Below are 57,671 nucleotides of genomic sequence, written 5' to 3'. Positions count from 1 at the left end.
GTCGTAGTCGGAGGCACCGTCGACGGCACCTCCGTCGCTGTCGTGGATCACCGCGAAAGGGCCGCCGTCGAGCAGCGGGCCGTAGATCGCGGGCGTGACCCGATGGTCGGCTGTCACCGAGCGGCCGCCGATCGAGCCGGACTCGACCTGCCCGATGGCGGCCAGGTGGGCCGCCTGCAGGTGGCACGCGCGTGGCGCACGAGCCACCGCCTTGCGGTATGCCGCGGCGAGCACGGCTTGGGGGGTCCCCGCGGGCGGCGAGCTCCCCACGGTCCCCTTGCTGGGCGGTCGCTTCGGCTTCGCCATCGCGGGGCTCGGGGCCACGGACAGGGCGGTCCTGGCACCGAACCGGGCCACTGCCTCGCTCGGGGCGAGGTCGTCGGAGGAGAACAGCGCGGGGACCGTCTCGAGGAGGAGGGCTTGTCGCAGGTTCGGGCGCGAGGACGCCTGCGCCGGATCAGCCGAGGCAAGGGGCGCGGAGGCGCTGAGCACCGCCATCGCCGCCACGGCTACCGCCGCCGGGCCCGCGTGATGCCTCCGCATGGGCCGCCTCCTTCCGTCCGGCATCGTCCCTGCTCAGGACGGGTCCATGGGGGCATTTCGGGCCGATGCCAGACGAACGGACGATCACCAAACGGGCACAAACCCCACTGGGCTCAACCTCGCGAGGGCCATCGACCCTCAGAAGAGGCGATCGGCCTCGTCCGCGGGAGGTTCCTCCAGGGCGAGCAGGAAGCGCTTGCGCTCGAGGCCCCCGGCGTAGCCCACCAGGCTGCCGTCAGCGCCGATGACCCGGTGGCACGGGACGATGATGCCGAGGGGGTTGCGACCGTTGGCCCACCCGACTCGCTGGCTCAGGTTGACGTCTCCGAGCGTCCGCGCGAGGTCGCCGTAGCTGCGGGTCTGGCCATAGGGGATCTCGCGCAGGAGAGCCCAGACCTGCTGCTGGAAGGCGTCCCCCTTGGGCGCCAGCGGCAGCGTGAACTCGGTGCGCCGTCGCGCGAAGTACTCGGCGAGCTGGGTCTCGGCCTCCCCCAGCACCGGGTCGGCCGAACCGTCCTCAGCGGGCACGCCCAGGACCTCGTCGGCCGGGTCGCGGGCGGGCAGCGCCATGAAGCACCCGACGAGGGCACCGTCCTCGGCCACGAGGGTCAGCTCGCCGATGGGCGAGGGCGTCACGGTGTGGCTGCGCACGCTGCCGATCCTGCCAGCCCCGGCTGACAGGCGACCCCGCCCCGCGCCCGACCCTGAAGGATCGTGGGGGTCCTGGCCCGGCAGATCCTTCAGACTCGCGGGTGTAGGCGGGTCAGGTGGGCGGGGGCGGGAGGGCGGCAGCCAGCCGCGCGGCATACTCCTGGGCCTCGGTGTCCGAGGCGTACTTGGTGCGCGGCCAGAAGAAGCCGCGCAGTCCGTCGCCCTTGGTGCGCGGCACCACGTGTACGTGCAGGTGCGGGACCGACTGCGACACCACGTTGTTGACCGCGACGAAGGACCCCTGCGCTCCCAGGCCGCCCACGACGGCTCCTGACAGCCGCTGAGCCGCTCCCATCAGCACCGGAAGCAACTCCGCGGGCAGGTCGACGAGCGTGTCGACGTGGATCTTGGGGACGAGCAGGACGTGTCCCTTGAAGACCGGCCTGGTGTCGAGGAAGCCCAGCGTGAACGGTTCGTCGAGCACCACGGTCGCAGGCAGGGCGCCGTCGATGATCCGGCAGAACAGACATTCCACGGGCGGACTCTAGCCCGGCAGTCCTGCGAACGCGGGATGGTGGCTGCCCCGCGGAGTGCGGGGCAGCCACCGGGTCAGGTGTGCTCAGTGGGGGTGCGACTCACCGTTCCTGCGAGTCAGTGGCCGTGCGAGCCGCCGCCACGCTCCGAGGAGGGAGCCTGAGCGCCGTCGCCCTGGTCGTCCCCGCCCTGCTGGTCCTCACCCTGACCGTCGTCGTTCTCGTCAGCGTCGTCGCCACTGGTCGGGTGGGCCTTCGGGGTGTGCTCGGCGTGGTGGTCGACCTCGCCACCCCCGCGGACGTCGGCGTGCTCGTCGTCGCTGCCGACACCGTCATGGTGGTTGGCCGAGGCGATCGGGTTGGCCGTGTGCGTCGAGGCGCCCTCGTCGCCCGCGTCAGTGGTCTCGGACTCCTCGGACTCATCCGTGGCCGTCTCGGTCTCGGTGGAGTCGGTCTCGGTCTCGGTCTCGGTCGACGACGTCGTCGTGGTGGTGTCGCTCGGGTCGTCCTGCTGCACCTGCGCCGGCTCACGGTCCTGGCCGCCACCGGTAGCGGCCACGGCGGCGCCACCGAGGGCTGCGAGGGCGAGGGCGGCGCCGACGGCCACGGCGACGCGGCCGGCACGGCGAATGGGAAGTCGGACAACGGTCACGAGTTCACTCCTTGAGTGGGGGGTGGCGCCCGGGCCCTGACCGGCGGGGTCGTCGAAGAACGCCAGCAGCTCGGGGCTGGGCTCCACCGGCCCGTGGGACGCCATGGCGCGCAGCGACTCGACGGCGGAGGCCGCCGGGTCGCTCGCGGGCAGGTGCAGTCCGCTGGGGCTGGTGTCTTCAGGCTCAGGCATGTCGGGGGTTCAATCGCGCGAGGGCGTCCCAGGGATACGGCTCTGGCGAAAGCTTTCGCCGCAGACGTGACAGCGCCCGGTGCTGCAGCGACTTCACGGCGCCGAGGTCCTTGCCGAGGACGGCCGCGGTGTCCTCGAGGCTGAGATCGGCCACGACCCGGAGCGTGAGCACGGCTCGCTGGTCCGGAGTGAGGGTGTCCAGCACCTCGACCACCCGCTCCTGCGCGATCAGGGCCAGCGCCGCGCTCTCGGCAGACGGCACTGCGGGGTCTGCTCCCGCCTCGTCCAGGGGCAGCCACGACCCACGGCGCGCCCGCTGCCGGTGCCAGTCCACCTGCCTGCGGTGGGCGACGGTGAAGACCAGGGCGCGGAAGGCTGCGCCCCCGCCCGAGAATCGACCCACCTGCCGGAACACGGCGAGGAAGACCTCGCTCGTGACGTCCTCGGCGTCGGGGACGCCGTGCGAACGGAGGTAGGCGGCCACGCGGGGGGAGAGCTCTTGCCACAGCTGCCCGAAGGCGGCACGGTCACCAGCCCTCGCCGCGGCGACGGTGGCGTCCATGTGGGCTTCGTCCACTGGCCTCCACCTCCGCTCGACCCGGTTCCGTGGCTACTTGCTCGCCAACCGAGGACAGTAGCCGCTCGGATCCGGGTTTGCGCGCGTTTGGCCCCGAGTGGTCCTGTCTGACGTCGTCAGCGTCGGGATGGGCGTCGGGGTGGGCGCGGCAGGAAGTAGCTGGTGCGTTGCTGGTACTCGGCGTAGCCGGGCCGTTCGGCCATGTGCTGCTCGAGGAGCCGGGCCCCGGTCGCGAAGACGAGGAAGTAGGTCATCGCCACGGGAGACAGCGCGGTGAGGACGCCCGGCCAGGCGCTGGCCGTGACCAGCCAGATCCCCCACCAGACGCACGAGTCACCGAAGTAGTTGGGGTGCCGGGTCCAGGACCAGAGGCCGCGGTCCATGACCTTCCCCTTGTTGGCAGGGTCGGCCTTGAAGTCCTTCAGCTGCTTGTCCCCCAGCGACTCGAAGGTGACTCCCACGAACCAGACCAGGAGTCCCAGGACCGCCACGGGGACCACGCCCCGGCCACTGGCCGCGCTGACCTGGATGGGGAGCGAGACGAACCACACCGCGAGCCCCTGGATTGCATACACCTTGCGGATGGCCACCCACGTGGGGTTGCCCTTCTCCTGCGCCAGCATCTGCGCGTAGCGCGGGTCCTCGCCCTTGCCGCTGTTGCGCCGGTGCATGTGCCACGCCAGCCGCAGGCCCCAGACGGACACCACGAGGAGCAGGGCCAGGCGACGCCAACCAGCGCCGTCACCGACGACGGCCGCAACGGCGGCCACGACGACGAAGCCCAGCCCCCACGTCGTGTCGACGACGCTGACCCGGCCCTGTCGGTGGCCCTCGACCGCGGTCACCGCCATGAGCAGCACCACGGCGAGCAGCGAAAAGGCCGTCACCACAAGGAAGTTCGAGGTCTCGGACATCATGACCACTGCGCCGGACGCACCGGCTCCAGCTGGGACTCTCCGTGGTCGGGCCGCACCGCGAGGATCTGGTCGACACCCATCCGGCCGTCGCGGAAGGCCATCGCCCCACCGACGAGGTAGAGCCGCCAGACGCGGGCCACCTCCTCGCCGACGAGGGCGACGACCTGGTCGAAGTTGTCCTCGAAGGTGCGGTGCCACGCGGCCACCGTGCGAACGTAGTGCTCGCGCAGGGCATGCACGTCGCGCACCTCAAGACCCGAACCCTCAATGAGGTCAACGGTTTCGCCCACCGGACGCATGTGCATGTCGGGGGCGATGAAGGACTCGATGAAGGGGCCTCCACCGGGATGGCGCCCACGGCGGGACATCTGCTGCACGAGGACGCGCCCACCGGGACGGACGCGGTCGTGCAGCACCGCGGCATACGTCGCGTAGTTGCGTTGCCCCACGTGCTCGCCCATCTCCAGGGACACGACGGCGTCGAAGCCTTCGTCCTGCACCTCGCGGTAGTCCTGGAGCCGGATCTCCACCCGGTCCTGCAGCTCCCGCTCGGCGATCCGCGCGTCGATGAACTTCTTCTGCTCGGCCGCGATGGTCACCCCGGTGACCTGCGCGCCGAAGTGCTCCGCGGCATACAGGCTCATCGAGCCCCAGCCACAGCCGACGTCGAGCAGGGTCGACCCGGGGCGCAGACCGAGCTTGTGCCCGACGAGCTCGAACTTGTCGCGCTGCGCGTCCTCGACGGTGTAGTCGGCTGCGGTGGAACGCCAGTAGCCACACGAGTAGGCCAGGTGCGGGTCGAGGATGAGGCTGTAGAAGTCGTTGGAGAGGTCGTAGTGGTGGTGGATCGCCTGACGGTCGCGTCCGACGCTGTGCAGCCGTCCCTTCAGCACCGCCTGGCTGGCGGGTGCCGGCAGCGGAAGCCCGAGCGCGCCAGCTCCCCGGGCGACCTTGAGCACGGCGGCGATGGCCGCGGGCGTGGGACGTATGCCGCTGAGCCGGCGCTGCTGCGCCACGGACCACACGTGCGTGAGGGCTGCGTCGAGGTCGCCCTCGACGTCGAGCTCACCGGTGACGTAGGCCTGGGCCGCTCCGAGTTCACCGGGGTGGCGCAGCAGGCGGCGCAGGGCGCGCGGTGAGCGGAGGGTCACGTGCGGCGCGTCGGCGGGGCCGGCCTCGCTCCCGTCCCATGCCGTGAGGCGCACGGGCAGGTCGCCGCCGACGAACGGTGCCAACGCCGTGGCGAGCTCGGCGGCGACGCCGGATGCCTTGCTGACAGTGGGGTTCTCGACCCGGTAGACGGTCGTCATCGGTCGCCCTCGCGCTCCAGCACCAGCTGCTGGACGTCGAGGTATCCCGAGCGGAAGCCCGCCCGCGAGTACTCGAGGTAGAAGTGCCACATGCGGTCGAACACCTCGTCGAAACCCAGCTGGCGCACCCGGTCGAGCGACGCTAGGAAGCGCTCGTCCCACAGCCGCAGCGTCTCGGCGTAGTGCTGCCCGAAGGACAACCGTTCGCTGACGTGGAGTGAGGTGTGCTCGCGGTTGACGTCGACGATCGCCTCGGTCGAAGGCAGGAAGCCGCCGGGGAAGATGTACTTGTTGATCCACGTGTAGGTGTACTTCGTGGCCATCATCCGGTCGTGCGGCATGGTGATCGCCTGGACGGCGACCTTGCCGCCGGGGGCCAGCACGCTGTCGATCTTGCGGAAGTACTCCCCCCAGTACTGGTGCCCGACCGCCTCGATCATCTCGACCGACACGACGGCGTCGAACTCACCCTCGACGAGGCGGTAGTCCAGCAGCTCCACCGACACGGCGTCGCTGAAGCCGGCTGCTGCGATGCGCTCCCGCGCCAGCGCCTGCTGCTCACTCGAGAGCGTCACCGACACAACGGTGGCACCCCGGGCCGCAGCCCTGATCGCGAGCTCACCCCAGCCCGTGCCGATCTCCAGCACGCGGGTCCCTTCCGCGACCCCGGCGGAGTCGAGCATGCGGTCGACCTTCTGCCGCTGGGCGTCAGCGAGCTGGTCCCAGGTGGGCGCCAGGGCTGGGGTGCTGGTGGTGACCCGCTCCCCCGCGACCGGGCGGCCGGACTGCTCGTCACCGGCGAAGAGGGCCGAGGAGTAGCTCAGCGTGGCGTCGAGGAAGGTGGCGAACATGTCGTTGGACAGGTCGTAGTGCCGGGCGATGTTGGTGCGCGTGTTCTGCGTCGTGTTCCGCTCGGTGTGCGGGGCCCGGGCGACGTAGAAGGCGCGGAGCTTCTGCAGGGGCTCGGGGATCAGGGTGCCCATCTGGGCGGCGAACACCTCGAGCAGACCGCCCAGGTCGTCGGCGTGCCAGTCGCCGGCCATGTAGGACTCGCCGAAGCCGATGAGGCCCCCCGCCCCGAGCGCTGCGAAGAACGCGTCCGGGCGGTCGAGGACCATCAGGGGTGCCTGCGGGTCGGTGGCGGCCCCGCCCACGATCGCCTCGCGACCGAGCTGGATGCGGACCGGCAGTCGCCGGGCCGCGGACAGGAAGATGCGGCGGGCGACGGCGCCCTCGACGGCTTGGCGCACCTTGGCGCGCCGGGCGGTCAGGTCGGGCCAGCGGCTGGCGTCGATGGCAGGCCGGGTGGACAGGCCTGCGGTGGCGGTGGTCACTGGACTGCCTCCTGGTGGTGGGAAGGGCGTGGCTGCACCGGCAGGCGGCGCAACCACAGGCGGATGCCGTGCCAGCGGATTCGCGCTGCGACGGCAAGGGGTTCGAGTGGTTGGGTCAGGGCGAGCCTCACGACCGTGCTCGTCCGCACGGGCAGCGCCCGTCCGCGCAAGCCGGCCACGAACGGGTCCTGGTCGGGACGGTCGAGGACGACGCGCACGTGGACCTTGTCGCGGGGCATCGGGATGGTCAGCCGATAGCTTCCGGACACGTCGTTGAACGGGCTGACGTAGAGCGCCTTGTCGACCTCGGCGTGACCGTTCTCATCGGCGTTCACGAGGTAGGCGTGCCGGTCGCCGTAGGTGTTGTGGACCTCGACGACGTTGCAGGCGAGCCTGCCGTCCGCCGTGTGGCACCAGTAGACGCTGATCGGGTTGAACACCGTGCCGAGGACGCGGGGCATCGTCAGCATGAGGATCTGACCACCGCCGAGGTCCACGCCCTGGGTGGCGAGGAAGGTGTCGAGGTTCTCGCGCAGGCTGCGCTCCGGCGCGCCGAGGTGGTCACGCGACTCGAAGCTGGCGAGCCCGCCGAGCATGCCCAGGCGCGGCAGGTCGTCCAGGTCGACCAGCCAGGTGTGGCTGCGGTTCGTGAACCGGTGCCGGACCGGCGAGGTGCGCGTGTGGATGATCGAGGTCGCGTAGATGCGCGTCGAGGGCGAGGCCTTCATCGAGCACCCACGTCCTCGAGGTCGGCGACCTCGACGGCGATCTCGCTGTCGACGGCGTCACTGGCGGCGTCAGCGGCGGCGTCAGCGGCGGCGTCAGCGGCGGCGTCAGCGGCGGCGTCAGCGGCGGCGTCAGCGGCGGCGTCAGCGGCGGCGTCACCGGCGGGCCAGAGGACTCCAAGGGCCGCGGCAGCGGCAACGCCCGAACGCGCGCCGTCCTCGTGGAAACCCCAGCCGTGGTAGGCGCCGGCGAAGGCGACCCGACTGGTGTTGATCTCGGGCAGCCGGCGCTGTGCTGCAACGGATTCCGGCGTGTAGAGCGGGTGTTCGTAGTGCATGGTGTCGATGACCAGGCCCTGGTCCACGCAGTCCACGCCGTTCAGGGTGACGAGGAAGCGGCGGTCCGGCACGTCGAGCCGTTGCAGGCGGCTGAGGTCGTAGGTGACCAGCACGCCGGTCCCCTCCGCCCCGGCTCGACGCCAGTAGTTCCACGACGCGCGCGCCCCGGTGGACCTGGGCAGCACCGACTCGTCCGTGTGCAGCTGGGCGACGTTGGTCGAGTAGCGGATCGCGCCCAGGACGTCGCGTTGTCCCTGCGACGGCTCGGCCAGCATGGCCAGCGCCTGGTGCGGGTGGGCGGCGATCACCACGGAGTGGAAGGTCTCGCTGAGGCCTTGGGCGTCCGTCACGACGACCCCGTCAGGAGTCTCGACGACGGAGCGCACCGGGGTCGAGAGCCGGATGTCGGCGATCCCGGCGGCCAGCGCCTCGACGTAGCGCTGGGAACCGCCGGTCACGGTGCGCCACGTCGGCGAGCCGAAGACGGTGAGCATCCCGTGGTGGTCGAGGAACTCGAAGAGGTAGCGGGCCGGGTACTCCAGCGAGTCCGACGGGTCGCACGACCAGACCGCTGCCACGACCGGCTCGAGGAAGTGGCGGGTGAAGTAGGCGCTGAAGCCACAGCGCGCGGCAAAGGAACCGAGGGTCTCGTCGCGTCCCGCGTCGGTGGCTTCGCGGGCAAGCACGCTCCGCGCCTCGCGGTGGAACTTCTTCACCTCCGTGAGCATGCGCAGGTAGGCCACATCGGTCAGGTTGCGCACCCGCGGGAACAGGCCTCGGGCGGCCCGCGCCCCGGCATACTCCAGGCCTGTCTCGTCGTCGCGCACGGACATGCTCATGTCCGACTCCTGCGTCGCGATGTCGAGCTCCGCGAACAGGCGCAGCAGGGTGGGATACGTCCGGTCGTTGTGCACGATGAAGCCGGTGTCGACGCCGATCGTCCGGCCGTCCACCTGCACCTCGTGGGTGTCGGCGTGGCCGCCGAGGCGGGCGTCGGCTTCGTACAGCGTCACCGGGCCGCGCGTGCTGAGCACGTGCGCAGCGGCGAGTCCGGCGATCCCGCTGCCGATGACGGCGCGGCGTGGTGCAGGCATGGTGGTCCATCCGTTCTGGGTGACGGGTCGACAGTGATTCGGCGCGCCCGACCCGGTGGATTGGGTCACCGCCGCGGTCGCCGGTATGCCGCGGGGCTGGGTTCGCGGTCCGGCTCGCCGAACGGCGCCGCCGCGGCGCGGGAGAGGTGGGACACCACGGTCTCGAGCGGGCCCCGCAGGGGGATCAGGGCCAGGACCGCTCCGATGCCCAGGACGATGAGCACCTGGTCGTCGTAGCTGTCGGGCGTCTCGAGGTCGGGCCACCAGCCGCGTCCCATCAGGAGCACGTGGAGGGTGTAGAGGCTCAGGGTCATGGCGCCCGCGCCGAAGGCCGCCGCCCACACCCGGGGCTGGACCCTCGTCACGAGCAGACACAGCCCGAGCACGGCCATCGCGCTCCCGATGGTCTGCGCGAGGTCGAGGGGCGTGCCGGAGTGCGGCGCCACGGTGGCGAGCCACCACCACGACCCCGTGGGCGTCGTGCCGTGCAGGCCATGGGTGAGGACAGCGTGCAGGGCGGCCGGGTCCGAGCCGACCGACGCGTCGGGATAGGTCGATGCGAGCGCGGCTGCGGCGTCCGGACGGGCCAGAAGCGCCCTGGAGACCACGGTCGCCGCCACCGCCAGCACCACCCCGACTGCGAGGAGCCACAGGCCTACTCCCTTGCGTCGCAAGTCGACTCGGCCCATCGCCATCCCGGCGAAGAGGTAGGCGAGCCACACGACGGCCGGGTAGTAGCCGACGAGGAGGAGCTCGTTGAGCAGCAGGTGGGGTGACGTCAGGGCCGTCGGCGTGGGGCTGCCGACGACGTGTTCCGGCAGGTGCGGCCGCACCACGAGGGAGGCAGCGGGCGCCACGAGGGCCCACATGACGGCGAGCGCGGCCAGGGCGGGGGCCCGCAGGCCGAGGAACGGAAGGCCGAGCAGGAACAGCACGGCGTAGAACGCCAGAATCACCGCGATGCCCGAGGGCACGAGTCCCAGCAGGAGGCCCAGCGCGCCGATGAAGAGGGCACGGACGACGAGGCGGATGGACGCGGCATACCGAGCACGTCCTCGCACCGGACTCGTGCGCCCGCTGACCAACGCCACGCTGACCCCGGCGAGGACGGCGAAAAGGGCCGACGCACGTCCTCCCGCCAGCTGTTGTGGCCAGGGGACGTGGGTGCCCTCGATGCCGGGGAGCATGTGGGTCGCCATCATCCCGAGGAGCGCGAGCGCCCGTGCCACGTCGACGCCGACGATCCGGCCCGGCGCCACCTGCGGCAGGACCGGCTCGCTCATGGCGACATCCTGTCACCGGGACGGCGACGATCGGCGGTTGTTGTCCATGGTTTGCACAACGATTTCGCCCTGCTCGGGGCCGATCCGGGACGCCGCCCACCCGCGGTGTGGGACGCTGCCAGCGTGTACACGATTGGGCACGCAGCTCGCCTGACCGGCGTACCGTCCGCCACCTTGCGCGCCTGGGAGCGGCGCTACGGCCTGGTCACACCGGTCCGCACCGAGGGTGGCTACCGCCTGTATGACGAGCGTGGGCTGCAGCTGCTCCGGGCGATGTCCGCCCTGGTCGCCGCCGGCTGGTCGCCGCGCCAGGCGGCTGAGCACCTGCGCTCCGACGGCAACGACTCCCCCGACGACGAGCAGCACCAACCGTGGGAGGCGTACCTCACCGACACCGACCAGGTCGGCCCCGACGGGGCCGAGAGCGCGCCGGGTTCCAGGGGCGCCAAGGCGTCCAAGGGCTCGAAGGGTTCCAAGGCGTACGACGCGGGCGGGGACCACGAGGGCGCGGGACCGGCCCCGGACCCGGACGCACCGGTGACGCGTGGAGCCTGGGATGTCACCGCGCTCGCCCGCGGGGCCGCCGAGATGGACCCAGCAGCCGTGGGCGAGGCTGTCGACCGGGCGTTCGCGGCGGGAACCCTCGAACAGGTCGTGGACACCTGGCTGATGCCCGCCCTCCAGATGCTCGGGGACCAGTGGAAGGCCGGGCGCGTGGACGTCGCCGGGGAGCACGTCGTGAGCGCCACCCTGCACCGCAAGCTGGGAGCCGCGATGGAGGCCACTCCCCCGGCGTCGGGCGGCCCACGCGTCGCCGTCGGCCTGGCCCGCGGGTCACACCACGAGCTCGGCATCCTTGCCTTCTCCGTCCTCCTGCGCCGCGCGGGGATCGAGGTCGTCTACCTCGGCGCCGACCTGCCCGCGCAGCACTGGGTGGCCGTCGTCAAGCACCACGACCCCAGCGCCGTCGTCATCGGGGTCCCGACCGCCACGGACGTCCTGGCCGTGCGGGAGACCGTGGCGGCTCTCCACGCCGCTCGGCCGCGCCTCAGCGTGCACGTGGGCGGAGGCGCCCAGTTCGAGGTGGGTCAGGGCACCATCGCCCTGGGCCACGCCGTGACGGCGGCGGCCCACGGCCTGGCAGAGGGGCTGCGCACCGCCGACGCCGGCTGACACCACCCGGCATACCTCTGCATCTGTGGGAAGTGAAACGTCCTGCCGTCAGGTCCGGTCGGGATGACCGCGTCGGTCAGGGGCGGCCAGGTCACGCAGGACCGTTGGCCCGCCCAGGGTTTCGTCGACCGGACGCGGTCACTGAGTGGCCGACATCTCGCTCGTTGAGAACAGGTCAATGGTCGGAACCGGCGCCGCGGCCTCGTGCGCGAGCGCCGTGGTCAGGAGGTCGCCGTCGGGCCCTTGCTCCGTGACTTCGTCAAGCCCTGCGTCGACCTCGAGCTCGGCGGCCAAGGCGTCGGTGAGCAGCGCCACGAGAGCCTCGAGCTGCACGTCCGCCGAGGAGCCGACCTCCTCGTCGGAGCCGTCGAGGGCGCGCGCCGCGAGCCCCGCCTTGCTGTCGATCAGCTGCGCGATCTTGGCGTCGATCGTCTGGGCGGCGATGATCCGCCAGGCGGTGACCGGCTCGTCCTGACCGATGCGGTGGACCCGGTCGATGGCCTGGGTCTGCTCGGCGGCGGTCCACGACAGCTCGGCCAGCACCACGTTGGAGGCGACCTGCAGGTTGAGTCCCACCCCGGCGGCCGTGAGGGAGCAGACGACGATGGCGACGTCGGGATCGTTGACGAAGGCGTCGATGTTGGCCTTGCGCACCTTGGGGGTCTGGTCGCCGCGGATCGAGGAGTACCTGACCCCTCGCCGGGCGAACGTCTCCTCGGCGACGTCCATGACGTCGATGTGCTTGGCGAAGAAGACGACCTTGCCGACGCTCCGGGCGAGCTGTCCCGCGTAGTCGGCGGCGAGCCCGGCCTTGGCCTGACCGATCCGGCGCATCACGGTGAACACGTTGTCGCCGGACTTGGCCTTGCTGCCCTCCTCTCGCTCCCAGGTCGCCACCCGGCGCACGAGGTCGTGGTCGATGCCTTCGACGACGACTCCGGACGTGCGGGCTTCGAGTGCGGCGCGGTAGCGCTTGACGAGGCGACGCGCGAGCTCCTGCTCCGCGGCCCGGATGGACCGTCCGGCATCGTCGTCGAGCTCGACCGGCAGGTCAGCCACGCGGCGGGCGGGGATGTCCGCGGCCACGTCGACCTTGCGACGACGGACGATGCCGAGGTCGATGACGCTGGTGCGAGCGGCGGCGTAGAAGCCGGAGTCGGCCGGGGTCAGACCGGTCTCCTCGAGGGCGGCCATCAGCGCGTGCCGCGGCTTCTTCTCCTCGATCCAGCCGAGGAACTGCCAGATGGCCTTGAAGTCCTCGATGTCATTGATGAGGGGGGTGCCGGTGAGGGCCATGAGCAACGGGTTGGGGGTGCGGGTGCGGATCCGCTCCGCGAGCTGCAGGACGTGCTGGGAGCGCTGCGAGGTCTTGTTCTTGATGAAGTGCGCCTCGTCGACGACCATCCCCCGGAACCCGAGGTCGCCGAGCCATCCGACGTGGCGGTCGAGGACCTCGTAGTTGACCACGACGATGTCGGCGAAACCGTCGATGTTGTCACCGTTGCCGTGGATCACGGTGGCGGGGTGGCCCGGGGTCCAGAGCTCGGCCTCGTGGGCCCAGTTGGCCTTGACCACGTTGGGCACGACGACCAGCAGCGGGTATGCGTTCGCGGCCTGGGCGGCCAGCAGCGCCTGCGCCGTCTTGCCCAGGCCGGGTTCGTCGGCGAGCAGGAAGCTGCGGTGCCCGGCTGCCGCAGCCGCGACGACCTGGCCCTGGTGGTGCATGAGCTGGAGCTCACCGGCCCCACGCAGGACGCTGACCGGCTCCGGCAGGGACATGCAGGACGAGTCCCCGCCGTACTCGAAGGCCCTGAAGAGCGGACCGAGGAGCTCCCAGCTGGCCAGTCGACCCGTCGTGGGCTTGCGAGGCGCGACGGCGCTGAAGTCGGGAGCGAGGAACGGATTGGCGAGCTGGCGGGCGACGACCGACTGCGGCACCGCGCGACGCTCGGCTGGGGCAGCCGTGCCCGCAGCTGCCTCCGGCTCGACCTCTTCAGGCTCCGGCTCCAGGCCGGCGGCCCGCACCATGTCACGCCGCAGCTCCGCTGCCGTCTGGCTGACGACGGCGTCCTCGGCGAGCAGGGCGAGCAAGGAGGTGTCCCTCGCTGCGGTCTTGGCCAGGATCGTCGCGACACCGTCGAGCCGCTTCAGCTGGGCCTCACGCTCGGCCGTGGTAGCGGTGGGGTCGGCCTTGACCCGGGCGCGCTCCTCACGCACCAGGAGGCCGATGACCTGGAACTTCACCCGTCCGGCGGGCTTGACGCGGCCTCGCTGTGCGTCGGCCTCGACCTCTCGCACGGCGCGCGCCAGCACGGGGATGATCCCCTCGTTGTCGAGGGGGCGACCGCGTCGCTGGGTGCGCTGGGCGCCTGACTGGCGCTGGCCTCGCTGAGCCAAGAACTCCTCCTCAGGATGCCCGCGACGAGCGGGCCGAGCGGAACGACATGTGCAGCGCAGTCGCGCGGCCGGGGCGGTGTGGGACGCCGAACCGAGCGGACCCGGAGGACCGCCTGCTCCGCGGTATGCGGTGCTGGAACAGATCGGCGCGCCGACCCCGACGGCTCGCCCACGCATGCAACCGACGACCACGGATCGAGGTCCGCCAGGCTTCGAGCTCAGTAGTTGCCAGAGCTGCGGTGTTGCCAGAGTTGCGGTACGGCCGGGAGCCGGAACAGGTCGATAGTACCTCCCGGTGCGGGCGCGCGGCGAACGCCGTGCCGTCGACAGGGCATACCGTCCAGCACCGGGCCCGGCTCGCGCGCGGTGACGTACGATCGGGACATGCGCTGCGTGAGCGAGCCCACCGCAGCCTCCGGCGCTGACGTGACGTCGTGAGCGGCCACTCGCACGGTCCCGGGCACGGTCCCCCGCACGGTCACCCGGGCGCGGCCCACCGCTGGCGGCTGCGCACCGCGTTCGTCCTCGTGGCCGGCTTCTTCGTCGTCGAGCTGGTCACCGGGCTCGTCTCCGGGTCCTTGGCGCTGCTCAGCGATGCCGGTCACATGGCTGCCGATGTCGTCGCGCTGGGAGCGGCGCTCGTCGCGACGCGGATCGCGGCACGACCCGACACCACCGGTCGACGGACGTTCGGGTCCTACCGTGCCGAGGTCTTCGCCTCCGGGCTGGCGGTCCTGCTGATGCTCGGTGTCTCCGCCTACATCGGCCTCGAGGCGATCCGGCGGGTCGGCGGGGGGGTCGAGATCTCGTCGGCGCCGCTGCTCGTCGTCGGATCGGTCGGACTGGTCGTCAACCTGGTCTGCCTGACGCTGCTGCGCGGCGGCGCCGCGGAGTCCTTGAACGTCAAGGGCGCCTACCTCGAGGTGGTGGCCGACGCGCTTGGTTCGGTGGGCGTCATCGCCGCCGGCGTCCTGGTCGCCGCGACGGGGAGCGCGTGGTGGGACACCGGGATCGCGCTGGCCATCGCGTCCTTCGTGGCCGTCCGAGCGGTCATGCTGGGCCGTGAGGTCATGGTGGTCCTCGGGCAGCACGCCCCGGCGGGCATGGACGCCGACACCGTTGCCGCGGCCCTCGCCGGCGTCCCCGGGGTGCGCGACGTCCACGACCTGCACGTCTGGACCCTGACCTCGGGCATGAACGTCGCGACCGCCCACCTGGTCACCGCGGAACACGCCGACTCGCACGGGGTGCTGGACCAGGCCATGCAGGTGATGCGAAGCCAGTTCGGTGTCGAGCACGCCACCCTTCAGGTGGAGCCGGACACGCACACCGGGTGCAAGGAAGTCACCTGGTAGCGGTGGGGCCTGAGGGACGGAAGAGACAATGAGCCCTTGGCGCCGGGCCATTGTACGGCCAGGCTTGGCGCAGCGCGAGGGAAATGGGCAAGTCCTTACCTGATTAGTCCAAACGTATACGAGTGCCGTACCCAAATCTGCCCAGATCGAACGCAAACACACGCGTGGTGATGCTGTCGGGTGTCACATTGGCAACCTCGAACCCAAGGGGGTAGGCGCCATGGTGCCTGAGATTGTCAGATTGGAACGCGCCGGAGTGTGCGGCTGTGGGGAGCTCGTCGCTGCGGGCGAGCGGGCAGGGTATGTCCCGCCGCAGGAGCGAGTCGTGTGCCTGACCTGCCTGGCGAACGAGCCAGCCGGGCGCGAACACCGTGACGCCCCACGGGCGAGCTCCGCCGTGCTGCCTGCGAGCTGGACCGCGGACGAGCTGGTCATCGCGGCGACGCTGGAGGCCCTCCGCGGCGGGTCGGCACCCACGCGGCGCTCCTCGGCGCCCGACATCCTCCACGTGCCGACCGAGTGGTCGTCGACCCCGCTCTCCCGGCCGGCTCCCCTCGAGGGGACGGACGCGGCGCCGCCCGAGCAGCTGATCGTCCTGCCGCGGCGCAAGCCCCGGGTCGAGGCCGCGCCGGATGCCGACCTCGCCGGCCCCGCAGTCGCGGCACCCGCGGCGTTCCTCGCGCGGCCACGCCCGTCGGCTCCGCCAGCGGCCCCGCCTGCCACCCCGCCTGCAGCCTCGCCGGTTGCCTCGCCGGTTGCCCCCTCGGCCGCTCCGGCTGTCATCCCGGCCGCCCCGGCTGTCACCCCGCCTGTCAGTCCGGCCGTCACCTCAGCCGCCGCCCCGTCGGTCGCCGAGAAGATCGCGGAGACGCAGACGCGCCGGTCACGGCACGAGGCTGCCGCGGCGCAGGACCTGAGCATGCCGGCCGCGGCGCCCCGCCGGCGGGCAGGTCTGTTCAGCCGCCTGATGACGGTGCGAACCTTCCGGACCCAGCAGGCCCAGCCACGGGTCAGCAAGTCGCACGCGGCAGTGCGCACCCTCCTGGAGGCCGCTGACACCAAGGGCGTGGTGTCTCTGCACAACCGGCGGGTGCCCGGTCGCCGTGGCCCCATCGAGCACATCGCGGTCGGCGCCAGCGGTGTCTACGTCATCGACGCGCTGCACTTCAAGAACGCCTCCATCGAGGTGCGTCCGGCGGCCGAGTCCGACGCCGACACCGACGACCTCGTGGTCGGAGGTCGGGTCATGACCGCAGCCGTCAGGGCGGTGGCTCAGCGCGTCGAGGTGCTGCGACTGATCCTGCTGGCCGCGGGAATCGACGATGTGCCGGTGACCGGAGCCCTGTGCTTCGTCGACGGCCTGCTGCCCCTGGCGGTGGCCGACCTCGAGGTCGGCGGGATGCACGTGCTGCGGCCCAGCGGCCTGACAGCCCTGGTGGCCGGGCCGGGCCAGTACGACGAGCGAGACCGCGAGACGCTGCGCCACTTCCTGGCAGAGCGGCTGCCCGCGGTGGCGTGAGGCCTGCAGGTGGTGGCATGACTCCCGCAGGGAGGAAGTCATGCCATCAGGGCACTGCCCAGCCACGCGGCATACCTGCACCACGTGGCACAGGAGAAGGCCCGGACCAGTGGTCCGGGCCTTCTCTCACAGCACGACGGCTCAGTGGTGCATGTGCATTCCTGCGCCGCCCTCGACGCGGGTGGCGGGCATCCTCAGGTAGGCGAAGGCGGCGAGCACCATGGCGATGCCTGCGGCTGCGAGGAACCCGCGACCGAACCCGTTCACGACGCCGGCCGCGCTGGCCAGGCTGCCGGCCGTGCTGGCGACGGCGGACAGGACGGCAACGCCCAGGGCGGCACCGACCTCGTGTCCGGTCATGAGGAACCCGGACGCCAGACCGGCGTGCTGGGAGGGGATGCCAGCCATCGCCGTCACGGACACTGGGGCGAAGACCATGCCGACGCCCAGGCCGATGATGGCCAGGCCGGGCAGGACGCCGGTGGCGAAGGCGGAACCGGCTGACGCCTGCGCGAGCAGGACCGCACCACCAGCCACGACGACGAGACCGATGGCCGCGATGGCACGCGGAGTGCCGTGAGCCATGGCGTGCCTTGCCACGACGGTGCCAAGAGTGATGGCCAGGGCGAACGGGACGAACGCGACGCCTGCCCGGATGGCGGAGTAGCCCATCACGGTCTGGACGAAGATGGAGGCCAGGAATACGGTCCCGACCAGGATGCCGGTGACGCCGAGCATGACCGTGGTGCCGGACACGAGCGACGTCACCTTCCACGTGTGCGGCGGGACGAGCGGGTTCGCGGCCTTGTTCTCCCGGACCTTGAACGCGACCGCGAGGACCGCCGAGACGGCGAACGCGACGAGTACCCGGGCGGAGAGCCAGCCGTGCTGTTCGGTGGCGCCGAGCCCGTAGATGAGGGCGGCGAGGCTGCCGATGACGGTGACGGCACCCGCGACGTCGAACTGCTTGAGGGTGACCCGCGAGGTCGTGGCGGCGGGGATGACCTTGAGGCCGATCAGAAGTGCGGCGGCGCCAATGGGGGCGTTGATGAAGAAGATGGTCTGCCAGCCGGCCCAGGTGGTGAGGGCACCGCCGAGCAGGACTCCGGCGGCGACGCCGAGCGACCCCACGGCACCCCACAGCGTGAGTCCGAGGCGGCGCTGCGCGCCGGAGTACGTGGTCATGATGATGGACAGCGCGGCCGGGGTCATCAGGGCAGCGGACAGCCCTTGGCCGGCGCGCGCGGCGATGAGCTCGGTTGCGCTGCCGGCGAATCCGCTGACGATGGACGCGATGGTGAAGATGGTCAGTCCCGTCAGGAACACCCACTTGCGCGACAGCAGGTCCGCGATGCGGCCACCGAACAGCAGCCCGCCACCGGACATCATCAGGTACGCGGTGACGACCCACTGCATGTCGGACCCGTCCAGGTGCAGGTCGCGTCCGATGGACGGTAGGGCGGTGTTGACTACGGAGATGTCGAGGACGACGAGAATCTGGGCGGCGAGGGCCAGGGCCAGGACGACCCAGGACTTGCGCGGGCCGTCGTCCGGGTCCCCGTGTTGGGCGGGGGTGGGTGCGTGCTCGTGGTGGGTGGTGCTGGGGGTATGCGGTGTGGGTGCGGTGGGCGTGGGAGTGTGGACCGCGAGCGGTTCGGCGGCGGGCTTGGCGTGCATGACAACTCCTTGGGCGGTGTCGGTGAAGCTCTGCTTCTGGTCCCACCGCCGAGGTTGCGATGGTGACACCTACCGTCGTCGGAGTGCCGAGGGTTCACGCCGGTCAAATGGCCGGGATGTGCAGGGACAAGCCGGGGTGCGGCTCCCCCGAGCCGGACCGCGTCGAGCGTCAGCTGAAGTCGAGCTGGGCGAGCTCAGTGCGCGAGCTGACGCCGACCTTGGTGAACACGTTGCGCAAGTGGAAGGCGACGGTGCGGGGTGACACCCAGCACTGGGCGGCGACGTCCTTGTTCGACAGCCCGGTGCTGACCAGCTGGGCGACCTTGAGCTCCATCGGCGTCAGGTCCAGCAGGGTGGACGGGTCGCGCTTGCGGGCGGTTTCGCCGGAGGCGCGGAGCTCTTGGGTGGCGCGCTCGACCAGCGGGACGGCGCCCAGGTCGGTGAAGGTCTCCAGCGCTGCCCGCAGGTGGGTGCGGGCGTCCACGCGGCGGTTGGTGCGGCGCAGGAACTCTCCGTAGGCGAGCTGGGCCCGCGCGAGGTCATATGGCCGTGCGGCGCGTCGGTAGTGGCCGACTGCCCGCTCGAACGCCGCGGTCGCGTCGGCAGGGTCGGTGGAGGTCAGGGCACGCCCCAGCTCGACTGCACCCAGAGCCCAAGGGTGCCCGGTCCCGGTGGCGAACGGGGCGAGCTCGTCCACCCACGCGAGAGCCTGGGCGGTGTCGCCGGCGCGGACAGCTGCTTCGAGTCGGTCGACGGCGGCGAGGCGGTGCAGGGCTGGGACTCGCATTCCGGACAGGTGGTGCAGCGCTGCTGCCGCATCGCCTTGGGCGGCGGCGCGGGCGCCCTTGGCCCATCGGGTGACGTCGTGCGTGGGGCCGGTCATGATGCCCAACGGGTGTGCGGCTGCGACATCCTCGAGGGCAGCAAGGTGTTGGTCGAAGTCGTCGCTGCCGGTCAGGGCAGCCAGCAGGGTCAGGCAGGCCAGGGGTGCGGCGGTCAGGGTGGGCTGGCCGACGCTGCGCGCGAGTGTCAGGGCTTCGTCGACCGAGCTCCGCATGAGGGTCCACGGGCCGGTCGGGAACTGGCCGAACATGAGCCGTTCCAAGGCGTAGAGCACGACCATGCCGGCACCGGCCTCCCGCGCGGTGGCCACCATGGCGGAGTAGTAGAAGCGAGCTCCTTCGTCGTGGCCGAGGTGCAGTGCGGTGTTGCCGAGGTTGCCCATCACGTCCAGGTCCTCGACCTCTCGTCCAGCCTCCAGTGCCCGCTCGAGCGCGGGGGCGGCGCGGGCCCAGTCCTGGTCGCCGGACGCGGTCAGGGTGGCGAGCAGGAGTCGCAGGCAGGTGGTGCGCGGGGTGTCCTGTTCGGTCGGGGTCAACAGTCGGGTCAGGACGTCCGTGCCAAGGGTGGCTCCGCTGTCGGCGCCGTAGGTGCGGTTGAGGGCGGCGGCGCATGCCATCTCCAGGGCGCGTCCGGTGTCGTGGTCGGCGACGGTTCGGGCCGCGACGGTGAAGATGCGATGCGCGTCGACGGCGGATCCGACGTTGACCTCGATGCGGGCCCGGAGCCGGTCGATGTCTGCGCGCTGTAACGGGTCAGAGGCGAGGTCACGAGCTGAGGAGGCGAGGGTGCGCGCGCGGACCGCTTGCCCGGCCGCCCACGCGGTGCGCGCGGCTCCGAACAGACGGGTGGCGCGGTCCGGCTCGCTGACGGTGAGTGCGGCTGAGCGTTCGAATGCGTCGGCGGCAGCGAGGTGACCGCCGCGTTGCTCGGCCCGCACTGCGACGTCGTGGAGGGCGTCGGCGACGTCGACGTCGGGTCCGTCGGCGGCCGCGGCGCGGTGCCAGGTGGCGCGGTCCGCGTCGTCGGCGCCTACTGCCTCCGCCAGAGCGCGGTGCACCTGTCGCTGTTCGTAGCTGGTGGCTGCCTGGTACACGGCCGATCGGACCAACGGGTGCCGCACCGACACGGTGTCGCCGGTGATGGTCACCAGGTTTGACCTCTCGGCGTCCGTCCACGCGGTCGCGTCGACGCCGAGGGTGGCTGCTGCTTGGCGGACGGTGGCGACTCTGCCCGTGGCATCGGCGGCGGCGACCAGCAGCAGCGTCTGGACCTGTTCGGGCAGTCGACGGCACCGGTCGAGGAACGCGCGCTCGACACCGGCGGTTAACGTGAGCTGTTGCGGCAGCGGCTCCTCTCCGTGCAGCTGGGCGGAGGTGAGCCCGGTGGGCAGCTCCAGCAGGGCGAGCGGGTTTCCTCCGGTGTCGCGGACGAGGCGTTCGGCGACGCCACCGGGCAGTGGGTCGCCGCCGCGTTCGTCGAGGAGCTGGCGGGCCGCCGTGTCGTCGAGACCTCGGACCTCGAGGACGGGCAGCCCCGGAGCGGCGAACGCTCGTCCGGCGGTGTCACCGGTCCGGGCGGCGAAGACCATGGCGACGGGGTCGGCGGCCAGCTGACGGGCGGCGAACAGCAGCGCGTCCGCAGACGCCGAGTCGAGCCAGTGCGCGTCATCGACCACGCACAGCAGCGGCTGGTCTGGTTCGGCTGCATCCGTCAGCACGGACAGGGTCGCAACACCGACCAGGAACGGCTCCACGGTGGGTCCGTCCTCGAGGCCGAACGCGACCCGCAACGCTCTCGCCTGCGGAGCCGGGAGCCGGTCGAAGTCCGTGACGGGACGCAGCAGGCGGAACAGCGCGGCATACGGCAAGGGGGACTCGGACTCCACCCCGGCGGTGCGCAGCACCCGCGTTGTCCCACCCTGAGCGGGCTCGCCCACAGCGGTCAGATCGCGCAGGAGGGCGGTCTTGCCAACGCCGGGCTCTCCCAGCACCACCAGAACGGCACCGGTTCCCGCGCGCGCTTGGTCCACCAGGGCGGCAAGGTGCGCGCGTTCGGACTCACGGCCGTGTAGCACGAGCCGACCGTACCGCTGGCCCGCGTCAACGTTTGGCGCATCCGGTTGTTGTTGAGGCCCGGCTGTGGGCCTCGCCAGTCGTCCACCGCACGCTCAGATGGTGAGCACGAGCCGTCCCGGTGTTCCTGACTCTTCCAGGGCGGCAACTGCGTTGGCTGCGTCTACCAGCTGGTGGGTCTGGATCTGCGGGGGCTGGACCTTGCCCGCAGCGAGGAGGTCGTTCATGCGCTCGAGGGTGTCGGTGTTCTCCTTGGCGACGAACATTCGCAGCGTTTGGCTGATGAACGGGGTGAGGAGCACGGCGCCGGCCTGGCGTTGGATGCCGCCGACCCATCGGTCGCCTTCGCCGCCGACGATCACGAGCCGGCCACCGGGGGTGAGGGCGCGGCGTAGTCGGCTGGTGGCAGTGCGCCCGAACACGTCGATGATGACGTCGTACGTGCGGGCGCCGTCGGTGAAGTCGGCCTGGGTGTAGTCGATGGCGTGGTCGGCGCCGAGAGTGGTGGCAGTCTGCTGGTTGCGGGGTCCGGTGACTGCGGTGACTGCGGTGACTTCGGCGCCGGCTGCCTTGGCGGCTTGGACGACGATGGAGCCGACGGCTCCGGTGCCGCCGACGACCAGGACGCGTTCGCCCGGCTGCACCTTGGCGTGGTCCTGGACTGCATGGAGTGCGGCGAACGTGGCGTAGGGCAGCACGGCGGCTTGCTCGAACGTGAGCTCGGCGGGCTTGTGCGCCATCTTGGTTGGTGACGCGACCACATACTCGGCGTACGTGCCGCGGGCGGCCCCGTAGACCTCGTCGCCGACGGCGAACCCGGTCACGTTCGACCCGATGGCTTCGATGCGCCCGGCGTAGCTGACGCCGGGGACGCGCACTCGCGGGGTTCGCAGCCCGGTTCCGAGCCGCATGAGGTACGGCTGGCCGGTCATGAAGTGCAGGGCGCCGCGGTCGACGCCGGCGGCGACGACCTGGACGAGCACTTTGTCGTCGCCCACTTCGGGGCGGGCGATGTCGTCGAACCGGAGCGAGGAGGCGTTTCCGTAGTGGTCTTGCACGATGGCTTTCATGTCACTGGGTCCTTACTTGCGGGGTGGGTGGTGGGGTGAGGGGTTCATTCGTCGAACGGGGCGAGTGACAGGGCGGCGGTGAACGCGCCGTAGCGGCGTAGGAGGCGAGCGCGGCCCTGTGGGACGCGAGCTGCTTCGTCCGCCCATGCCTGGGTGAAGTACTTCTTGAACCCGTCGCGGGGGTGGTCGCGAACGGTGGCGGTGAGGGTGGCCGCCGGCAGCTGCCAGGTGCGGACGCCCACGACGTCGACACCGGCGCCGGCGGAGAGCAGGTAGGCGACGGGGCCGGCGTCGCGGGTGACGCGGGGGCTGTGGTGCATGGTGATGGCGGTCAGCAGGGTTTCGGTGGCGGCGGTGGACAGGCCGACGTGTTCGGCGACATCTCTGGCGATGCGAGCTGAGGTGAGGGTGAAGTCGTCGCCTCCGTCGGCGAGGACGAGGCCGGTGTCGTGGAGCAGGGCTGCGGCGTACAGCAGCTCGGCGTCGACATCGACTCCTTCGAGCTCGCCGATGGCGCGGCCGAACTGGTAGGTGCGCTGGCTGTGGTTGAGCAGCGGTGTGGGCAGGACCTTGGTGGCGGCGTCGGTGGCTGCCCGCGTCAAGGCCGAGCTCGGGGGAACGAGGCGGGCGGGCGATACGTACGCGTTCCGGCCAGGGTTCAGGTGCGTCAGCAGGGCAAGGCGACCCACGGCGTTGGTGGCGTGGGCGCGGGCGAGGTCGACGAGCAGTCGGCGGGTGTCCGCGGGTTGCAGGTGGCCGCCGGTGCGCATCGTCCACGCGTGCGTTCCCACTCGGGTGTCGGCGTTCATGGTGGCGCTCCTTCTTCACAGCGTTGGTCTGCTTCGAGGTTGACGCAGGAGACGGTTGGTTCGCCCCGGTCAAGTGACCGGGTTCTGCCCCGAGACGTATGCCGCCTGCAACCGGTGCGGCCGCGGCCCGGGCATCAGGGCGTGGAGGCGACAGTCGCAGGACAGAGGCCGGGAACCCGCCGTCCATGGCGTCGATGACGCACCAAGCAAGGAGCGGCAATCCCGGCCATGTGACCGGGGCGAGCACATCCGTTCACCGCGACCGTGGTGCCTGTGGCCGACCACTCCCGGACGGCCAGGAAAGGGGAAACCGCCATGACCACCACCGCCCGCACCACCCCGACCGACGTCGCGACCAGCTCGTCGGCCACCCGGGTCGGCCCGATGGGCCGCATCACTTTCGTCTCCATGGCCACCGGCGTGGTCGGCGCCGCCGCACTCGTCTTCGGTGTCGTACCGGACGCGTCCGAGGCCCGCGTCATCGGCGCCGCCCTGGTCGCGTTCGCCACCGGGTGGGCCATCCTCGCCTTTCTCACGACGCGCCAGACGACCCGCCCGCAGCGGTGGGCGTACGTGCCCGCCACCGTCATGGCGACCGCCGGCGTCGTGTTGGCAGCAGTCAACCCGGGAGAGCCGACCATGTCCTTCCTCGCGTGGGTGTGGGCGCCTGCCCTGGTGACTGGGGCTGTGTGGATCGAGCGCCGCACCCGCCACGACATCCCTGGCCGCGCCCGCCTGTGGGTCTACCCGGTCACCCTCGCGATGCTCCTGTCCGGTCTCGGCGGCCTGTACCAGGCCACGACCAAGGCACCCACCACCGAAGCTGGCCTGATGCCGGGCAAGCTCGTCGACGTGGGCGGGTACCGCCTCCACCTGAACTGCACCGGCACCGGTTCCCCGACCGTTGTCCTGCTGAACGGTCTCGGTGAGACGTCCCCGCTGTGGGCACGCGTCCAGCCGACCGTTGCGGCAACCAGCCGCGTCTGTGCGTACGACCGGGCCGGACAGGGTTGGAGCGACGACTCCTCGAACCCGGCCGACGCCACCACCGCGGCAACCGACCTGCACAAGCTCCTGGCCGCCGCCGGCGAGAGCGGCCCGTTCGTCCTCGCTGGGCACTCCAGCGGTGGCGTCCACGCCCTCACCTACACCCACCTGTACCCGAACGACGTCGCCGGTGTCGTCCTGCTCGACAGCGCCAGCCCGCGCCAGGTCGAGCTCGTGAAGACGTTCAACGGTGAGTACCAGGTCATGCGACGCGCCCTTGCGGTTGCACCGACCCTGTTCCGGCTCGGGGTCGGACACGTCCTCACCGCGATGGGTGGCCCGTCGCTTCCCGGCGATGCTGGTGCGCAGGTGTCCGCGTTCACGAACAGCCCGCGAGGGTGGGCGAACACGCGCGCCGACCAGGCCGCGCTCCCGGTCGCGTTTCGTCAGGCGCAGGCACTGACCACCGTCGGGGACACCCCGCTGGTCGTGCTGACCGCGAAGGACAACGTCGACTCCAAGCCCGGCTGGGGAACCGCGCAGGACCAGATGGCGGCCCTGTCGACCAACCCCCGGCACTCCGTGGAGAACCTGTCACACGTCGGGCTCCTGACCGACCCGACCGGTGCAGCCCAGACGGTCACCGCCATCACCGACGTCGTGACCGCTACCCGCACCCACGGCCCGCTGCCCACCCGCTGACCCCACAGCGTCCACGAAGCAACCCGAGCTCCCGGTCACCTCAACCCCCTTCCCGGGTGACCGCCGAGGCCCCGCCGCCAACCCCCCTGCACGGTGGCGACGGCCCGGGGAGCGGCCCGCCCCCACCGGGCGGGCCGCTCCGGACCCCAAACCTCGACCGCGCACCACCCAGCGCCAAGCCACGGCGGTACCACCGCCCGACCCGAACGGACGAACCCTCATGCGCACACCCGGTCGCCGCGCCCGCCACATCGCCTCCTCGAGCGCCCTCGCCATCCTCACCCTGGCCGGCCTGGCCGCCGCCGGAGCTCGGGTCACCACGAGTCAGGCCACCACCCCAGCAGCCACCCGCCCGGTCGGAGCTCTTCCGGTCAGCCAGCCATCATCGAACGGCCCCATCAAGGTCGCCGTCGTCCTCGGGGCGTCCGGCACCGTCGGCAGCGACGCCCTCGCCCCGTACGAGGTGTTCGCCAGCTCCCCGCAGTTCTCCGTCTACACGGTCGCCGCCAGCTCCAGCGCGCAGCCTACGCAGGGCGGCCCGGCCATCGTGCCCACGTTCACGTTCGCCGACACCACGTCGGGTCGGGCTCCCCGCCCGGATGTGGTCGTCGTACCCGCCGTCGCAGATGCCGACGGACCCACCGAGGCGCCCATGCGGGCATGGCTCGCCGAGCGAGCCACGGAGGGAGTGCCCGTCCTCAGCGTGTGCAACGGGGCAGAAGTCCTGGCTGCAGCCGGCCTCCTTGATGGACGCACCGCCACTGCGCACTGGTCTCGGCTCGGCGCCTACGCCAAGCGGTACCCGGGCGTGGACTGGGTTGCCGGGAACCGGTTCGTCCAGGACGGGTCCATCACGAGCACTGCCGGCGTCACGTCCGGCATACCCGGAGCGATACGCGTCATGGCCGACCTCGCCGGAGGTGACGAAGCCACCAGGGTCGGCCGCCTGGTCGGGTATCCGAACTGGTCGCTGACGCAGTCGCCCGACATCCCCACGCAGTCCTTCGCCAGCGCTGACCTGCCCGTCGGACTGAATGCCGTCATCCCGTGGGGACGCCCGACCTTGGGCATCGTGCTCGCTGACGGCATCGGCGAAATCGACGTCGCCAGCAGCTTCGAGGTGTACGAGGTGTCCTACGCCGCCCGACCCATCCCGCTCAGCGCCACCGGCCCCGTCACCACCAAGCACGGCCTCGTGCTGCACACGAACACTGTCGCTGACGGGCCCACCCCAACCACGTTGGTCGTCCCCGGACCGGCCGGCACCGCCACCCTTGACCCCACACTGAAGGCATGGGCGGACCGGCACGACGTACCGGTCGATGCCGTTCACGGACGTGATGCGTCTCAAGGTTTCGACGGCGCCCTGGAGTACCTCGCCGCCCACGCCGGACGGCAGACCGCGGTCTCGGCGGCGAAGATGATCGACTACCCGACCGCGCATCTGCGCCTGGAAGGCGAGGCTGGCAGCCGCATCCCGATGCTCGTGGGGCTCGGTCTGTCGCTGATTGTCGCTGCCGCAGGCTTGCCGACGATGCTCCGCAGGGCACGCAGGCGCTCGGTCTCCAGCGCCTGAAGGCGCACCGCAGGCGCGTAGCGCACCTTGCGAGTCAATCCTGAAGGGCGACAACCACGGTGAGCGCGCACAGCAACGCTGCGGCCGGGGACATGACGAAGCGCTCTGGGCGGCTCCGTGATGCCAGGTTGCCCGCGGTACCGAGGAGGAACAAGCCCGCGATGACCCACGTCGCGACGCCCAAGATGCCGTGGCTTCCGCTGCCCTGACCGGCCCTGGCGAGAAGCACCCAACCGATGACGATGTAGATGAACAAGGAAACGAGACTGCCTAACCGCAGCCGCGTCGGGAGCACCTCGTGCTGACCACCCCACGCGAACCGGCCCAGAGGCAGTCCGCAGACCAACAGGGCCTGAAACACCGCCAGAGCCCCCAGAAGAACGCAGGCGGCAACGGCAGCAGAAGAGGTCACATCGGGTGAGCGTACGGTGCCCGGCGTGGTGTAGCTCTACACGTCAGAGTTCGGGGCTTGGCACCGTCTCGCGTCGCAACCACCCCACGACCCAGCCGCCGGCTATCAGCACTCGATCGCCTGTCACGGGGGTCAGCCCTGGTGGGCGGGTCTGGGCAGTACCCGTGGCCGAGGAGACAGTAGGTGCGCCAGCACGTCCGGACGCGCGACCAGAACACTGATCTGCTCACACGATGTGTTCGACGAGGTGGCGAGTGGCACCGAGTGAAGTAGCCAGCCGGCCGTGGGTCGCCGACCCCTTCTGCCGTGGCAGCGAACGACCGCCGCAGCAGCCGGGCGCACCTCCCGGGGAGTTGGCAGACCCTGACCAACGCCACCGCGGACGCCACATCAGGGCGCCTCAGACCCTCCGACACAGTCCAGGTCAGGACGCTGTGGGCACGACCGCCGTTCCCGGCGCCGCGCCGACACCCCCGACGATGCGCGCAGACAGGACGGCCGCGTCAGCACCGACAAACCCGAGCAACGCCGAACCCCGGCTCGTCTGCCACGGCAACCCCAAGAAAAACAGCCCCGGAACCGGCGTCACACCTTCGTGCTGGCGGACCTGCCCGTCAACGACGACGCCGGGCACCTCCAGCCACGAATAGTCCGACGCGAACCCGGTAGCCCACACGACCGCATCCACGTCCATCGTGCTGCCGTCCGCGAAGTGCGCGACCTGCCCGGTGAAACCGGTCAGCCGCGGCCGGAAACCAACACCTGCCCTTCGCAGGTCGGCGCTGCGGGTGCCGATGACCAGGTCGCCCCGAGCGCGCAGCCGACGAGCCAGACGACTGGTCGCCGGCACCGTGAAGAAGCCAACCTTCGTCAGCCAGAAGAACAAGTCCCTGCCCGCGACGCGCTGCGGCAGCGCCATCGGCTTCGACCCGACCGCCACGCTCACCGCGCATGTCGGTGCCAGCTCCTCCGCAATCTGCAGCCCGGAGTTCGCGGCACCGACCACCAGCACCCGGCCCCCGGACAGCTGGCCAGGGTTGCGGTAGTCGGCACTGTGCAGCTGCTGCACGTGCGGGTCCAGCTGGCTTGCGGCTGCGGGCACCCGGGGGCTCTGGAACGGCCCTGTGGCCACCACCACCTGCCGGGCACGCAACTCACCGGCGGGCGTCGTCACGACGAACGTTCCGTCCTGCTCGCGGCGCGTTCGCAGCACCGGCGAGTTCAACCGCACCGGCAGGTCGAAGCGTTCCGCATAGGAGGCCAAGTAGTCGGCCACGTCGTCCTTGGACGGGTGACTGTCCACCGGGGCCGGGAACGCCATCCCCGGCAGTGAGTCGAACTGAGCCGGGCTGAACAGCCGCAGTGAATCCCACCGGTTCCGCCACGACTGACCAACCTCCGCACCCGCCTCCAGCAGAACGAAGCTCAGACCGCTCCGCGCCAGGTAGTGCCCGATAGCAAGCCCCGCCTGACCGGCGCCGACCACAACCACGTCCAACGGTCCGTTCGCACTGCTGGCGATGTCGTTCATGGTCGTCTCCTCCGAAGTGAGCTGTTGCCCTCAGACGGTAGGCAACGGCGGCAACCATCACCCCGGCGCAATAGCCGGGATTGACCAGGCGAATCCCGCCACCGACCCCACGACGAGCCGAACAGACCCCGCCACCGACCCGCAGCACCCTCATGACCTGGCCAGAACCCGGCCATTTCACCGGCGCGAACACCAGGGCCCAGCGGCACCTTGGACGTGCACGACAACCCGTGCCGCACCCAAGGAGCCCACCGTGTCCGCCGCCCTCCAAACCAACACCCGCCCGGCAGACCCCACCAACGCAACTGCCGCAGCCGTCGCGGACCGCCGCGCCCGTCAACGCCGCTGGGTCGCCCTCGGCCTGTTGGTGTCCGCCCAGTTCGTCGTCATGCTGGACACCTCCATCGTCAACGTGGCCCTGCCCTCCGTCCAGAGCGCCCTGGGGCTCAGCCCCACCGCGATCACCTGGGTCGTCAACGCGTACGTGCTCGCTTCGGCGGCCTGCTGCTCCTGTCCGGGCGTGCCGCTGACCTGTTCGGACGGCGCCGCCTGTTCGTCGTCGGCTCTGGGCTCTTCACCCTTGGCACCCTGCTGGCCGGGTTCGCTACCAACCAAGGACTCCTGATGGGCGGTCGCGTCGTTCAAGGCGCAGGCGCCGCAGCACTCAGCCCGGCCGCCATGTCGCTGCTCCTGCTGACGTTCCCCGGAGAGCAAAGAGCCCGCGCCATGAGCATCTGGGGCGCCGCCTCAGCGCTGGGCGGAGCCACCGGCGTCATGGCCGGCGGCCTCCTCGTCGGCACCTTCGGCTGGTCCTCGGTGTTCTTCGTGACGGTGCCTGTCTCCGTCGCCGCCGTCATCCTCCCCCGGTACGTCCTCCCCGAAGGCGCACACGGCGCCCGCCGCGGCTTCGACTGGTACGGCGCCGCCGCCATCACCGGCGCAGTCATCGCCGTGGTGCACGGGGCGCTGGGCATCGCCGAACGCGGCCTCACCTCCCCGTCCGTCCTGGCAAGCCTCGGCGCGTCCGCTGCCTTGCTCGCCGCCTTCATCGCCGTGGAAAGCCGCACCCGCGACCCCCTCGTGCCTCTCGAGCTCTTCCAGTCCCGAAGCCTGAGCACCGGCGTCGCCCTCGCCGTCCTCGGTGGCGCCGCGCGAGCCTCCACCTTCGTCCTCCTCGCCCTCTACCTCCAGCAGGCCCTCGGCATGGCCCCACGGCAGGCCGGCATCGCCATGGTCCCCACCTCCCTGACCGGCTTCGCCTTCTCACTCACCCTGCTGCCGCGCATCCTCCGCACCCTCGGCCCACAGCGCACCCTCGTCGCCGGCCTGCTGGTCCTCGCCGTCGGCCACCTGTGGCTCGCGAACGCACCACTGGGTGACGGATACGCGGCAGCAGTCCTGCCAGGGCTCCTGCTCGTCGCCATCGGCGTGGCCATGAGCTTCACACCCACCACCATGGTCATCGCCACGGCCGCGCCGGCATCGCACACCGGGCTGGCATCCGGCCTCGCAGGCTCAGCCACCCAGATAGGGTCCGCGCTCGGAACGGCCACCTTCGTCGCCATTGGCCTCTCCGTCGGAAGCCCCGGTGCCGGGATGCTCGGCGCGAACGGGTTCTCGGCGGCGTTCGCCGCCGCCGCGGTCGTGGCACTCGCCACCGCGACGCTCGGGGCCACCATCCACCGGACGCAGCCGTGATCAGGCAAAGGGAGTACGGGACGGCGTCAGCTCCGCGCCGCGCAGCTGAGCCGCGCGGCATACCGGAAAACGTCCCAGGGCACAGCAGAAGGCCCGGACCAGTGGTCCGGGCCTTCTGTCGCTGACGCGTTGGTAGCGGGGGCAGGATTTGAACCTGCGACCTCCGGGTTATGAGCCAGCCCAGCCCACGTCTCACCCGTCCCGCGCCCTCTCCCCCGGCGCACGAAATCTCAGCGCCGGGTCCCCGTCGTCACGCCGCGTCTGAAGCCGTCCCGCCACCTCCCGGTTACACATCTGGCCACACCTCCACAGTGCGGACACAGTGCGGACACAGTGCAGGTCCGTCCGACGTGGCTACCGCCCCAGGATCCATTCACTGCCCTGCACGACGGCCCCTGCGCGGGACGCACTACTGGGCAGTCAGCTCGGCACGGCCTGCGGGAGTTCCTTGATCCAGCCATCTCGGGAGGATTTGAGGCGAGAGCAGGGCGTCCATGACCATGTGAGCGGCGCCGCGCAGACCAGCGCGGTCGCTCAGGCCTGAGCGGACGATCTGGAGTGAGCGGGTCGCGAGGGGCAGCGACCGGCCAATCACGGTCTGCCGAACCTCTGCCAGATAGTAGTCGCCTGCCTCCGACACCCCCCCTCCGACGAGGATGAGAGAGGGGTTGAAGAAGTTCACGATCCGGGCCAAGGTCTGCCCGACCAGTCGGGCAGAGCCTGCCAGGAGCTTGATCGCCACGGGGTCGCCGTGGATGGCGGCGTCGCTCACGGCGCGCGCATCGATCGTGTTCCCGTGCGCGAGCACATCGGCGAGATAGGCACTGTCACCTTCTCGGGCGGCGGTCTCGCCGTCCCGCGCCAGCGCTGCGCCCCCAGCCAGCGCCTCGAGGCAGCCGAACTTGCCACACCGGCACAGCACGGTGGACCCCTCCTCCACAGTCACGTGCCCGATGTCGCCCGCGCAGCCCTGAGCCCCCCGGTGCAGGACGCCCTGAGAAATAAGTCCTGCGCCAATACCGGAGCCGATCTTCACGTAGACGACATCGCGCAGGCCCTGAGCTTGCCCAGCACGCAGCTCCCCCAGCGCCATCACGTTGACGTCGTTGTCGACCCAGACCGGCACATGAAACCGTCCCGCGAAGAAGGTGCGCACGTCGAACCCGTCCCAGCCGGGCATGATGGGAGGCGCAACCGGCCGACCAGTGTCGAACTCGACGGGGCCCGGAAGGCCAATCCCCAAGCCCCATATGGGCGGGCTGGCGCCGAGCTGCTGAAGGAGCTCGTCAAAGACCTCGGCCACGCGGGTGAGCACCGCGACCGGCCCCACGGTCACGTCTGCGTCCTCTTCGTATTGGGCCAGAAGAGTCCCCTCTAGGTCGCTCACGGCTGCCCCGATGCTTGTCGCGCCAAGTTCGGCTACCAGAATCCGGCCAGCATCGGCGGGAAACCGCAGTCCACGAGGTGCGCGACCACCGGTCGACCGCAAGGGCGGAGCCTCGACCAGGAGGCCCGAGTCCATCAGACGGGCCACCCGCTGGGTCACGACATTTCTGCCAAGACCCGTGGCGTGGGCGAGTTCCGGCCGTGTGCTGGCCCGGCCGGAGCGCACGGCATCCAGCACACGGACCAGGTCGGCGACGTGATCGGGAGCGAGGGCCCCTTGAGTTCTGGCATCCATGTCAGCCACCTCCTTCTGTCTGTGACGCAAATGTATCAGCACGTTTGCTCTTGACTTTTGCACGCAACATGCAGAAGTATGCATACCACAGTAAAAACCTGGCAGGGGCTGAGACACCCCACACTGCAGACAGAACGGACTCGACGATGAGGCTCGGTTACCACACCATCACCTGGGGTGGCGTCGTGGGCGACGCCACGGGCGTGACCAGCATCAAGGACCTCTTCTACCGCGTGAACGGCCCCATGAACCGTGCCTTCGCGGACATCGCGAGCCTGGGGTACGAGGGCGTCGAGATGTTCGACGGCAACGTGGCGGACTACGCAGACCGGCCCGACGAGCTGCGGGACCTGCTGGCCGACGCCGGCGTGGTGCTGGCAGCCGTCTACACCGGGGGCAACTTCATCTACCCGGACATCCTGAGCGACGAGCTGCACCGGGTGCGTCGGGCAGCGGAGCTCGCTGCTCTCTTCGGAGCCGACAGCCTCGTTGTGGGCGGCGGCGCCCGCAGGGCGTCGGGTACCACAGGCGGGGACTACGCCGCGCTGGGCCATGCACTCGACCTGGTCACTGACATCGCCGAGGAGCACGGGTTGGTGGCCTGCTACCACCCGCACCTCAGCACCATCGTCGAGAGCCCGGATGAGCTCGACCGCCTCATGCCGCTGACCCGGATCGGCTTCTGCCCCGACACCGCCCACCTGACGGCCGGTGGCGGTGACCCTGCGGACCTGATCCGCCGCTATGCGACGCGCCTGCGTCACGTGCACCTGAAGGACGTGGACGTGGCGACAACGCAATTCCTTCCCCTGGGCCAGGGGGACGTCAACTTCGATGACGTCATCGCGGCCCTAAATGAGAGCGGTTACGACGGCTGGATCGTCGTCGAGCTCGACTCGTTCGAAGGCGACCCTCGTGAAGCGGCCGCCACAAGCAAGAAGTACCTCGACACGCTGCTCGCAACCGCTGGCGGCACCCTCCCCTCAGGAGAAATTCGATGAAGAAGAGCACCTACCGCCTGGCGGGCCTGGCGACCGCCATCGCCTTGGCCACGGCCGGCTGCAGTTCAGCCACCAGCGCGACCACCAGCGTCGACGCCGGAGTGTCGTCCAAGGCCGATGACGCGCTGGCGAAGATCAAGGGCACCGTCCTCAGCAAGGGGCCCCACGGCGAAGACCCGTCCCCTGCCTCGTCTGCGGACCTCAGCGCCGAGGAGATCACGAAGGTCAAGGGCATGAAGGCCAAGGCGGCGATCGTCATGCACTACGGCGGCAACGACTGGGCGAATGCCCAAGTGGCGGGCCTGAAGAGCGAGTTCGGCAAGCTGGGCATTGAGGTCGTCGCAATCACCGACGCCAACTTCAAGCCAGACAAGCAGGTGTCCGACCTGGAGACCGTGCTCAACCTCAAGCCCGACATCATCGTCTCCATCCCCACCGACCCCGTGGCCACGGCTTCTGCGTTCAAGAAGGCCGCCGCTTCAGGAGTCAAGCTCGTCTTCATGGACAACGTCCCGCAGGGGATGAAGGCTGGCACCGACTACGTCTCGGTCGTTTCCGCCGACAACTACGGCAACGGCGTCACCTCCGCCCATCTGATGGCCAAGGCCCTGGGCGGCAAGGGCGAGATTGGCCTCGTCTTCCACGAGGCCGACTTCTTCGTCACGAAGCAGCGCTATGACGGGTTCAAGTCCACCATCACCAAGGACTACCCCGACATCAAGATCGTGGAGGAGAAGGGAATCGCAGGGCCCGACTTCGCTGGCGATGCACAGGGTGCGGCCAATGCGATGCTGAGCAAGCACCCCACCTTGGCCGGCATCTGGGGCGTCTGGGACGTTCCCGCCGAGGGCATCATGGCCGCGGCACGTGCCTCCGGCCGTGCAGACCTGAAGATCGCCACAGAGGACCTGGGCAAGAACGTCGCCATCGCCTTGGCGAAGAACGAGCTCGTGGTCGGTTTGGGCGCGCAGCTGCCCTTCGACCAGGGCGTGGCGGAGGCTCGACTGGGCGCAGGTGCGTTGCTGGGCAAGACGGCCCCGGCGTACGTCGCCCTGAGCTCGCTGCCTGTCGACCACTCGAACATCCTCGAGGCGTGGAAGCAGGTCTACCACCAAGAGGCCCCGGCCGACCTGAAGAGCTCGTACAAGAAGTAGACATCCCGGCGGGGCGGTCCGGCAGCGGCCCGCCCCGCCACTAGAAGGGAGTTCGCGATGGACGAGCAGAGCAGTACCGCGACAGCGGTAGAAATGCACGGCATCAGCAAGGCATTCGACGGCGTCGTCGTCCTGGACAACGTCGACTTCGAGGTCCGCCGCGGCGAGGTCCATGCCCTCGCGGGGGGCAACGGCGCAGGCAAGTCGACGCTCATGAAGATCCTCCAAGGGGTCTACCGGGCCGACGAAGGGGAGATCCGCGTCGACGGTGAGCCCGCGGACATCAACTCCATCCACAGCGCGCGAGCAGCGGGCATCGGCATGGTGTTTCAAGAGTTCAGCCTGGTACCGACTCTGACCGTGGCACAGAACATCTTTCTGGCCGACGAGCCCGCTGGAAGGTTCGGTCTCATCGACGACCGCGCTGCCGTCGCGAAAGCCGCGGACGTCTTTGCGACCATGGAGGTCTCAGTCAACCCGAAGGCCATGGTTGCCAGCCTTGGAACTGCCTACTGGCAGCTCACCGAAATCGCCAAGGCGCTGGCCCAGAACGCCCAGATCTTGATCATGGACGAGCCGACGGCGAGCTTGGCCAAGCACGAGACCGAGGCGCTTTTCGACCTTATCGGTCGGATCAAAGATCGCGGAATCTCGATCATCTACATCTCCCACCGGATGGACGAGATCTACCGAATCGCCGACCGCATCACCATTCTGCGCGATGGGAAGCGCCTTCTCACCGAGCCGCTGGCTGCAGTCACGCCCGAGCAGATCGTCGAGGGGATTGTCGGCAAGAAGATCGAAGGTCAGATGAACTACCGCGAGCGGGAAGGTCTCGACCAGCGTGAGGCCCTGCTGGAAGTATCCGGGCTGACCAGTGGTCCTCTGGTTCAGGACGTCTCATTCACCGTCCACGTAGGCGAGATCATCGGGCTCGCCGGCCTCATGGGTAGTGGACGCACCGAGCTCGCCCGAACCCTCTTCGGGATCGACAAGGCCACGAACGGAACGATCCGACTCCGCGGCAAGGAGATCACCGTCAATGACCCCCGCGCCGCGATCGGTCACGGACTCGCGCTCATCCCGGAGGACCGTCGCGAACAAGGACTGGTCCTGGACCACTCCGTACGCGAGAACCTGCTGCTTCCCCTGCTAGGGAAACTCAAGAAGGGTCCCCTGCTCGACGGGAAGGCAGGAAAGGCCATGTCCTCCAGCCTCATTCGGCGGTTTGCCATCAAGGCAGCCAACCCGAATCGGCCTATTCGTCTGCTCTCGGGCGGCAACCAACAGAAGGTCGTGATCGCCAAGTGGCTGGGCACCGAACCCGACGTCCTCATCCTTGACGAACCCACCGCGGGAGTAGACATCGGGACCAAGTCCGAGATTCTCGACATGGTCCGCGCCCTCGCTGATGCCGGCAAGGCCGTCATCGTCATCTCCTCGGAGTACCCCGAGCTCCTCGCGGTCAGCGACCGCATCCTCATCCTGCGTGACGGCTCTGTGACCCGCGATCTGCGGCGGAGCGAGATCGCCGACGAAGAATCCCTTCAACTCGCCGTTCAAGGAGTCTGAGCCATGAGCACCATCGCACCGAACAAAGAGACCACCGCAGTGGGCTCATTTCAGAGCCGCATGTCCACGATCGACTGGCGCCGCTACGTCATCTACATCGGCTTCCTGGTCGTCTTTGCCTTCTTCGCCGTCCTGTTGCGCGACCAAGGTTTTCTCTCCTCCAACAACCTGCTCAACATCTTCCGCCAGACGGCGACGATCACGGTCATCGCTGTGGGTATGACCTACGTGATCGCCTGTGCCGAGATCGACCTGTCCGTGGGCTCAGTAGCAGGACTCTCGAGTGTCGTGACTGCCATGGCGCTTTCCAGCTGGGGTCTCATCCCCGGCGTCCTCGCCGGACTCGCGGTGGGCCTTGCCGTGGGCGCGGTAAACGGTGCCCTGGTGAGCCTGCTCGGTATCCCGTCGTTCCTTGTGACGCTGGGCATGCTTGGCATCGCCGCAGGGGTGGCGCAATGGATAACCGACTCGGCGCCCCAGCCCATCCTGAGCGACACGTTCAACCTGATCTTCGGCGGTGGAAACTTCGGTCCAGTCCCCGGCCTGCTCGCGTGGAGCGCCATCTTCGTGACCATCGGCGCCATCGTGCTGGCCAAGACGCGCTTCGGCCGTCAGGTGCTCGCGACCGGTGGCAACCGCACCGCGGCTCAGTTCACTGGGGTGAACACACGCCGGATCAAGTTCCAGGTGCTGCTCCTGTCCGCCACGGTTGCCAGCGTGGCCGGCATGCTCTACGCGGGCCGGCTGCAGTCCGGACGGTTCCAGTGGGGCGCAGGCGACGAGCTGTCCGCCATCGCGGCGGTGATCCTCGGCGGCACCAGCCTCTTCGGGGGCGCAGGATCCGTGGTCGGCACGCTTTTCGGCGCGCTGCTCATCGGCCTCATCAACAATGGCCTGATTCTTGCCGGACTCGACAGCAGCCAGCAGCAGGTCGTCCGCGGCGTCATCATCATCCTGGCCGTCGCACTCGCGCGGAAGAAGTGAGCCGCATGCCCGCACTGCGAGCTGGAATCATCGGCGCCGGCTTCATCGGCGGTGTGCACGCCTATGCCGTGCGAGCAAGCGGAGGAGTGGTGACGCAAGTCGCCGATCACTCCCCCGAGGCAGCGGCCCACGCCGCCGTTCGGCTCGGAGCCCAATCAGGCGCCGAGTCCGCCGAGGCGCTCATCGCCTCGGACGACGTCGACGTGGTGCACATCTGCACACCGAATGACACGCACTACGACCTGGCGCTCGCCGCAATGCAAGCCGGGAAGGCGGTCATCTGCGAGAAGCCGCTGGCCATCACCGCGGAGCGCGCCGCCCTCTTGGCCCAGACGGCCGAGGCCACCGGCGCGGTCACCGCAGTGCCGTTCGTCTACCGCTTCTACCCCTCCGTCCGTGAGGCGAGGCACCGCATCTCCAGCGGACAGGCGGGAGACCTGTGGATGCTGCACGGCTCCTATCTCCAGGACTGGCTCTCCGGCTCACAGGAAACAAACTGGAGGGTGGACCCGGCCAGAGGCGGTGGGTCGCGAGCATTCGGCGACATCGGTGTCCACTGGTGCGACGTCATGGAGTTCACCACCGGACACCGCATCACACGTCTCGTGTCCCGGATGTCCCAGGCCTATGCCAGCCGAGCAGGCACCGACGGCGGTTTGGTTGTGGGAACCGAGGACGGCGCAACCGTGATGTTCGAGACCGACCGCGGCGCGACCGGCTCGGTGGTAGCCAGCCAAGTGTCGCTGGGCCGCAAGAACCGCCTCTGGTTCTCCTTTGACGGGACCGAGGCGGCCTACGTCTTCGACCAGGAACTCCCGGACTCTCTGTGGATCGGTGGGCGATCCTCCAGCCAGATAGTCCCCCGTGGACCGGATACGTTCGCCGCCGGTGGCGGCGCCGACTACTCGCGCCTGCCTGCCGGACACCCACAGGGATACCAGGACAGCTTCACCGCGTTCATGGCAGATGCGTATGCCGCGGTGTCCGGCCCGCGGCCCGAAGGACTTCCCAGCTTCAGCGACGGCCACCGGGCCGCCGTCATCACCGAGGCCGTCCTGGCCTCGGCTGCCAAGGACTCTTGGGTGGAGGTGCCCTCGTGAAACTCGGATTCCTCACGTCCTGCCTGCCGGACCGGCCCCTCGAAGACATTGCCAGGTGGGCGGCGGAACACGACTATGAGGCGCTGGAGGTGGCAGCTTGGCCAGCACTCGGTGATCGACCGTTCACGGCTAGCCACATCGCGGCCGAGTCGTTCACCGACCGCGACGCCGAGAAGATCCGTGCGCTCTTCGAACAGCACGATCTCTCCCTGTCGTCCCTGGCGTTCTATGACAACAACCTCCACCCCGATCCCCAGGAACGACAGGCGATCAACGACCACGTCATCGCGTGCATCGACGCTGCTGCTCTCCTCGATGTCCCCACCGTCGGGACGTTCATCGGCCGCCATCCCGGCCAGAGCGTGGCGGACAACCTTCGCGAGGCCGAGAGGATCTTCCCGCGACTCGTGGACCACGCCGGCCAGAAGGGCGTCAAACTGGTCATCGAAAACTGCGTCATGGAGGGCTGGCACCCCGATGGCTATCCCGGAAACCTTGCGTACTCCCCCGAGCTCTGGGAGTGGATGTTCGGGCTGGGCCTCTACCTGAACTACGACCCGTCCCACCTGGTCTGGATGGGCATCGACCCCGTGGAGGCGCTGCGCCCCTACGTGGACCGCGTCGCCCACGCCCAGGCCAAGGACATCGAGCTGTTCCCGCACAAGCGGAACCGGTTCGGCTGGCCCGGGATTGCGGACAAGAGCGCGGACCCCTGGAACGTCGGCTGGTGGCGGTACCGCATCCCCGGCCGCGGTCAGGTCGACTGGAACCGCGTCGTGGACACGCTCTACGAGGGCGGGTTCGACGGCGTGCTGTCGGTGGAGCACGAGGACCCCGTCTGGGGTGGCAGCGAGGCCCGGATCGAAACCGGGCTGCTCGTCGCCCACCGCACCTTGCGACCACTCATCATCGCCTGACCCCCACGACTCGAACGGAGGCCTCCATGGCCGACACCTTCCTCGACGCCCACCAGCGGGAGACGATAGAGGCGGCAATGGCCCGTGTCATCCCGACTGACGACACACCCGGAGCACGCGAGGCCGGCACGATCGACTTCCTCGACCGCTACCTCTCTGGCATCGACTACATCTACGCCCTCCCCGACGGGAGCGGGTTCGAGACGCTCACTGGCCCGCGGGCGTTGGCTTGGCAGCAGCGGGTGGACCACGCGCGCAGCGTGTACATGTCCGGGGTCGTCGAGCTCGACAAGCGGGCCGACAACGCCCACGGCAGGCCCTTCGTCGATCTCGACGATGGGCAGCAGGACGACGTCCTTCGCGGCCTTGAGCGCGGCACGACGGCCCCAACCATCAACTATGGCGGTCCCGAAGAGCCGGCACTGCAGCAGACCAACGCCGAGTCCGACCTCCACTTCTTCGGCCTGCTCGTGACGCACACCCGGCAGGGCTTTCTCGCAGATCCGATCTACGGCGGCAACCGCGGCCAGGTCGGCTGGCAGACCATCGGCTTCCCCGGGCCGAAGGATCTCGCGGAGGTGCACACCGGCCAGTACACGACACGCCAGTACTTCTCCGACAACCCGACCCACCGCAGCCTGCAGGAGCCCTCATGACCATCCGCGCGACCAAGCCCGAGAAAGTCGATGCAGTGGTCATCGGGGCGGGCGCCTCGGGGGCGGCCGCGGCGAAGGTGCTCACCGAGGGTGGCATGCGCGTGGTCGCCCTCGAGAAGGGGCCCTGGCGAACCAAGGAGACCTTCGGTGGGGACGAGCTGGCCAACGTCAACCGCTACAACCTCTGGCCGGATCCCCTGCTGAACCCCCGCACATCGCGGCGCGACACCGAGAGCGAAGCGGAGGTCGACCTCTTCTGCCCGGTTCCGCAGATGGTCGGGGGCGGGACGGTCCACTGGCAGGGGTGGCTTCCACGGTTCACCGAGAACGACTTCCGGCTACGCAGCATTGCGGGCGAGCTGCCCGGGACCACGCTTGCTGACTGGCCGATCACGTACGCCGAGCTGGAGCCGTACTACGACAAGGTCGAGTGGGCTTTCGGCGTCTCGGGACAGGCGGGCGCGAACGCGTTCGAGTCCTTCCGCTCCCGGGGCTACCCCTGCCCGCCGATGCCCCAGTCCCGCTACGCCGAGAAGTTCCACCTCGGCTGCGAACACCTCGGCTGGAACTCGTTCCCGACTCCGCAGGCAGCCCTGTCCCAACCGTTCAACGGGCGGCCCGCCACCGTCATCAGCGCCTTCGCGCAACAGCACGGCGATCCCAGCGGCACCCGGTCAAGCGCACTGAACGTGTTCATCCCCGATGCCCTCGCCACGGGCCGATGTGACCTCCGCGCGGATTCATACGTTCGTGAGCTCACCGTCGACTCGCAGGGACGCATCAAGAGCGCCGTCTACGAAGACTCCGCGGGCGTTCTGGTGGAGCAGGAGGCCGATGTCTTCATCCTTGCCTGTGGCGCCGTGGAGACCGCTCGGCTGATGCTGCTCTCGACCTCCTCGAGATTCGCCAACGGACTCGCCAACGGCAGCGACCTCGTAGGCCGCAACGTCACCTTCCATGAGTACAGCGCGTCGGTCGGCACCTTCGAGGATCCGATCAATGCCTGGGCCGGCGGCGGCTACGTCAGCGCGAGCAGTTTCCAGTTCTACGAGCACGACGACTCCCGGGGATTCGTCAGTGGCGGGCACATTGCTGCCGCGGGCGTCGGCATACCCCTCCCTATCAACTGGGGACTGCCGGGTCGACCCACCTGGGGCGCTGAGGCCAAGCAGAACGATCGCGACTACTTCAGCCACAGCATGGCTGTCGCCATGGTCCTGCACGACATGCCGCAGCACGACAACCGTGTCGACCTCGACCCCAACGTCAAGGATGCCTGGGGGCTGCCGGTCGCCCGCATCACCCTTCAAACCCACCAGAACGATATCGACCAGGGCAGGTTCCTGGTCGACCGGTGCGGGGAGATCCTCGACGCTGCCGGAGCCAAGCAGGTCGACCGCGTCTACGCCGAGAAGGTGACAGGCAACTGTTCTCACCAGCACGGTACCGCCCGGATGGGTGACGACCCCGAGTTGTCAGTTCTGGACCGCAACTGCCGCGCCCACGAGGTCGACAACCTATTCGTCGTCGACGGCTCTCCGTTCCCCACGGCCACAGGAGCGAACCCGACACTCACCATCATGGCCAACGCCTGGCGGGTCTCCGACCACATCTTGTCGAACCGAGCAAGCTAGTCAGAGACACGAGGACTCCGCCCGGGTAATCCCTGCTAGTTCGTGGTATCGGGGGCAGGACTTGAACCAGTGACCTCCGGGTTAGGAGCCAGCCCCACCACGTCTCGCACGTCCCGCAACCTCTCCCCTGCCGCACGAAATCTCGGCGCAGCGTCCCTGACCTCGCCTTGCTCACCACCGGCGAGGTCGCGCGCCTACTTTCGAGCTCACGTCAGCACGTAGTCGACCTGTGCAACAGCGGGGAGCTTCCGTTTCAAACTGTCGGCCGGCACCGGCGAATTCGCCGTCGTGACGTGGAGGCCCTGCGGAACCGGACTCTGCGCCCCAGTCGTGACCAGCGCCGCAGCCAGTGGCTCAACATGGCCGTGGCGGGAAAGCTCGTGGCCGAACCGGACCAGGTGCTGGCACTCGCGCGGGAGAACCTCGAGAGGCTGCAGCGCAAGCATTCCCGTGGCCAAGGCGCGTACTGGCTGAGCCAGTGGCAAGAGGTCCTTGAGGGTCCCGTCGACCAGGTCCTGAATGTTCTGACGTCGCCTACCCCCTGGGCGCGCGAGATGAGGCAGAACTCCCCGTTCGCTGGCGTCTTGTCGGACGAGGAACGGACGAAGGTCCTTGAGGCGTTTCGGGACACCGACAGGTCGTCGCGTTGAAGCGCGACGGACTTGAACACATCCTGCGCGCCGCGTCCCGCATCGTCGGCGACCAAGACGTGATCATGGTGGGCAGCCAGTCAATCCTGGGCACGTTCACTGAGGACGAGTTGCCCGAGGAGGCGCGCGTCCATCGAAGCGGACGTGACTTTCTATGCCGACCCGGACAATGAAAAGTCCGACAGCGTTGACATGCACATCGGTGAGGACTCCGCCTTCCACGACATGTACGGGTACTACGCCCAAGGGGTGAACATCGAGGTGGCGCACCTTCCTGCGAAGTGGCGGTCGCGAATCGTGGTGTATAGCAGTGACGCGACCGAGGGTGCGCGAGGGCACTGCTTGGAGGCACATGACTTGGTCGTGTCGAAGCTGGTCGCTGGTCGCGCGAAGGACGTCGAGTTCGCCAGTGCCCTTCTGTTGGCTGGCCTGGTCAGCCCCCGGCTGTTGGTGTCCCGGGCTGCGGAGTTGGAGGTTCCCGCTGAAATAGGCCGGGTAACCAAGTGGGTCGCGGGCTGGGTGGCCAAGCACGCCGCAGGCAAGCCGGACCAGACCACATCTCATACATCCTGACTGCCCAGACTTCCGAGCCTCATTGCTCCCGCGGCGAAACCACTAACCGAGCCCCACGCTGCGATCGTCCGGATATCGACCCGGCGACACCCTGAAACGGCGTCCGCCCTCGTCCGTCGCGGCGTCTCATGCGTTCCTGCCTTGTCCAGGCCGTCCCAGTGCGTCCAACCGGCGCACGAGCGCCCCGACCCCGCTGGCTACACATTGGGCCACACGAGCCAACGCCAGAGGCCCTCTCCCCGAAGGGAAAGGGCCTCTGACCTGCTACTTCGTGGTAGCGGGGGCAGGATTTGAACCTGCGACCTCCGGGTTATGAGCCGCCCCAGCCCACGTCTCACCCGTCCCGAGTCCTCTCCCCCGCCGCAGGAAGTCTCAGTGTCACGGCCCCGTCGTCGCAACCCCGTCTCAAGCCGTCCCGCCGCCTCCCGGTTACGCATTTGGCTACACCTCCGTGGCTCGAGGACAAGTCTGGTCATCCGGCCCCTGGGGTTCTAGGGTCGCGTCGAAGACCCACGTCTGGCCGTTTGACGACCTATCCGCCTGCTGCAGCGACGTTCTGCTTCCCGTGAAGGCGACCGTTCGTTGACCCCGAACCCATGCATCCGCCAGCCCCTGCCCCCTCCCCGACGCCCGCAGTCAGGCCCGTTTGACTCCCGTGCGTACGTCTGGAGCGCCCAGTCGTGCCGCATCGGCCGTGTGGTCGTCCGGCTCCTGCTGGGATTGGCGTTCCGCCTTGACGCGGGCGGTGTAGTGCTGGACCTCTCGTGCGACGTCGTCCTCTGTCCAGCCGAGGATCGGTGCCACGATCCGGGCCACCTCGGGTGCCGCCGCCAGTCCGCGGTCGAAGGTCTCGATGCTGATCCGGGTCCGGCGGGCCAGGAGGTCGTCCAGGTGCAGGGCACCCTCATGGCTCGCGCCGTAGTGCATCTCGACGCGCAGGTACTCGGGAGCACCAGCCAGCGGCTTTCCCAGCTCGGGCTCCTCCGCGACGAGCTCGAGCAGCTCATGGACGAGCGTGCCGTAGCGGTGCAGCAGGTGCTCGACACGGGCGACGTGGAGGCCGGACTCGTCCGCGAGTCGCTGGCGACCGTTCCACAGGGCGGGGAACCCCTCGGCGCCGACGACGGGGATGCGGTCGGTGACGGACGAGGGGGCTGCAGCGCCGAGCGAGTGCAGCGCCGCGTCGACCGCGTCCTTGGCCATGACGCGATAGGTCGTGTACTTTCCGCCTGCGATCATGGTGAGGCCGGCGACGGGAGTCACGACGGCGTGCTCCCGGGACAGCTTGCTGGTGGCATCGGACTCCCCTTGGAGCAGCGGCCGCAGACCCGCGTACACGCCCTGGATGTCCTCATGGGTCAGCGGAGTGCTGAGGAGTCGGTTGGCCTGTTCCAGCAGGTAGTCGATGTCGGAGCGGCTCGCTGCAGGGTGAGCCAGGTCGAGGTTCCAGTCCGAGTCGGTGGTGCCGACGATCCAGTGGTCCTCCCACGGGATGACGAACAGCACGCTGGTCGCGGTGCGGCTGATAAGCCCGACCGTCGCGTTGATCCGGTCCCGCGGCACCACGAGGTGGATGCCCTTGGACGCGCGGACGCTCAGCTGTCCCCGCCCACCGACCAGCTGCTGGATGTCGTCGGTCCAGACACCTGTCGCGTTGATGGTCTGCCTGGCCTTCACCTCGACCTCGCCACCGCCCTCGAGGTCGGAGACGACGACCCCGGTGACGCGATCTCCCTCACGACAAAACCCGGTGACGCGGGCGCTCGGCACGCACACCGCGCCATACCGCCGTGCCGTGCGGGCGAGCATCATCGTGTGGCGCGCGTCGTCGAGCTGGCCGTCGTAGTAGCGGACGGCCCCGACGAGGGCGTCCTTGCGCAGGGCAGGGAAAAGACGACGAGCCGCCCCACGGCTGAGGTGCTTGTGCGTCGGGACGCCGTGCCTGCCGCCCAGGACGTCATAGAGGGCCACACCGGCGCCCACGTAGAGTCGCTCCCATCCACGGTGCCGCAGGGGGTAGAGGAACGGCACGGGTCGCGCCAGGTGCGGCGCGAGCGTGTTGAGGATGAGGGACCGCTCTCGCAGCGCCTCCCTCACGAGCCCGAACTCCAGCTGCTCGAGGTAGCGCAGCCCGCCATGGACGAGCTTGCTGGATCGACTCGACGTCCCGGATGCGTAGTCGCGCTGTTCGACCAAGGCAACAGACAGTCCGCGGGTCGCCGCGTCGAGCGCGGCGCCTGCTCCCACCACCCCGGCGCCCAGCACGACGACGTCGAACTCCCGGGACGCCAGCTGGGCGAGTGCCTCCGCTCGTTGGCGCGGACCAAGCTCACCGTGCGCGCTGCTGTCCATCAGTTCCTCCTGGGGCGGCGCGAGCCGCGGGTCGGGGCGGGCTCGGGTTCGAACGCGCCGCCGGGGTGGCTGCGGCCGCGGTCGGTTTCCGAGGTGGGGCTCATGACACGTCGACCCAGTCGAGTGTTCGCTCGACGGCCTTGAGCCATTGGCGGTGACCGCGCTCGCGTTGTTGGGCATCCCACGTGGGCGCCCACTGCTTCGACTCCTGCCAGTTCGCCGACAGCTCGTCGACGCCGGACCAGAATCCGGTCGCCAGGCCGGCCGCGTAGGCGGCACCCAAGGCTGTGGTCTCGGCGACCACAGGGCGGCTGACCGGAATACCGAGGATGTCTGCCTGGACCTGCATCGCGAAGTCGTTGGCGGTCACCCCGCCATCGACTCGCAGGACGTCAAGGCGGACGCCGCTGTCCTGCTCCATCGCGGCCATGACGTCCTTGGACTGGTAGCAGATCGACTCCAGCGCCGCCCGCGCGAGATGCGCCCTCGTGTGAAACCTGGACAGGCCGACGATGGCTCCGCGCGCGTCGGGGCGCCAGTACGGGGCGAACAGCCCTGAGAACGCGGGGACGAAGTACAGGCCACCGGTGTCGGCGACGCTGCGCGCGAGCGCCTCGCTCTCGGCCGCGTCGCCGATGATGCCGAGCTGGTCCCGCAACCACTGGATGGCCGAACCGGTCACGGCGATCGACCCCTCCAGGGCGTAGGCGGGCGGCGCCTCGCCGAACTGGTAGGCGACCGTCGTGATCAGCCCGTGCGTGGAGTGGACGATGTCCGGACCGGTGTTGAGCAGCAGGAAGTTGCCTGTGCCGTAGGTGTTCTTGGCCTGGCCGGCCTCGAAGCAGAGCTGTCCCACACTGGCCGCCTGCTGGTCGCCCAGGTCACCGGACAGGGGGACTGCCCCCCGGAACGGCCCGGCACCCAGCGTGACGCCGTAGTGGTCCGGGTCCGCGGACGGCCGGATCCGGGGAAGCATGCGCCGTGGCACACCGAAGAAGCCCAGCAGCTCGTCATCCCAGTCCAGGGTGGCCAAGTCCATCAGCATCGTCCGGCTGGCATTCGTGGGATCCGTGACGTGCACGCCACCGGAACGCCCTCCGGTGAGGTTCCACAACAGCCACGTGTCGGTGGTCCCGAACAGCGCACGGCCGGACTCGGCCGCCTCTCGCAGACCTTCGACGTTCTCGAGCAGCCACTGCAGCTTGCCGCCGGAGAAGTATGCCGCCGGCGGAAGACCGGCACGTGCCCGGATGACCTCCCCGCGCCCGTCGCGCTCGAGAGCGGCGGCGATCCGGTCGGTGCGGGTGTCCTGCCACACGATGGCGTTGTGGAAGGGCCGGCCGGTCACGGGATCCCACACGACGGTGGTCTCCCGTTGGTTGGTGATGCCCACTGCGGCGAGGTTGGGTGCGGTCAGCTTCGCCTTGTCGAGCGCCACCTCGATGACGTTCTCAGTCCGCCGCCAGATCTCCAGGGGATCGTGCTCGATCCACCCGGTCCGCGGCAGGATCTGCTCGTGCTCGAGCTGGTGGGCGGCGACCACGGCCCCGTCGTGGTCGAAGATCATGAATCGCGTGCTGGTCGTTCCCTGGTCGATGGCGCCGACGAAGTCCGAGGCGGTCATTGCCGGGTCCGCAGTGGGGGGGCGAGATCTGCGGCCGTCGGTCGGTAGCCCAGTGCCTGCGACACCTCACGTGCGGCGGCCACCACGAGGGGAGCGACCTCCCGAACGCGCTTCTGGTCGATCTCGAACGCCATCGCGGACATGCTGATGCCCCCAGTGGGAACTCCGCGGTGGTCGCGCACCACCGCGGCGACGCATCGGGTGTGGAGCTCGTTCTCCTCGTCGTCGATCGCGTACCCACGACGTGCGACGGCCCTCAGGTGCTCGATCATGGTGTCGGCGTCCGTGATGGTTCGCGGCGTCGCCGCCGGCATTCCCGCACGGCTGAGGATCGCCCGAGCTTCATCCTCCGTCAGCGCTGCCAGGAGAGCCTTGCCGATGCCGGTGCAGTGCACGGGGATTGCCAGCCCGACCCTGGAGCGCATCTCGTAGGCGCGCCGGCCCTCGACCTTGGCCACGTACACGGCCTGGTCGCCTTGGCGCATCGCGAAGTGGACCGTGTGCGTCGTCTCGTCCCGCAGCCTTTCCAAGATGGGGACGACGATGCCCATGCCGGCGTCTGAGGCCGCTTGGGCCGACAGGGTGAGGAGACCGGCTCCCGGGAGATACCCGTGGTCGCCATCTCCGCGCACCCAGCCCAGGCTCACCAGCTCCTGGATGATCCGATGCACGGTGGACGTGGGCAGTCCCGTCTTACGGCTGATCTCGCTCACCCCCGAGTGCTCGGTCAGGGCCTCCACGACCCGGACCACCTTGGCCACCGCGGTGGCCCGGTCCCCCGGTGGATCGTCGCTCGACATCCTCGGGCTCGCGGTCATCGGGCCATCCACCCGCCGTCGACCACGAGGGTGTGGCCCGTGATGTATCGAGCGGATGGACCCGCGAGGAAGACGACCGCGCCGACGAGGTCCTCCGGCGTCCCCCAGCGTCCGGCGGGGATTCTCGCGCGGATGGCCGCTTCCCGGTCAGGATCCGCACGCAGAGCGCTGGTGTTGTCGGTCGCGATGTAGCCCGGGGCGATGGCGTTCACCGTCACGCCGTACTGGGCCCATTCGTTGGCCAGCGCCTTCGTCAGGCCGGCCAAGGCGTGCTTGCTCGCTGTGTAGGAGGCGACGTTGATCCCGCCCTGGAAGGAGAGCAGTGACGCGGTGTTGATGACCGAGCCCCTGCCCCGTTCCACCATCCCAGCGCCCACGGCCTGGGAGAGCACGAAGGCGGAGTCGAGATTCGTGGCGATGACGCGCTGCCAGTCGGCGTAGTCTACCTCGAGTGCCGGGGCCCGCGAGATCATGCCCGCGTTGTTGACCAAGATGTCGACGGGGCGCTGGTCCCCGAGCTGGCCCGCGGCGCGGGAGGCGTCTGCCGGGTCGGACAGGTCACCGATGATGGTCGACACCTCCCGACCGAGACTCGAACAAGTCTCCTGGGTCTCGCGCAGGCTCGACTCGCTGCGTCCCCACAGGACGATGTCGGCCCCGGCCGCGGCCAGCGCCTCGGCCATGGCTGCTCCGATCCCCCTGCCGGCTCCGGTCACCAGCGCCGTCTGCCCGGTGAGCCCGAAGCTCGCCTCCATCATGAAAGGTCTGCCGTGTCGACTGGATCCATGTCGTTGTAGGCCAGGTTCTCCCCACCCGTTGCCCACACGAACTTGTAGGAAGCCGTGCCGGCGCCGAAGTGGACGGACCACGGTGGGCTGATGACGGCCTGGCGGTCGGCCACGATGATGCTCCTCGTGCTGGACGGCTCCCCGCACAGGTGGACGACCCGCTCGTTCTCCGGCAGGTCGAAGTACAGGTAGGTCTCGGTCCGACGGTCGTGCGTGTGGCACGGCATGGTGTTCCAGACGCTCCCACTGGCGAGCGTCGTGATCCCGATGGCGAGCTCACACGAGGCGACGCTTGCGCCGTGGACGTACTTGCGGATGGTCCGCTTACTGGCGGCAGAGTCCTCGCCGACCTCGACGACGTCCGCGTCGTCACGAGCGACGAGCGTCGTGGGCAGCCCGCGGTGCGCCGGCACGGACACGAGGTAGAAGCTGGCTTCGCCGGACACCTTGATGGACTTCGTCCCAGCGCCGACGTACAGGATGTCCTCCCCCTCCATCGCGTACTCGGCGCCGTCCGCACTGACGAGCCCCGGGCCGGCGAGACAGACGATTCCCAGCTCGCGTCGATCGCAGAGCGCCTCCGCGCGCACCTCGTCCGGCGCCACGATGTCGAGCGACTGCCCGGCCGGCATGGCTCCGCCGATCAGCACGCGGTCGCCCTGGCTCAGACAGAAGCGCACCTCGCCGGGAGCGAAGAGCTCTTCCACGAGGAAGCGCTCGCGCAGTGCTGACGAGGGCAGTGCGTCGAACTCGGACGGGTGTGTGGCCAGCCTGACGTCAGTCATGGGACTCCCTTTTCGGTGGTGCAGTGCGATGTCACGCTTCCCGCCTGATGGGAAAGTCTTCCCTTGTGGCGGAATAGGCTCCAGTATGCACGTGAACAACGGATTACGCCAGAGCAGCCATCCCGGCCGACACGGCATCCGATGACATCCACAGAGAGGTGGAATCCCCATGCGACTTCGCGTGAAGATCGGTACTGCTGGCCTGGCGCTCGCGGCGATGGCCCTGACGGCATGTGCCCCCGGCTCGTCGAGCTCGTCCTCCGACTCGGCCAGCGGCCCCAAGACGGTGGACTTCAAGAGCTTCAAGGGCAAGACCCTGACGTACGTGTACTTCACGGACGGTCCGGACGAGCAGGCCACCAGGGACGCCATCGCCAAGTTCGAGGCGGAAACCGGCGCGAAGGTGAACCTGCAGATCCTCCCCTTTGCCGACCTCAACACGTCCCTCCAGGCGCGGCTCTCCGCCGGCAACGCCCCCGAGGTCGCTCGAGTCTCCGACTGGCGCGTGTACGCGGACGAGGCAGTCGACTTCAAGGAGTACTTCGGCAAGGACTACCCCGCAGAGTTCTCCCCCGGCGCGGTCAGCGCCGCCCAGGATGCCGAGGGCCACATGTATGCCGTGCCCAGCGACCTCACCATCAACGGCCCCATGATCAATGTGGATGCCTTCAAGAAGGCCGGCGTGCCCGTCCCGACGAAGTGGACATGGGACCAGCTGGTCACCGATGCGAAGAAGGTGGCGGCAGCCAACAACATGAAGTACGCCGTCGCCATCGACAAGTCCGGAAACCGCCTCAGCACGGTGCTCAGCCAGTACGGCACGGTGATGATCGGCAAGGACGGCAAGAACGCCCTCGACAAGGACAAGGCCACCAAGGCCCTGACCTTCTTCACCGAGCTCGTCAAGAGCAACGTCATCCCCAAGGACTTCTGGCTCGGGTCGGGCAGCAAGTACTCGGGAGCAAACGAGATCTTCCTGGCCAAGCAGGTTCCGGTCTACCTGTCCGGGCCGTGGCAGGTCGGGGCATTCGCCAAGAGCGCCAAGTTCGAGTGGGCCGCAGTGCCCAACCCGTGTGCCGAGCGTTGCGGCGGCTTCCCCGGTGGCAAGTACATGGTCGCGTTCAAGGGCAGCAAGGAGCCCACGCTGGGCGCCGCGTTCGTCCAGTGGATGAACCGCTCGGAGAACCAGAGCGCCGTGGACAAGACCGCCTTCTGGCTGCCCACCCGTCAGGACCTGACCACCTCAGGAGTCAAGTACCCCAGTCGCGACAGCGACATGGCCGTCTTCATCTCCCAGATCGGCGAGACGCCTGAGGAGACCTTTGCGACCGGTGGTCACCCTGCCTTCACGAAGTCCGCAACTGCCTTGATCGCCGAGACCGACAAGGTCGTGGCAGGACAGCAGGACGTGGCGACGGCGGTGACCAACCTGTCGGCAGCCATTGACAAGGCGATCAAGGAGTCATCGTGACCGCCTTGGCACCCGCCAGGACGGCCCCCCGCAGGCGGCGGATCCAGACCCGGACCATCGCGCCATACCTGTTCGTGCTCCCCAACATGGTGATCTTCGCCTTGTTCACCATCTGGCCCGCCTTGAACGGTCTGAACCTGAGCTTCTATGACAGCAGCAACGGCAGGTCGTTCGAGCCGGTCGGCACGGAGAACTACCGCTCCATCCTGAGTGACACGGAGTTCTGGACTGTCGTGCGACACACGGCACTGTTCACGGTGGGCTTCGTGGTCATCTCCACGATCCTCGCCACGGCCCTGGCCCTGCTGCTCCATGCGCAGGGCCGGGGGCGGGGCGCCCTCAGCGCTGCCTTCTTCCTGCCCGTCCTGATCTCCCCGGTCGTCGTCGGAATCATCTGGAGGGCAGCCTTCGAACGCCAGACAGGACTGGTCAACCAGACGATCTCGGCGGTCGGCCTGGGCCAGCCGGGGTGGCTCGTCGAGCCGAACCTCGCACTGGTCGCCATCATCATGGTGGGCACGTGGATCCACCTCGGCTTCTACGCGATGATCCTGCTCTCCGGCCTCCAGGCGATCGACACCAGCTTGTACGAGGCCGCCACGATCGACGGCGCCACGGCCTGGCAGAGGGTCCGACTCATCACGCTGCCGCTGCTCCAGCCCACGATGATGGTCGTCATCATCCTGGCCACCATCGCGGGGTTCCAGTCCTTCGACTTCATCTTCACGCTCACCGGAGGCGGGCCCGTGCGCGCCACCACCCTGATCGTGCAGTACATCTACGAGAACGGGTTCAGCTTCCCGATCGAGTACGGGCTGGCCAGTGCGGCCGCGGTCATCCTCTTCGTCGTCGTGTTCACGGTGACCTTCGTCAACTACGTCATCGGCCGCAGGAGCGACGCGATATGAGCACTCAACCCGTCCTCGAGACCACTCGATCCCGCTCCGACGAACCACCCGTCAAGCAGCGCACGTGGACCTCGACCACCGGTCGTCCCCCGTCGACCAGCACCGTGGTCCGCACCGCCCTGCTCACCGCCGGCGCCCTCGCAACCATCGCCCCGGTGGTCTGGGCAGCGATGTCGTCCTTCAAGACCCAGGAGGAGCTCGCCCAGACCCCGCCGACGATCGTCCCGAAGGACCCCACGTTCGACAACTACACGACGGGGCTGCAGGCGTTCGACTTCACGCACTACCTGACCAACAGCCTGATCGTGACGGTGTGCGCGACCGCGCTCACCCTGGTGATCAACTCCATGGCGGCGTACGCCTTGGCCAAGTACAACTTCCGCGGCCGCACGTTGCTGTTCATGATCACGCTGGCGACGATCATGATCCCCCTGCAGGTGATCCTCCTGCCGGTCTACCAGATGGTTGCCTCGCTGGGGATGACCAACTCCCTGCTGGGCCTGATCATCCCCCCGGCAGCGACTCCGACCGGCGTCTTCCTGCTGCGGCAATACATGCTCACGCTGCCTGACGAGATGATCGAAGCCGCCCGGATCGACGGCGCCGGCGAGTGGGCGATCTTCTGGCGGATCATCCTGCCCCTGAGCCGTCCAGCGCTGGCCGTCGTCGCCATCTTCTCGGTGATCTGGCGCTGGAACGACTTCCTCTGGCCGCTCATCGTCGCCCAGGACGAGTCGAAGCAGACGCTGCCGGTCGCCATCGCCCGGTTCGCCAGCCAGCAGGCCATCCCCTTCAACCAGATCCTGGCGGTGTCCGTCGTGACCATCGTCCCGATCGTGATCATCTTCCTCATCCTCCAGCGTCAGATCATCGCCGGACTCGCCCAAGGGGCCATCAAGTGATACCAGTCGACCCTTTGCCAACGACCAGCGGCAGGACCGTGCACACCCTCGACGCGCGCGGCTACATCCGGGACTGGCTCGTCAGCCCCGCGTGGAGCTCGCCGTGCGACGACCTCGACCAGGTGCTTGCAGCCGACGGCAGCCCCTGGGGAGCCGAGGGCCGGTGGGTCCTGACCAACGGCCCGGACGTCGCGCCGCTGAAACGCCTGTTGTACCAACGGCATCCGCTCCTCACCCGGCAGGCCACTCCGGACGTCGTCGAGGGAGGGGAGATCGGCTGGACCCGCTCCGAGGGTGATGAGCCCTCCACAGGCACCTGGCAACGCACCCACGTCGGTGGTGACGGGCTCGTCGACTGGAGCCGGTTCTGCTACACCCCCGAGTACCGCCATGCCATCGCCGCCACCACTCTCGAGGTGGACCAGGCCGAGTACCGCGACCTCGAGGTGTCGAGCACCGGCCCGGTGGCCGTGTTCGTCGACGGCGAGCTGCTCCTCGCGACGGAGGACTTCGGCTACATGGAACCGATCCGCCACACCATCAGGGTCCGGCTGGAGTCCGGGACCACCTCCCTCGTGGTGGCCACGTGGCAGGTTGCCTTCCGTGAGTGTCGTCACGTGGCGGCGGTCCGGGTCCACGGTCTCCCGGTCAGGGTGGTGGTCCCCTCCCCCGGAGCGGACGAGCACCAGTCCAGAGTGGCCGAGCAGCTGCTCGACTCGATCGGCGTCGGCCCGTGGGTCAGCACCGACGGCACGACGAAGGTGACGGGTCCACGCGACAGCCGGATCCTGGTCTCCGTGGCCGGCGGGCCCAGTCAGTGCCTGGTGCTCGAGGGCGGCTCCGCCACCCTCGAACTTGCTCAGGCACAGCCGGGCGACGACCCGGACTCTGAGGGCGCTGCCTCCATGCTGAGCACAGGCGAGAGCGAGCTGACCCTCCGCGTGGACCAGCCCGAGGTGCCGGTCTTCAGGGTGGCCAGGGTTGCGACCCTTCCCGAGAAGCGACGGGACCACCCCAGCGGCAGCGAGCCCCGAGTATGGCGTCAGGAGTTCCTCCAGCACAGCGCCGCCGCCAGCCCGGGCACGGCCCGAGCGCTGGCCCTCCAAGCCCTCGAGCCGGGCCAGCCGCTGGACCCCGCGGACCTCGAGACGGCGCTGCGGATGATCGGCTCTCGCTACGACTGCGCGGACTTCGAAGCCGTCGGGCTCGTCCACCTCTGGCACCGCATCCCAGTGAACTGCTGGGCGGATGACGACCGGACCCAGGTCCGGGACGCCCTCACGACCTTCAAGTACTGGATCGACCAGCCGGGCCTTGACGCCATGTGCTACTTCACGGAGAACCATCAGTTCGTCTGGCACACCGCCGAACTGCTGGTGGGTGAGATGTTCGCCGACGAGAAGTTCAGTGGTACCGGCTGGACCGGGCGTCAGCACGCCGAGCACGCCTACCCCCTTGCGGAGGAATGGATCCATCGCAAGCTCGCTGGCGGTTTCAGCGAGTTCGACTCCAATGCCTACCTCGCCATCGACTGCTTCGCCCTGGTCTCACTGGTCGAGTTCGCCGAGTCGCCAGAGCTCCGACACCTGGCCGAGGCCCTCCTCGACAAGTGTCTGCTCACGCTCGCCACGAACTCGTGGAAGGGAGTGCACGGAGCCGCCCACGGCAGGTCCTACACGCACACCCTTCGGTCGGCCCGGTTCGAGGAGACCGCTCCCATCATGTGGCTCCTGTGGGGTGTCGGTGCCCTCAACGACGCCACCCTGCCTGCCACCTCGCTGGCCACGACCGAGCACTACTCACTGCCACCGGTGATCCGCGCGCTTGCCCAGCACAGCCCCGAGGAGTGGGACGGCAGGCAGGTCTACCGCGGCGAGTACCGCCTGCACCACGACCTGCTGGCCCGTCCCTACGGCTCGGACCTGCGCGTGTGGCGCACGCCCGACGCGATGCTGTCCAGCGTCCAGGACTACCGCTCGGGGCTGCCGGGACTGCAGGAGCACATCTGGGGCGCGACGCTGGGTTCGGAGATCCAGGTGTTCGCCACCCATCCGGCGGCCGACACGATCAGCTCGGCGGCTCGCCCGAACAGCTGGGCGGGCCAGCTGGTCCTGCCGCGGGCACACCAGGACCGCGACACCGTGCTGGTGCTGCATCGCCTACCCGAGCAGGACTGGATCGGCACGACGCACGTGTGGTTCCCGGTCGCGCTGTTCGACGAGTGGCAACAGGTCGGGTCATGGCTCGCCGGACGGGTGGACGACGGCTACGTGGCCATCGCCACCGACGGCGGTCTGCGACCACAGCTGACGGGTGACGAGTCGTGGCAGTGCTGGTGGCCCAACGGTGATGGCCGGAGCTACGTGACCACCGTCGGTCGTCGTGCCGTGGACGGCTCGTTCGACGACTTCGTCGGCGCGCTCACGGAACCTGAGTTCGGTGGCAGCAAGGCCGATCCTTCGGTCGGTTGGACGGCCCGCGACGGGCGTGCCCTGCACGTAGCCTGGTCACAGGCATTCACGGTGGACGGCCGCTCGGCAGGCCTCGGCCCCGACGGTCGCCCGGAGAACCCCCCGCACCTTGCCAACCCGGCCTGTCGTCAGGAGTTCGGCGCAGCTGGTCTCGAGGTCGAATGGGAGGGCGAGAAGCTCGTCATCGACTACGCGGCGGGACGTCGAGTCGAGCCCGAGAGCGGCGTCGCCGCGTCACTGTCCTCTGAGGGGGGTCAGCGCCGTGGCCGGTAGCGACCTCACCTCGAGCCGCTTTGCGGCACCGCCGCTGCCGCCACTCGGTGCCGAGGCGCTGACGCGTGATGCCCTGGTGTCGCTCGGGAGGCAGATCGAGGACAAGACCTGGCACGACGGCCTGCCCGACTTCTTCTGGGGGGAGGGTGTCTGCCTGCTCGGGATGATCCGCTTCGCCGAGGCGGCTGGCGAGTCCTTCCCATCCCGGGTCAGCGCGTGGCTGGACGAGCACGGACGCAGCGACCTCGTCCTGGATCACGTGAACCATCTCGCTCCCGGCACCGCTGCCGTTCTCGACGGCAGGCCGCAGTCCGAGGCCCTCGCCGCCCGGTTGCTCACGTGGCTCCAAAGCTCTCCCGACGTGACACACGCAACCAACGGCGCCATCGAGCACTGGCCCGATGGCGTCTGGGCCGACACCGTCTTCATGGGAGGACTGTTCCTCGGTCACCTCGGTGAGGCACTAGGTGACGCGGCACTGGCCTCGGAGCTGGGCCACCAGTGGCTCACGCATGCCGAGATCCTCCAGGACGAGTCGACCGATCTCTTCGTCCACGGATCCCATGCCGGAATCGCCATCAGGTGCTTCTGGGGGCGCGCCAACGCCTGGATGGCGCTGAGTGCAGTGGAGTACCTCGAGCTCGCGAAACGGCGCCCGGACCTCGCCGACGCACAGGCAGTCGAGGAGGTACGCACCCGCCTGGGTCGCCAGCTCAGAGCCCTTGCAGCCTGTCAACCGGACCACGGCGTGTGGAGCGTGCTGGTCGACGACCAGGCGGAGAACGCAGGCGTACTCGAAACCTCGGCCGCCGCGGGCCTCGGGGCGGCCATGCTCCGAGCCAGCCAGGTCGTGCCGGGCCTCGACGACTCCGTGGTCGAGGCTGGGTGGCGAGCTGTTGCGGGAGCGCTCGCCTACGTGAACGACGGAACCCTGACCCGGGTCAGCGCCGGGACCGTCCTGCAGCTTGTTCCCTTCGGCTACAGCGTGATCCGCGACGACCGACCCCAGTTGTGGGGTCAGGGTCTTGCCCTGCACGCCGTGGCCGCCGCACTCGCGGCGCAGGGGGGCAGCGCGGCCGTGGCGTCGACCGACGCGGGCGCCGGGGCCCGACGATGAGCACCATCCTGTGCGTCGGCGAGGCCCTCATCTCGCTGACACCGCCCGTCGGGACTCCGCTGGTGGACGCGACGGACCTGCACCTCAGCACCGGTGGCGCCGAGGTCAACGTGGCCGCTCATCTCGCCCGCCTCGGCGTGCCCACACGCTTCGCGGGACGGGTCGGCGAGGACCCCTTCGGGGCGCGACTGCGACAGACGCTCGATGACCTCGGAGTCGACAGCAGGTTCCTGGAGGTCGACCCCGAACGCCCGACGGGCCTCTACTTCAAGGACGCCAACGGTTCTGGGACGACCATGCGGTACTACCGCAGCACCTCCGCGGCCACCAGCTATCGCCACGTCCCGTCCCCAGCCCTCGCCGACGTGGCACACATCCACCTCACGGGGATCACGCCCGCACTGTCGGACGACTGTCGCCGCCTCGTCGAGGACGTTCTCGCGCTCCCCGACGTGAGGACGTCGTTTGACGTCAACTACCGCAGCGCCCTATGGGGCGTGACAGAGGCGGCCGGCATACTGCGGTCTCTGGCCGAACGGGCGGACATCGTGTTCGTCGGCCTCGATGAGGCGGGCGACGTATGGGGCTGCCGCACCTTTGACGAGGTCCGTCGACTACTCCCCCAGCCGTCCGAACTCATCGTGAAGGACGGCCCACGTGAAGCAGTCGCATTCGTGGGCTCACGGGTGGTGAGAGTGCCAGCACCAGTCATCGAGGTCGTGGAGCCTGTGGGCGCCGGCGACGCATTCGCCGCGGCATATCTGGCTGCACGCCACTACGGGCACGACCCGTTAGACGCTCTGCATTGGGGACATGCCCTTGCTGGGGCGGTCCTGCAGGTGCTGGGAGATCACGGCGTGACCATGGACCGAACCGCTCTGGAGGAACAGATCCGTAACGAGGCGGTGAACCATGGCGCCTGACATCTCCCCCGACGGCGTGACTGCCTTCGTCGACCAGGTGTCCCGGGCGCGCATCATCCCAGTGCTGCGAACCCAGAGCGCGGATGAAGCCGTGAAGGCGGCTGGCCGTTGCTTCGACGCCGGACTGACCATGGTCGAGCTCACGGCTACCACGACGGACTGGCCACTGGCCCTCCAGCAGGTGCGCAAGGACCACCCTGACGGTCTGGTTGGCATCGGTACCGTGCTGAACGAGTCGGCTGCTCTCAGGGCCATTGACGCGGGAGCTGACTTCGTGGTCTCCCCATGCCCAGTGCCCACCGTGAGGGGTGTTCTCGAGGGACAGATCCCCCTGATAGAGGGAGGGCTGACAGTCGGCGAGATCCTAGCCGCCGCGCAGCACGGCGTGGCGAAGCTGTTCCCAGCTCACGTCGGCGGGGTGATGTATCTACGCTCCCTCCTCGCGATCGCGCCCAACAGCCGGATAGTCCCCACCGGGGGAATCCCGCTCGCGGACGCGTCCCAGTGGTTGGCTGCCGGTGCGACCGCCGTCGGTGTAGGTCGCGACCTCCTGGAGGCTGGCGACATGGTCGCAGCGATCCGCCAGGCACTCGAGACGCCCGCGTAGACACGTCGCGACTCCCCGTGTCAAGGAACGGAAACGGGCTGGCAAGGAGTTCGGGCTCCGACGATGCGATGTGCGCTGACCTGCGATCGTCCGGACATCGACCCGGCGACACCCTGAAATAGCGTCGTCACGCGTCCATCGGGGCGTCTCATGCGTTTCTGCCCCGTCCCAGCCATCCCAGCGCGTCTCCTTCTTTTCGAGGGCCGTCTCAGCATCAGCTGGCTGACGACTCCTGCCTTCGGAACTGGACGGTGACGGTGCGGCTGACTCCGCACGACGACGTGCTGGAGTCGGTGCGCTTCGTCGACGACTCACAGGTCCTCACCCAGAATGTGAGCATGACCCCATGACGCGCAGGGCGCGCCGCGGGCAGATCTCGGTCGACTCTCCATAAGGCCCTTCCAGTTCCAGTTTGGAACTGGAACGAGATAGGGTAGGCTTCATCCAGGAGCGGGAGTCCGTTTCCCAGAGGCACACTGATCGGAAGGCAGACACCATGACCGAGCCCCAGTTTCGCCCCAAGTACGTGTCGTTCGACTGCTACGGCACGCTGATCAGCTGGCCGATGACGCCCATCACCAAGGAGCTGGTCGGCGACCAGGTCCCCGCGGAGCAGTGGGACCAGTTCGTCGCCGAGTTCCGCGGCTACCGCTACGACGCCGTGCTCGACGCCTACTACCCCTACGAGCGGGTGCTGCAGAGCGCCTTCGACCGGGTCTGCCGCAAGTGGGGGATCGAG

48 protein-coding genes and 2 pseudogenes (1 of these 50 running past the window's edge) are annotated in these 57,671 nt (G+C 69.2%); 26 read left to right on the top strand and 24 right to left on the bottom strand.

What is annotated here, in order from left to right; translation table 11 throughout:
- The 11 genes from AC1DWP_RS18320 to AC1DWP_RS18270 all read right to left on the bottom strand — a co-directional run.
- Window positions 1–543 carry the 5' portion of a lytic murein transglycosylase gene (locus AC1DWP_RS18320; RefSeq protein ID WP_477615921.1) on the bottom strand. The gene continues 564 nt to the left of window position 1, outside the view, so the window shows 543 of its 1,107 coding nt (coding positions 1–543); the start codon lies at window positions 541–543; the stop codon falls past the left edge of the window.
- Between the two features lie 138 nt (window positions 544–681).
- Window positions 682–1,194: a methylated-DNA--[protein]-cysteine S-methyltransferase gene (locus AC1DWP_RS18315; protein WP_477615920.1), complete on the bottom strand. Its 513-nt coding sequence runs from the start codon at window positions 1,192–1,194 to the stop codon at window positions 682–684.
- Window positions 1,195–1,306: 112 nt separating this feature from the next.
- Window positions 1,307–1,729, bottom strand: a complete 423-nt coding sequence (locus AC1DWP_RS18310) for an HIT family protein (protein ID WP_477615919.1) — start codon at window positions 1,727–1,729, stop codon at window positions 1,307–1,309.
- Between the two features lie 116 nt (window positions 1,730–1,845).
- Complete coding sequence (locus AC1DWP_RS18305) at window positions 1,846–2,571, bottom strand: hypothetical protein (protein WP_477615918.1); 726 nt, start codon at window positions 2,569–2,571, stop codon at window positions 1,846–1,848.
- Entirely contained in the window at window positions 2,564–3,148 is a 585-nt protein-coding gene (locus AC1DWP_RS18300) for an RNA polymerase sigma factor (RefSeq protein WP_477615917.1), read from the bottom strand. The genes AC1DWP_RS18305 and AC1DWP_RS18300 overlap by 8 nt, the downstream gene beginning before the upstream one ends.
- Before the next feature lie 116 nt (window positions 3,149–3,264).
- On the bottom strand, window positions 3,265–4,062 hold the full coding sequence (locus AC1DWP_RS18295) for a DUF1295 domain-containing protein (protein WP_477615916.1): 798 nt from the start codon (window positions 4,060–4,062) through the stop codon (window positions 3,265–3,267).
- A complete protein-coding gene (locus AC1DWP_RS18290) occupies window positions 4,062–5,375 on the bottom strand; it encodes a class I SAM-dependent methyltransferase (protein ID WP_477615915.1) in 1,314 nt (437 codons plus the stop codon). Before AC1DWP_RS18290 ends, AC1DWP_RS18295 begins: the two co-directional genes overlap by 1 nt.
- Window positions 5,372–6,709, bottom strand: coding sequence for a class I SAM-dependent methyltransferase (locus tag AC1DWP_RS18285; RefSeq protein WP_477615914.1), 1,338 nt, complete (start codon window positions 6,707–6,709; stop codon window positions 5,372–5,374). Before AC1DWP_RS18285 ends, AC1DWP_RS18290 begins: the two co-directional genes overlap by 4 nt.
- Complete coding sequence (locus AC1DWP_RS18280; protein ID WP_477615913.1) at window positions 6,706–7,437, bottom strand: DUF1365 domain-containing protein; 732 nt, start codon at window positions 7,435–7,437, stop codon at window positions 6,706–6,708. The genes AC1DWP_RS18285 and AC1DWP_RS18280 overlap by 4 nt, the downstream gene beginning before the upstream one ends.
- Window positions 7,434–8,867, bottom strand: coding sequence for an NAD(P)/FAD-dependent oxidoreductase (locus AC1DWP_RS18275; RefSeq protein WP_477615912.1), 1,434 nt, complete (start codon window positions 8,865–8,867; stop codon window positions 7,434–7,436). The genes AC1DWP_RS18280 and AC1DWP_RS18275 overlap by 4 nt, the downstream gene beginning before the upstream one ends.
- A gap of 65 nt (window positions 8,868–8,932) precedes the next feature.
- A complete protein-coding gene (locus tag AC1DWP_RS18270; RefSeq protein ID WP_477615911.1) occupies window positions 8,933–10,150 on the bottom strand; it encodes a heparan-alpha-glucosaminide N-acetyltransferase domain-containing protein in 1,218 nt (405 codons plus the stop codon).
- A 123-nt stretch (window positions 10,151–10,273) separates the two neighbouring features.
- Here AC1DWP_RS18270 and AC1DWP_RS18265 point away from each other — a divergent pair, with 123 nt between their 5' ends.
- Window positions 10,274–11,323, top strand: coding sequence for a MerR family transcriptional regulator (locus tag AC1DWP_RS18265; protein WP_477615910.1), 1,050 nt, complete (start codon window positions 10,274–10,276; stop codon window positions 11,321–11,323).
- A 138-nt stretch (window positions 11,324–11,461) separates the two neighbouring features.
- Here AC1DWP_RS18265 and AC1DWP_RS18260 read toward each other — a convergent pair whose 3' ends face one another.
- On the bottom strand, window positions 11,462–13,720 hold the full coding sequence (locus tag AC1DWP_RS18260; protein ID WP_477615909.1) for a DEAD/DEAH box helicase: 2,259 nt from the start codon (window positions 13,718–13,720) through the stop codon (window positions 11,462–11,464).
- A gap of 434 nt (window positions 13,721–14,154) precedes the next feature.
- Between AC1DWP_RS18260 and AC1DWP_RS18255 the strand changes: the two genes are divergently transcribed.
- Both AC1DWP_RS18255 and AC1DWP_RS18250 read left to right on the top strand, forming a co-directional pair.
- Window positions 14,155–15,075, top strand: a complete 921-nt coding sequence (locus AC1DWP_RS18255) for a cation diffusion facilitator family transporter (RefSeq protein ID WP_477615908.1) — start codon at window positions 14,155–14,157, stop codon at window positions 15,073–15,075.
- A 223-nt stretch (window positions 15,076–15,298) separates the two neighbouring features.
- Window positions 15,299–16,594, top strand: a complete 1,296-nt coding sequence (locus AC1DWP_RS18250; protein WP_477615907.1) for a nuclease-related domain-containing protein — start codon at window positions 15,299–15,301, stop codon at window positions 16,592–16,594.
- Window positions 16,595–16,735: 141 nt separating this feature from the next.
- On the opposite strand, the gene AC1DWP_RS18245 is transcribed toward AC1DWP_RS18250, so the two are convergent.
- The 4 genes from AC1DWP_RS18245 to AC1DWP_RS18230 form a co-directional block, all read right to left on the bottom strand.
- Window positions 16,736–18,271: an MFS transporter gene (locus tag AC1DWP_RS18245; RefSeq protein ID WP_477615906.1), complete on the bottom strand. Its 1,536-nt coding sequence runs from the start codon at window positions 18,269–18,271 to the stop codon at window positions 16,736–16,738.
- Window positions 18,272–18,440: 169 nt separating this feature from the next.
- Complete coding sequence (locus tag AC1DWP_RS18240) at window positions 18,441–21,188, bottom strand: helix-turn-helix transcriptional regulator (RefSeq protein WP_477615905.1); 2,748 nt, start codon at window positions 21,186–21,188, stop codon at window positions 18,441–18,443.
- A 93-nt stretch (window positions 21,189–21,281) separates the two neighbouring features.
- The gene (locus AC1DWP_RS18235) at window positions 21,282–22,256 is read right to left on the bottom strand and encodes an NAD(P)-dependent alcohol dehydrogenase (protein WP_477615904.1); all 975 of its coding nucleotides are present in this window, start codon (window positions 22,254–22,256) and stop codon (window positions 21,282–21,284) included.
- A gap of 44 nt (window positions 22,257–22,300) precedes the next feature.
- A complete protein-coding gene (locus tag AC1DWP_RS18230; protein ID WP_477615903.1) occupies window positions 22,301–23,065 on the bottom strand; it encodes an HD domain-containing protein in 765 nt (254 codons plus the stop codon).
- Window positions 23,066–23,380: 315 nt separating this feature from the next.
- Between AC1DWP_RS18230 and AC1DWP_RS18225 the strand changes: the two genes are divergently transcribed.
- Together AC1DWP_RS18225 and AC1DWP_RS18220 are read left to right on the top strand one after the other, a co-directional pair.
- Window positions 23,381–24,754 carry an alpha/beta fold hydrolase gene (locus AC1DWP_RS18225; RefSeq protein WP_477615902.1) on the top strand — a complete coding sequence of 458 codons (1,374 nt, stop codon included), beginning with the start codon at window positions 23,381–23,383 and terminating at the stop codon, window positions 24,752–24,754.
- Window positions 24,755–24,974: 220 nt separating this feature from the next.
- The gene (locus AC1DWP_RS18220; RefSeq protein ID WP_477615901.1) at window positions 24,975–26,330 is read left to right on the top strand and encodes a DJ-1/PfpI family protein; all 1,356 of its coding nucleotides are present in this window, start codon (window positions 24,975–24,977) and stop codon (window positions 26,328–26,330) included.
- A 34-nt stretch (window positions 26,331–26,364) separates the two neighbouring features.
- On the opposite strand, the gene AC1DWP_RS18215 is transcribed toward AC1DWP_RS18220, so the two are convergent.
- Window positions 26,365–26,742 carry a hypothetical protein gene (locus AC1DWP_RS18215; protein ID WP_477615900.1) on the bottom strand — a complete coding sequence of 126 codons (378 nt, stop codon included), beginning with the start codon at window positions 26,740–26,742 and terminating at the stop codon, window positions 26,365–26,367.
- Window positions 26,743–27,166: 424 nt separating this feature from the next.
- Entirely contained in the window at window positions 27,167–28,273 is a 1,107-nt protein-coding gene (locus AC1DWP_RS18210; protein ID WP_477615899.1) for a flavin-containing monooxygenase, read from the bottom strand.
- 253 nt (window positions 28,274–28,526) lie between these two features.
- On the opposite strand from AC1DWP_RS18210, the gene AC1DWP_RS18205 reads away from it, so the two are divergent.
- Window positions 28,527–28,898: a hypothetical protein gene (locus tag AC1DWP_RS18205; protein ID WP_477615998.1), complete on the top strand. Its 372-nt coding sequence runs from the start codon at window positions 28,527–28,529 to the stop codon at window positions 28,896–28,898.
- Entirely contained in the window at window positions 28,784–29,971 is a 1,188-nt protein-coding gene (locus AC1DWP_RS18200; protein WP_477615992.1) for an MFS transporter, read from the top strand. The genes AC1DWP_RS18205 and AC1DWP_RS18200 overlap by 115 nt, the downstream gene beginning before the upstream one ends.
- Before the next feature lie 409 nt (window positions 29,972–30,380).
- On the opposite strand, the gene AC1DWP_RS18195 is transcribed toward AC1DWP_RS18200, so the two are convergent.
- The gene (locus AC1DWP_RS18195) at window positions 30,381–31,493 is read right to left on the bottom strand and encodes an ROK family protein (RefSeq protein ID WP_477615991.1); all 1,113 of its coding nucleotides are present in this window, start codon (window positions 31,491–31,493) and stop codon (window positions 30,381–30,383) included.
- A 305-nt stretch (window positions 31,494–31,798) separates the two neighbouring features.
- Here AC1DWP_RS18195 and AC1DWP_RS18190 point away from each other — a divergent pair, with 305 nt between their 5' ends.
- From AC1DWP_RS18190 to AC1DWP_RS18140, 11 genes and pseudogenes are all read left to right on the top strand, one after another.
- Window positions 31,799–32,653 carry a sugar phosphate isomerase/epimerase family protein gene (locus tag AC1DWP_RS18190; protein ID WP_477615898.1) on the top strand — a complete coding sequence of 285 codons (855 nt, stop codon included), beginning with the start codon at window positions 31,799–31,801 and terminating at the stop codon, window positions 32,651–32,653.
- Window positions 32,650–33,807 (top strand): substrate-binding domain-containing protein, encoded by a 1,158-nt coding sequence (locus AC1DWP_RS18185; protein ID WP_057378029.1) that lies wholly within the window; start codon window positions 32,650–32,652, stop codon window positions 33,805–33,807. The genes AC1DWP_RS18190 and AC1DWP_RS18185 overlap by 4 nt, the downstream gene beginning before the upstream one ends.
- Before the next feature lie 57 nt (window positions 33,808–33,864).
- Window positions 33,865–35,379 carry a sugar ABC transporter ATP-binding protein gene (locus tag AC1DWP_RS18180; RefSeq protein WP_477615897.1) on the top strand — a complete coding sequence of 505 codons (1,515 nt, stop codon included), beginning with the start codon at window positions 33,865–33,867 and terminating at the stop codon, window positions 35,377–35,379.
- Between the two features lie 3 nt (window positions 35,380–35,382).
- The gene (locus tag AC1DWP_RS18175) at window positions 35,383–36,363 is read left to right on the top strand and encodes an ABC transporter permease (protein ID WP_057378031.1); all 981 of its coding nucleotides are present in this window, start codon (window positions 35,383–35,385) and stop codon (window positions 36,361–36,363) included.
- Window positions 36,364–36,368: 5 nt separating this feature from the next.
- A complete protein-coding gene (locus AC1DWP_RS18170; protein WP_477615896.1) occupies window positions 36,369–37,463 on the top strand; it encodes a Gfo/Idh/MocA family protein in 1,095 nt (364 codons plus the stop codon).
- On the top strand, window positions 37,460–38,380 hold the full coding sequence (locus AC1DWP_RS18165; protein ID WP_477615895.1) for a sugar phosphate isomerase/epimerase family protein: 921 nt from the start codon (window positions 37,460–37,462) through the stop codon (window positions 38,378–38,380). Before AC1DWP_RS18170 ends, AC1DWP_RS18165 begins: the two co-directional genes overlap by 4 nt.
- A 26-nt stretch (window positions 38,381–38,406) precedes the next feature.
- Window positions 38,407–39,036, top strand: a complete 630-nt coding sequence (locus tag AC1DWP_RS18160) for a gluconate 2-dehydrogenase subunit 3 family protein (protein WP_477615894.1) — start codon at window positions 38,407–38,409, stop codon at window positions 39,034–39,036.
- Window positions 39,033–40,670, top strand: a complete 1,638-nt coding sequence (locus tag AC1DWP_RS18155; RefSeq protein ID WP_477615893.1) for a GMC family oxidoreductase — start codon at window positions 39,033–39,035, stop codon at window positions 40,668–40,670. Before AC1DWP_RS18160 ends, AC1DWP_RS18155 begins: the two co-directional genes overlap by 4 nt.
- A gap of 167 nt (window positions 40,671–40,837) precedes the next feature.
- Window positions 40,838–40,969 (top strand): annotated as a pseudogene (locus tag AC1DWP_RS18150) (helix-turn-helix domain-containing protein); the annotation flags it as partial.
- A 60-nt stretch (window positions 40,970–41,029) separates the two neighbouring features.
- Window positions 41,030–41,320, top strand: a complete 291-nt coding sequence (locus AC1DWP_RS18145) for a hypothetical protein (RefSeq protein WP_477615997.1) — start codon at window positions 41,030–41,032, stop codon at window positions 41,318–41,320.
- Window positions 41,321–41,464: 144 nt separating this feature from the next.
- Window positions 41,465–41,893: a DUF6036 family nucleotidyltransferase gene (locus AC1DWP_RS18140; protein WP_477615892.1), complete on the top strand. Its 429-nt coding sequence runs from the start codon at window positions 41,465–41,467 to the stop codon at window positions 41,891–41,893.
- 636 nt (window positions 41,894–42,529) lie between these two features.
- Here AC1DWP_RS18140 and AC1DWP_RS18135 read toward each other — a convergent pair.
- The 5 genes from AC1DWP_RS18135 to kduI form a co-directional block, all read right to left on the bottom strand.
- Window positions 42,530–44,245 carry a glycerol-3-phosphate dehydrogenase/oxidase gene (locus tag AC1DWP_RS18135; RefSeq protein ID WP_477615891.1) on the bottom strand — a complete coding sequence of 572 codons (1,716 nt, stop codon included), beginning with the start codon at window positions 44,243–44,245 and terminating at the stop codon, window positions 42,530–42,532.
- 100 nt (window positions 44,246–44,345) lie between these two features.
- Window positions 44,346–45,869 carry a glycerol kinase GlpK gene (gene glpK, locus AC1DWP_RS18130; RefSeq protein WP_477615890.1) on the bottom strand — a complete coding sequence of 508 codons (1,524 nt, stop codon included), beginning with the start codon at window positions 45,867–45,869 and terminating at the stop codon, window positions 44,346–44,348.
- Window positions 45,866–46,687 (bottom strand): IclR family transcriptional regulator, encoded by an 822-nt coding sequence (locus AC1DWP_RS18125; RefSeq protein ID WP_344130501.1) that lies wholly within the window; start codon window positions 46,685–46,687, stop codon window positions 45,866–45,868. The genes glpK and AC1DWP_RS18125 overlap by 4 nt, the downstream gene beginning before the upstream one ends.
- The gene (locus tag AC1DWP_RS18120) at window positions 46,684–47,442 is read right to left on the bottom strand and encodes an SDR family oxidoreductase (RefSeq protein WP_477615889.1); all 759 of its coding nucleotides are present in this window, start codon (window positions 47,440–47,442) and stop codon (window positions 46,684–46,686) included. The genes AC1DWP_RS18125 and AC1DWP_RS18120 overlap by 4 nt, the downstream gene beginning before the upstream one ends.
- On the bottom strand, window positions 47,442–48,260 hold the full coding sequence (gene kduI / locus AC1DWP_RS18115; RefSeq protein ID WP_477615888.1) for a 5-dehydro-4-deoxy-D-glucuronate isomerase: 819 nt from the start codon (window positions 48,258–48,260) through the stop codon (window positions 47,442–47,444). The genes AC1DWP_RS18120 and kduI overlap by 1 nt, the downstream gene beginning before the upstream one ends.
- Window positions 48,261–48,429: 169 nt before the next feature.
- On the opposite strand from kduI, the gene AC1DWP_RS18110 reads away from it, so the two are divergent.
- The 8 genes and pseudogenes from AC1DWP_RS18110 to AC1DWP_RS18075 all read left to right on the top strand — a co-directional run.
- Window positions 48,430–49,731 carry an ABC transporter substrate-binding protein gene (locus AC1DWP_RS18110; RefSeq protein ID WP_477615887.1) on the top strand — a complete coding sequence of 434 codons (1,302 nt, stop codon included), beginning with the start codon at window positions 48,430–48,432 and terminating at the stop codon, window positions 49,729–49,731.
- On the top strand, window positions 49,728–50,639 hold the full coding sequence (locus tag AC1DWP_RS18105; RefSeq protein ID WP_477615886.1) for a carbohydrate ABC transporter permease: 912 nt from the start codon (window positions 49,728–49,730) through the stop codon (window positions 50,637–50,639). The genes AC1DWP_RS18110 and AC1DWP_RS18105 overlap by 4 nt, the downstream gene beginning before the upstream one ends.
- Window positions 50,636–51,541 carry a carbohydrate ABC transporter permease gene (locus tag AC1DWP_RS18100; RefSeq protein ID WP_477615885.1) on the top strand — a complete coding sequence of 302 codons (906 nt, stop codon included), beginning with the start codon at window positions 50,636–50,638 and terminating at the stop codon, window positions 51,539–51,541. Before AC1DWP_RS18105 ends, AC1DWP_RS18100 begins: the two co-directional genes overlap by 4 nt.
- Window positions 51,542–51,579: 38 nt before the next feature.
- The gene (locus tag AC1DWP_RS18095; RefSeq protein WP_477615884.1) at window positions 51,580–54,285 is read left to right on the top strand and encodes a hypothetical protein; all 2,706 of its coding nucleotides are present in this window, start codon (window positions 51,580–51,582) and stop codon (window positions 54,283–54,285) included.
- Entirely contained in the window at window positions 54,275–55,402 is a 1,128-nt protein-coding gene (locus AC1DWP_RS18090) for a glycoside hydrolase family 88 protein (protein ID WP_477615883.1), read from the top strand. Before AC1DWP_RS18095 ends, AC1DWP_RS18090 begins: the two co-directional genes overlap by 11 nt.
- Window positions 55,399–56,325 carry a sugar kinase gene (locus tag AC1DWP_RS18085; RefSeq protein WP_477615882.1) on the top strand — a complete coding sequence of 309 codons (927 nt, stop codon included), beginning with the start codon at window positions 55,399–55,401 and terminating at the stop codon, window positions 56,323–56,325. The genes AC1DWP_RS18090 and AC1DWP_RS18085 overlap by 4 nt, the downstream gene beginning before the upstream one ends.
- Window positions 56,315–56,932: a bifunctional 4-hydroxy-2-oxoglutarate aldolase/2-dehydro-3-deoxy-phosphogluconate aldolase gene (locus AC1DWP_RS18080; RefSeq protein ID WP_477615881.1), complete on the top strand. Its 618-nt coding sequence runs from the start codon at window positions 56,315–56,317 to the stop codon at window positions 56,930–56,932. The genes AC1DWP_RS18085 and AC1DWP_RS18080 overlap by 11 nt, the downstream gene beginning before the upstream one ends.
- 496 nt (window positions 56,933–57,428) lie before the next feature.
- Window positions 57,429–57,671: pseudogene (locus AC1DWP_RS18075) on the top strand (haloacid dehalogenase type II); the annotation flags it as partial.

Source organism: Pedococcus sp. P2_F6 (assembly GCF_056403675.1).
The sequence above is the reverse complement of the archived record's forward strand: the minus strand, read 5'-3'. Positions and strand labels throughout refer to the sequence as shown.

What these genes read in the sequence shown, in the direction of transcription:
- AC1DWP_RS18305 (WP_477615918.1), bottom strand. Translation starts at nt 2,571, where the DNA reads ATGCCTGAGCCTGAAGACACCAGCCCCAGCGGACTGCACCTGCCCGCG.
- AC1DWP_RS18295 (WP_477615916.1), bottom strand. Translation starts at nt 4,062, where the DNA reads ATGTCCGAGACCTCGAACTTCCTTGTGGTGACGGCCTTTTCGCTGCTC.
- AC1DWP_RS18290 (WP_477615915.1), bottom strand. Translation starts at nt 5,375, where the DNA reads ATGACGACCGTCTACCGGGTCGAGAACCCCACTGTCAGCAAGGCATCC.
- AC1DWP_RS18280 (WP_477615913.1), bottom strand. Translation starts at nt 7,437, where the DNA reads ATGAAGGCCTCGCCCTCGACGCGCATCTACGCGACCTCGATCATCCAC.
- AC1DWP_RS18275 (WP_477615912.1), bottom strand. Translation starts at nt 8,867, where the DNA reads ATGCCTGCACCACGCCGCGCCGTCATCGGCAGCGGGATCGCCGGACTC.
- AC1DWP_RS18270 (WP_477615911.1), bottom strand. Translation starts at nt 10,150, where the DNA reads ATGAGCGAGCCGGTCCTGCCGCAGGTGGCGCCGGGCCGGATCGTCGGC.
- AC1DWP_RS18245 (WP_477615906.1), bottom strand. Translation starts at nt 18,271, where the DNA reads ATGCACGCCAAGCCCGCCGCCGAACCGCTCGCGGTCCACACTCCCACG.
- AC1DWP_RS18235 (WP_477615904.1), bottom strand. Translation starts at nt 22,256, where the DNA reads ATGAAAGCCATCGTGCAAGACCACTACGGAAACGCCTCCTCGCTCCGG.
- AC1DWP_RS18230 (WP_477615903.1), bottom strand. Translation starts at nt 23,065, where the DNA reads ATGAACGCCGACACCCGAGTGGGAACGCACGCGTGGACGATGCGCACC.
- AC1DWP_RS18225 (WP_477615902.1), top strand. Translation starts at nt 23,381, where the DNA reads ATGACCACCACCGCCCGCACCACCCCGACCGACGTCGCGACCAGCTCG.
- AC1DWP_RS18220 (WP_477615901.1), top strand. Translation starts at nt 24,975, where the DNA reads ATGCGCACACCCGGTCGCCGCGCCCGCCACATCGCCTCCTCGAGCGCC.
- AC1DWP_RS18210 (WP_477615899.1), bottom strand. Translation starts at nt 28,273, where the DNA reads ATGAACGACATCGCCAGCAGTGCGAACGGACCGTTGGACGTGGTTGTG.
- AC1DWP_RS18195 (WP_477615991.1), bottom strand. Translation starts at nt 31,493, where the DNA reads ATGGACTCGGGCCTCCTGGTCGAGGCTCCGCCCTTGCGGTCGACCGGT.
- AC1DWP_RS18190 (WP_477615898.1), top strand. Translation starts at nt 31,799, where the DNA reads ATGAGGCTCGGTTACCACACCATCACCTGGGGTGGCGTCGTGGGCGAC.
- AC1DWP_RS18185 (WP_057378029.1), top strand. Translation starts at nt 32,650, where the DNA reads ATGAAGAAGAGCACCTACCGCCTGGCGGGCCTGGCGACCGCCATCGCC.
- AC1DWP_RS18180 (WP_477615897.1), top strand. Translation starts at nt 33,865, where the DNA reads ATGGACGAGCAGAGCAGTACCGCGACAGCGGTAGAAATGCACGGCATC.
- AC1DWP_RS18175 (WP_057378031.1), top strand. Translation starts at nt 35,383, where the DNA reads ATGAGCACCATCGCACCGAACAAAGAGACCACCGCAGTGGGCTCATTT.
- AC1DWP_RS18170 (WP_477615896.1), top strand. Translation starts at nt 36,369, where the DNA reads ATGCCCGCACTGCGAGCTGGAATCATCGGCGCCGGCTTCATCGGCGGT.
- AC1DWP_RS18160 (WP_477615894.1), top strand. Translation starts at nt 38,407, where the DNA reads ATGGCCGACACCTTCCTCGACGCCCACCAGCGGGAGACGATAGAGGCG.
- AC1DWP_RS18155 (WP_477615893.1), top strand. Translation starts at nt 39,033, where the DNA reads ATGACCATCCGCGCGACCAAGCCCGAGAAAGTCGATGCAGTGGTCATC.
- AC1DWP_RS18145 (WP_477615997.1), top strand. Translation starts at nt 41,030, where the DNA reads ATGGCCGTGGCGGGAAAGCTCGTGGCCGAACCGGACCAGGTGCTGGCA.
- AC1DWP_RS18135 (WP_477615891.1), bottom strand. Translation starts at nt 44,245, where the DNA reads ATGGACAGCAGCGCGCACGGTGAGCTTGGTCCGCGCCAACGAGCGGAG.
- glpK (WP_477615890.1), bottom strand. Translation starts at nt 45,869, where the DNA reads ATGACCGCCTCGGACTTCGTCGGCGCCATCGACCAGGGAACGACCAGC.
- AC1DWP_RS18125 (WP_344130501.1), bottom strand. Translation starts at nt 46,687, where the DNA reads ATGACCGCGAGCCCGAGGATGTCGAGCGACGATCCACCGGGGGACCGG.
- AC1DWP_RS18120 (WP_477615889.1), bottom strand. Translation starts at nt 47,442, where the DNA reads ATGGAGGCGAGCTTCGGGCTCACCGGGCAGACGGCGCTGGTGACCGGA.
- kduI (WP_477615888.1), bottom strand. Translation starts at nt 48,260, where the DNA reads ATGACTGACGTCAGGCTGGCCACACACCCGTCCGAGTTCGACGCACTG.
- AC1DWP_RS18110 (WP_477615887.1), top strand. Translation starts at nt 48,430, where the DNA reads ATGCGACTTCGCGTGAAGATCGGTACTGCTGGCCTGGCGCTCGCGGCG.
- AC1DWP_RS18100 (WP_477615885.1), top strand. Translation starts at nt 50,636, where the DNA reads ATGAGCACTCAACCCGTCCTCGAGACCACTCGATCCCGCTCCGACGAA.
- AC1DWP_RS18085 (WP_477615882.1), top strand. Translation starts at nt 55,399, where the DNA reads ATGAGCACCATCCTGTGCGTCGGCGAGGCCCTCATCTCGCTGACACCG.
- AC1DWP_RS18080 (WP_477615881.1), top strand. Translation starts at nt 56,315, where the DNA reads ATGGCGCCTGACATCTCCCCCGACGGCGTGACTGCCTTCGTCGACCAG.